Source organism: Robertmurraya mesotrionivorans, from assembly GCF_050971805.1.
GTDB lineage: Bacteria > Bacillota > Bacilli > Bacillales > Cytobacillaceae > Robertmurraya_A.
Genome location: NZ_JBPCCH010000007.1, coordinates 172,049 through 216,116 on the forward strand (window position 1 = coordinate 172,049; position 44,068 = coordinate 216,116).

Sequence of the window (44,068 nt, forward strand, 5' to 3'; positions counted from 1 at the left end):
TACATGCTAGAAGAGATACCTGGCTTCATGTTTTGGCTAGGGGTTGAGTCTGAGCATGGACTACATCATTCAAAATTAAATCCCAATGAAGATGCAATTGAGAAAGCGATTATGCTTCTAACCTCATACTTAAATTATAAAGGAAATTAAAATAAGAGAGTTTATTTTACAAAAAAATAGGGCAAACCATATAGTGGGTTAGGTGCTATTTTAATAATAACTCTTTTTTAACATCTATTCCTTCATAACAATTGACTCAAGCATTAGGTTACTACTATAATTGTATTTGTATTTTTTTTCACAATATCTACATATTTTTACACGGAGGGATTTATAATGGCAGAACGTATGGTAGGAAAACAAGCTCCACGCTTTGCGATGGATGCTGTACTTGCAAATAAGGAATTCGGTAAAGTAAGTCTTGAAGAAAACATGAAAAACGATAAGTGGACTGTTCTTTTCTTTTATCCAATGGATTTCACTTTCGTATGTCCTACAGAAATCACTGCATTGTCTGATCGTTACGATGAGTTCGAAGACCTTGATGCTGAAGTAATTGGAGTGTCTACTGACACTATTCACACTCACTTAGCTTGGATCAACACAGATCGTAAAGACAACGGACTTGGTGATCTTAAGTATCCTTTAGCTGCTGATACAAACCATGTTGTTTCACGCGAATATGGAGTATTAATTGAAGAAGAAGGTATTGCTTTACGTGGTCTATTCATTATCAGCCCAGAAGGTGAAATGATGTACTCTGTAGTAAACCACAACAATATCGGTCGTGACGTAGATGAAACATTACGTGTACTTCAAGCACTACAAACTGGTGGTCTTTGCCCAGCAAACTGGAAGCCAGGTCAAAAAACTCTTTAATCAACAAAGTGGAAAAGGCCTTAACGTAATGTTAGGTCTTTTCTTTAAGTTATGAAAATTATTTACAGGGAGAGTTGTAAAATGAAACTTAGAGCGCCAATGCCAGAGTTAACTGGTGCAACAGAATGGTTAAATGGTGAGGTAGCTAAAGCTGACTTAGTCGGTGCAAAACCTACATTAATTCACTTTTGGTCAGTAAGCTGCTACTTATGTAAAGAGGCAATGCCACAAGTGAATCAATTCCGTGATGATTATAAAGATAAATTAAATGTTATCGCTGTTCATATGCCAAGAAGCGAAGAAGATCTAGATCTTGAAGCAATCAAGAAAACAGCTGACGAACACGGAATTACACAACCAATCTTTGTTGACAGCGAACATAAATTAACGGAAGCATTTGAAAATCAGTACGTACCTGCCTACTATGTGTTTGATAAAGATGGAAATCTTCGTCATTTCCAAGCTGGTGGAAGCGGAATGAAAATGCTAGAAAAACGCGTAAATCGTGTTTTAGATGAAATGGAAAAAGCAGAGTAAAATTTTTAAAAGACTAGGATCCCTAGTCTTTTTTTTATATGAAAAAATGTTGTAAAAGGGTGGAAATTTATTTCGAAAACCGATATATTTATTACTATGTTCATGAATTTTTTAGAAATTCTGACAAATGAAGGGGGATTTTCATGGAGGTTTTTAAAAAGCTGAAAGAATTTTACTGGCCTTATAAAAGCTATTTCTTATGGTCAATGTCATTTCTATTACTTATTACAGGAATCACTGTAATATACCCAATTATTCTTCAAATAACGATTGACGACATTGTGCTGGGGGGGAGGTACGAATGGATTCCAATCGTTAGCTTAGGTTTTGTGGGTGTTATGGTTATCAAGGGGATTGGAACGTATATTCACCAATATACAGGAGACTTGTTCGGAATAACCTCCGTTTATAAGCTGAGAAATCGCCTTTATGAAAAGCTGCAGTATTTACCGTTCCGCTATTACGATAATGCCAAAACGGGAGATCTTATGTCGAGGTTAACGGCAGATGTTGAAGGGTTTCGTTTTTTTCTCTCATTTGGGTTTTCAGAGTTGATACGCTTTATCGTCTTAATTGGTATCACTTTTGGTGTTATGTTCTACTACTCTGTTCCACTAACCATTGTTACTTTGATCACACTTCCGTTTTTAGCGGTCGTTGTTTATAAATTCGATCAAGCTGTTCATCCTGCATTTAGAGGAATTCGAAAATCCTTTGGGAAATTAAATACAAAAGTGCAAGAAAATATTAGTGGTATCAACACGGTGAAGTCATTATCAAGAGAGGACTTTGAAATCGGAAAGTTTAACCATTCAAATGGTGACTATAAAGATAAATATATTTTTACCTCCAATATTTGGGCAAAGTATTTTCCACTAATGGAGTTGCTAGGTAATATTAGCGTCGTTTTATTGTTATCTTACGGGGGATACCTCGTCATCCAAGAAGAGCTGAAACCTGGAGAGTTAGTGGCCTTTTACAGTTTGGTTTGGTACATTATGTGGCCGATTATGAACTTAGGATTTGTTATTAATTTATTTTCTCAATCGAAAGCTTCTGGAGAAAGGCTTTTGGAAATTCTTGAAGCAGAGGGAGAGATTGAGGAGAATGATGGACAATTAACTGTCGATAGATTGCTAGGAAAGGTAGAGTTTAAGAACGTTACCTTTAAATACACTGAGGATGATTCTAAGGCCTTATATGATGTTTCTTTTGTTGCTGAGCCTGGAAAGAAAATTGGGCTACTAGGCGCTACTGGGTCAGGTAAAACCACCATTACACAGCTCATCACTAGATTTTACGACGTTACTGAAGGAGAAGTATTAATTGACGGTGAGAGGGTAAACAATTACGCACTTAAATCTCTAAGAAGCAATATTGGGTTTGTGTTACAGGAATCCTTTCTGTTTTCGTCTTCCATTAAAGCAAATATCTCTTATGGAAGACCAGAGGCGACAATGGAAGAGATCGTTGAAGCAGCGAAAAGGGCTCAAGCACATGATTTTATTATGGAGCTACCCGATGGATACGACACAATGCTTGGGGAACGTGGAATGGGATTATCAGGAGGTCAAAAACAGCGAATTGCAATCGCAAGGGCGATTTGTGTGAACCCAAGTATACTTATCTTAGACGATGCTACAAGTGCTGTTGATATGGAAACCGAATATAAAATACAGCAAGCACTTCAAGAGGTTATGAAAGGGCGAACAACATTTATCATTGCCCATAGAATTTCATCGCTTAAGCATGCTGATGAAATTCTGGTTCTAGATAGAGGGAAAATTGCAGAACGAGGTGTCCATGAACAACTAGTAAACCAAAACGGACTTTATCAACGTGTTTATGATATTCAATACCAAGATCAAAAGCAAATTATGCAATCGCATATCGGATAGGGGGGATCATATGAGTAAGAAACAACCACGTGTTAGTGAGAATGCAATAAAAAGATTTGAGTATTCACAAGACCAGATAATTGATAAACCGTTTAACTGGAAGCAGATGCTACGATTGTTCAGTTATATGAAACCATATCGGAACAATTTACTTCCCTTCTCAATGATTATGGTACTGATCAACACAGCTGTACGACTTATTATCCCGCTATTGATAGGGGTGTACACGTTAGACAGAGCAATTGTAAATAAGGATGTGAAACTCCTAACTACACTTGTAGTTATAATTTCTGGTTTATATGTGGCTTCTTACATAGCGAATTTCTTCCGGATAAAATGGATGAATCAGCTTGGCCAAAATGTCATATATGACTTAAGGAAGCACCTCTTTACACATGTACAAAACCTTTCGCATCGATTCTTTGACCAAAGATCAGCAGGTTCCATTCTTGTAAGAATTATGAATGATATCAATTCTCTTCAGGAGTTATTTACGAATGGAGTTATTAACCTATTAATGGATGTTATTCTTCTGATAGGTGTAATGGTTATATTGGCTACATTAAGTCCCGAATTAACATTAGCAATTATGGTTATCTTACCAATCATGTTCTTTATTTCTACAAGTCTTAGAAGGAATATTAGAAAATCATGGCAGGTTGTACGTCTCAAGCAGTCAAAACTAAACTCTCATCTGAATGAAAGTATACAAGGTATAAGAGTTACTCAGTCCTTTACACAGGAACAGGAGAACATGGCGTTTTTTGATGGTGTGAATACTGAGAATTTTCAAAGCTGGAGAGAGGCCTCTCAAAAAAATGCAATGTTCCGCCCAATGGTCGAATTAACGAATGCGGTCGGGACAGCTGTTCTCATCTGGTTTGGAGCTAGTCTGATTCAAAACGAATCGATAACGATCGGTGAGTTTGTGTCCTTTGCCTTTTATTTAGGGATGTTTTGGGAGCCCATTTCAAGGCTTGGCCAAGTATATAATCAATTGTTAATGGGGATGGCATCTTCTGAGCGTATTTTTGAATTCTTGGACGAAAAGCCGATTGTGTCTCAGAAGGACGCAGCCATTGAACTCGAAAATATTCAGGGACAAATCGAGTTTGATAAAGTTGAGTTTGCCTACGATTCAAATCGTAAAGCGCTAAAAAGCATATCTTTGGAGATGAGAGCCGGTCAAACCGTTGCCCTTGTAGGGCATACTGGTTCAGGGAAAACAACAATTGCAAACTTAATTAGCCGGTTTTACGATCCGACTAGTGGTACAGTAACTATCGATGGTACTGATTTAAAGGATGTTTCGTTAAAAAGCTTAAGAAAACAAATTGGTGTGGTACTGCAGGATACATTCATATTTTCCGGTACGATTATGGAAAATATATTATTTGGAAACCCCGAGGCTTCGGAGGAAGAGGCAAAAGAAGCCGCAAGGGCAGTTGGTGCTAATGGGTTTATTGAAAGACTTCCTAATGGGTATGAAACAGAGGTAGAAGAGAGAGGAAATGTTCTTTCCGTAGGGGAGAGACAGTTAATTTCCTTTGCTAGAGCCTTGCTTGCGGACCCCAAAATTCTTATTTTAGACGAAGCAACGGCAAGTATAGATACAGAGTCTGAACAAAAGATTCAAAATGCCTTAAAGACTTTATTAAAAAACCGTACAGCTGTTATTATCGCTCACCGTTTATCTACGATACGTGAAGCAGATCAAATCTTTGTTTTAGATCATGGTGAAATAATTGAACAGGGTAATCATGAACAATTAATGAGTTATCAAGGAGAATACTATTCTCTAGTAAAAGCACAATTTACCATGAACACAGCGAGTTAATGGAGTTGTCCCCCAACCTAAGATGGGGGCTTTTTCCTTTTAGTCCTTTGTGCTAAAATAGTAAAATACTTCAACAGTATTCGGAGGAACCTTTTTATGAAAAAAGAATTTGCTGTCATTGGACTCGGTCGTTTTGGAGGAAGTATTTGCCGTGCGCTTGCTGAAGAGGGTATGGAGGTTATGGCTATTGATAATAGTGAAGATCGAGTGAATGAGTTTTCGATGATTGCTTCTCATGCCGTAGTAGGAGATTCGACTGATGAGTCAGTTCTAAAAAGTCTTGGTATACGTAATTTTGACCACGTGATCGTTGCCATTGGGGATGATATACAAGCGAGTATTTTAACTACGCTTATTTTAAAAGAGCTTGGTGTAAACAATATTACGGTAAAAGCACAAAATGATTATCACGAGAAGGTACTTAGAAAAATTGGTGCAGACCATGTGGTTCATCCTGAGAGAGACATGGGGAAAAGAATTGCTCATAATATCATATCAAACAGTGTGTTAGATTATCTTGAGCTCTCAGATGAGCATAGTATAGTCGAGATTGTTGCAAGTGACCGTCTAGTAGGGAACACTATTATCGATTTGGATATTCGTGCGAAATACGGTATTAACATTGTTGCTATTAAGCGAGGAAATAATATCATTGTATCACCACAAGCAAATGAACCTATTGCAGCAAATGACGTCTTAATCGTTATTGGTGCAGATGTAGACATCAATCGTTTTGAAAAGAAAGTCATCCAATAATGCAAAGAAAAGCCACTCTTTTTTAGAGTGGCTTTAAGTTTTACTTATGAGGTAAAGAAGTTTGTACTTTGGAAATTGTCCAGCTCCAGCGCCCAGCAACTAGTGTACTTCGATCATCTCCCTACGATAAGTCAACATCGAATCGCTATCGCTCTCCGTGTTTCCTTTATCTCAGTCGAAGCTCTCCAGTCCATACGTTGCTAAACGGTCGCTTCCGCCTTTCTATACCTCCATAATGATCGGTAGGATCATTGGACGACGCTTTGTTTTTTCATATAGGAAAGGAGATAAAGTGTCGGTAATTTCATTTTTAATTTCCGACCATTGTGTTGTCTTTCTTTCCATCACTTTATTTAAGTGCTTAGAAATTAGCGATTGAGCATCGTTAATCAGGTCACCGGACTCTCTCATATACACAAACCCGCGAGAGATGATATCAGGACCAGCAGCAATTTTAAAGTCCTTCATATTAATACTTACTACAACAACGACTAGTCCTTCTTCAGAGAGGATACGACGGTCTCTTAAAACGATATTACCGATGTCGCCGATTCCGCTTCCATCGATATAAACATTTCCAGATGGAATCTTTCCAGCAACTTGTGCAGTATCTTCACTTAAAGCCAGAACCTCACCATTATCCATAATAAAGCAGTTTTCTTCTTCTACTCCACAATCCACTGCTAGTTTAGCGTGCATTTTTTGCATGCGATATTCCCCGTGGATAGGCATGAAGAACTTAGGCTTAATCAGTCGTAGCATAAGCTTTTGTTCCTGTTGTCCACCGTGACCAGAAGTGTGAATATCATTTAATGATCCATGAATAACATCTGCTCCCGCGCGGAACAGCATGTTGATCGTACGACTTACACTAACCGTGTTTCCTGGAATTGGTGAAGATGAGAATACAACAGTGTCTCCAGGATTGATTTGAATTTGACGATGAGTTCCATTGGCAATTCGTGAAAGAGCTGCCATAGGCTCGCCTTGACTTCCTGTACAAAGAATCGTTAATTGATTAGCTGGAATCCGATTAATTTGTTGTGGCTCAATAAATGTATCTTTCGGTGCACGAATATAACCTAATTCTTGTCCAATGCGAATAGCTGCTTCCATACTTCTACCGAATACAGCAATTTTTCTACCGTGTGCTACAGCAGCTTCTGTTACTTGTTGAAGGCGGTGGATATTAGATGCAAAGGTAGCAAAAATAACGCGCCCTTCTACCTTTCTAAAAATATCCTGGATGCTTTCACCAACGCGTCGTTCTGACATAGTGAAATCAGGGACTTCACTGTTTGTACTATCGGACAACAAACAAAGCACGCCATCTTTACCGATTTCCGCCATTTTTGTTAAATTAGCAGGTTCCCCGACTGGAGTGAAATCGAATTTAAAATCTCCAGTGTGGACGATTTGTCCAGGAGGTGTTTTCACTACTATTCCATATGAATCCGGAATACTATGGGTAGTTCGAAAGAAAGTAACCGATGTTTTTCTGAACTTGATGATGTCATCTTCTTTAATCTCGATTAATTTAGCCGTGCGAAGTAATCCGTGTTCTTCAAGCTTATTTTTAATTAAGCCAAGTGCAAGTTTTCCGCCGTAAATAGGAATATTTACTTCTCTTAATAAATAAGGGATTCCACCAATATGATCCTCATGTCCATGTGTAACAAAAAGGCCTTTAATTTTGTCCACATTTTTCACTAGGTAAGTGTAATCAGGAATAACGTAGTCAATTCCAAGTAGCTCGTCCTCTGGAAACTTAATACCGGCATCAATCAAGATAATTTCATCTTGGAATTGAACTGCATACGTATTCTTACCGATTTCCCCAAGGCCGCCAAGGGCGAACACGGCCGTTTGATCATTCTTAACAAATTTCATAAATTAATCAATCTCCAATACTTTAAAATCTTCATTTAGTTGTTCATACTCTAAGAATGCACCCGTTACTGGTGTAACAAACTCGATATTGTATGGTTGGTCTGCCAATTTTGTACGGACTTCTCGTTCTGAATCCGCTTTAACATAAACGGTTTTTGTCTTTTCTCTTACAGGTACCTGTGATTTGTCTTGTTGAAAATAAACTTTAAAAATCATAAAAAATCTCTCCTTATTCCGATAGTAACTTTTTCTATTATATCTAAAAATAACATGTATTTCATGTTTTTTCTCGTTTAATAGTAGGATTATGTAGAATTAACCATTATTTTACATTATTGCAAAAGAATATGTAGTAGCAATGATTAACTTTACAATAAAGAAGTAGCCCTTCGCAAGTTTAGAAGGGCTTTCTCTTAGAAAAAATATATAGTATAAGAGCTGGCTTGGGGAAGCCCCAAGCCAGGAAGGTAAAAAATTATGCAATTGTTTTTTTACGTAATAATTCGTTCCACTGCCTAACAAGCTTTTTTCTAAGCTTCTTTAACATGGTGGATCATCTCCTTACAAATAATATTCAAACGATCCTTGTCCAAAGTAAAGAAAATTTGTCCCGGAAGCATTTCTTCTACTTATATTATATGATGTTTTAACAATTTTTCTCGTGGATAAAGTTGGTATTTTAGTGAATTCATAAAAAAACTGCTGGTAGTTTTACCAGCAGCCATAATTATCTTTCTACGGCAATTGAATGGTCAGGTACGTAATATGGGTCTTTTTTGTTGATATGATCATAAAACAGCACTCCGTTAAGGTGGTCAATTTCATGCTGAAAAACAATTGCCATAATCCCTTTTAAACGAAGTTTAACTTCTTTTCCTTGTAGATCAAATGCCTTAACAGTAATTTTTGAATATCTTGGCACAAACCCGGGGAATGCTTCATCTACAGAGAGACATCCCTCGCCAGAGGTAAGGTAGGCTTTTTCTACGGAATGGCTAATAATTTTTGGGTTAAATAATGTATAGCTATGGAGTTGGTCTTTTTCATCTTTTGCATGAATTGCGATCATTCTTTTCGAAACGTTAATCTGTGGTGCTGCAATGCCAATTCCAGCTCGTAACTGATACTTCATTGCGGTTTCTGGATTTTGGCTATTTACTAAATATTCATGCATACTTGTTAACAGTTCAATATCTTCTTGAGAGGGAGGCATGGAAACTTCCTCGGCTACTTTACGTAAGGTTGGATGTCCATCCCGTATGATATCATCCGTTGTTATCATAAATACACGCTCCTAAGTTACAAGACTTTCACTCGTCCGTTGTTTATCGATAATAGTCTATCAAAGTTTGGATCAAAAGTTAATCATCCTTTCCGGATTTTGCTTATTTAATACATATTTATGTATGTTTAGAAATATGATGTAACAAAACGGACAAGCCTAGCCAATTTTTAAAATAAAAGCATTGTAATAGTATTGTCATTCATCCCACTACTAGATATAGTTAAATTGTTATAGGAGGGCTAAATTGTGCGTAAAAATCAACTTTTATTAGGTATCATTTGTTTTGTCATGTTTTTGTCAGGCTGTAGTCCTTTTCAATCAACTCCCGAACAAATTCACGAAGTATTAGAAGATGTGGTAGAAAAAGAAGCCTTGTTTGAAGAACAGCAGGAACCGTTAGTGCAGTTAGAAAAGGACGAGCAACAATTATATGAAGAGATAATGGCACTTGGAACAAAGAATCTTGATGATATTGTAAAAAAGTCTGATGAAGCTATAGAAATAGTAGATAAAAGACAAGTTCACATGGAAAATGAACAAAAAAGCCTAGAGAACTCAGAAGAAGAATTTAAACGAGTGAAACCTTTAATTGAGAAAATTGATGAGAAGCAAGTAAAAAATAAAGCAGACGAATTATATTCCGTAATGACTGAAAGATATCGTACCCATGATGAGCTTTATAAAGCATATACGCAAGGCCTCGAGCAGGACAAAAATCTGTATAATATGCTAAAAGCAGAGGAAAGGTCTTTAGGAGAACTTGAGGAACAAATAGTTAAAATAAATCAAATATACGAACAAGTTATTGCAGCCAACGAAAAATTTAATGAGCTAACGAAGGAATATAATGATACAAAGCATGCCTTTTATGAACTATCAGGACTAGAAATAGAAGAGTCGACCAAATAAGGTCGGCTTTTTTGATTTATAACAGGATGTTTAATAGGGAGATGTTATATAGTACAGATGAGATTATCGATTGATACAGAAAGGGATTATGATTAAAATAATAATTACTATGAATATATTTAAAAACTTACAGATTTAATATTTGACGCAGGTATTTTTAATGATGTAAACTAAGAAACGAATCAATTTATTGTATCAATTTTGTTGCAAAATTTAGTGATACAGAATATCATAAGCATTGAATCTACAATTTCTGTTTTTTTAAACGAGATTTGTGGGAAACTACTTAATAAATAATAGCTTCTCTCTGTTTAAAACAGGTCAAATCTGAATGATGATTATTTCTAAGAAGATTTGATTTTGGGTATCCTAATTTTTGTGCGTATTTTAAGCTTTTATTATTATTTTTCTACCAAAGAAAGGATTGGTGACTCCGATGGCTTCTAAAACGAAGAATCAAGGGTTCGATGCAACGAAGCAACTCGAGCAAATCTCTGAGCAGTTTCAAACTATTCAAGTGTTAAACGAAGAAGGGGAAGTAGTTAATGAAGCTGCAATGCCAGATCTAACTGATGAGCAGCTACAAGAATTAATGAGCCGCATGGTGTACACAAGAATTCTTGATCAGCGTTCTATTTCTTTAAATAGACAAGGTCGTTTAGGATTTTATGCTCCAACTGCAGGGCAAGAAGCATCACAACTTGCTTCACAATTTGCGTTAGAAAAGGAAGATTTCATCCTTCCAGGTTATCGTGATGTTCCTCAAATGATTTGGCACGGACTTCCATTATATCAAGCATTCTTATTCTCACGTGGACACTTCCACGGAAATCAAATTCCAGAAGGTGTAAATGTAATTTCTCCACAAATCATTATCGGTGCACAAATCATCCAAGCTGCTGGAGTAGCTTTAGGGATGAAAAAGCGTGGAGCTAAATCTGTTGCGATTACTTACACAGGTGACGGTGGAGCTTCTCAAGGTGATTTCTATGAAGGAATCAACTTTGCAGGTGCATTCAAAGCGCCAGCTATCTTCGTCGTTCAAAATAACCGCTTTGCTATTTCTACACCAGTTGAAAAGCAATCAGCAGCAAAGACAATTGCCCAAAAGGCAGTAGCAGCTGGTATCCCTGGAGTTCAAGTAGACGGTATGGATCCTCTTGCTGTTTATTCTGCAGTAAAAGAAGCTCGTGAAAGAGCAATTAACGGTGAAGGTCCAACACTTATCGAAACGCTAACATATCGTTACGGTCCACACACAATGGCAGGAGACGATCCAACAAGATATCGTACTTCTGATTTAGATAATGAGTGGGAGAAAAAGGATCCACTAGTACGCTTCCGTAAGTTCCTTGAGAAAAAAGGAATCTGGAACGAAGAAAAAGAAAACGAAGTAATCGAAAGAGCAAAAGAAGATATTAAAGAAGCAATCAAAAAGGCAGACGAGGCACCTAAACAGAAGGTTACAGACCTAATGGAAAATATGTACGAGCAAATGCCTAAGAACCTTGAAGAACAATACGCTATTTATAAAGAAAAGGAGTCGAAGTAAGCCATGGCGCAAATGACATTGATTCAAGCAATCACGGATGCGTTACGTATTGAATTGCGCAATGATCCGAACGTGTTACTATTCGGTGAAGACGTAGGAAATAACGGAGGAGTATTCCGTGCAACTGAGGGTCTTCAAAAGGAATTCGGAGAAGAGCGCGTATTCGATACACCACTTGCTGAATCTGGAATCGGTGGTTTAGCAATCGGTCTTGGTTTACAAGGTTTCCGTCCAGTAATGGAAATCCAATTCTTCGGTTTCGTGTATGAAGTTATTGACTCAATTTCTGGTCAAATGGCTCGTATGCGTTATCGTTCAGGTGGACGTTACAATTCTCCAGTTACGATCCGTTCTCCATTTGGAGGTGGCGTTCATACACCTGAACTGCATGCTGATAGTTTAGAGGGTTTAATGACACAACAACCAGGATTAAAAGTTGTTATTCCATCTACTCCTTATGATGCAAAAGGTTTATTATTATCAGCTATTCGTGATAACGATCCAGTTATTTTCCTTGAACATATGAAGCTATACCGTTCATTCCGTCAAGAGGTTCCTGAAGAGGAGTACACAATTCCGTTAGGAAAAGCTGATGTGAAGCGTGAAGGTAAAGACTTATCTATTATTACTTACGGAGCAATGGTACACGAATCACTAAAAGCTGCTGAAGAACTTGAAAAAGAAGGTTTCTCAGTTGAAGTAGTTGACTTACGTACACTTGCACCATTAGATATTGACGCTATCGTAGCATCTGTAGAGAAAACTGGACGTGCAATTGTTGTTCAGGAAGCACAGAAGCAAGCGGGAATTGCTGCTCAAGTGGTTGCTGAAATTAACGATCGTGCAATTCTTAGCTTAGAAGCTCCTGTATTACGTGTAGCAGGTCCTGATACTGTGTACCCATTCTCTCAAGCGGAAACAGTATGGTTACCTAACTACAAAGATGTAATTGAAACAGCGAAGAAAGTTTTAAGCTTCTAAAATTATTAATAAAAGAGGGGAATGGGTCACCATTTTCCCTTTCCTTATTTGAAAAGTTCTGAATAAGCTCGTATCTATAGGAGGGTGAATACATGTCATTCCAATTTAAATTACCTGACATCGGTGAAGGTATCCATGAAGGTGAAATCGTTAAGTGGTTTGTAAAAGCTGGCGATAAAGTTCAAGAAGATGATGTACTTTGTGAAGTGCAAAACGATAAAGCAGTTGTAGAAATTCCATCACCAGTTGCTGGTACAGTTGAAGAAGTTCTTGTAGGTGAAGGAACAGTTGCAACAGTAGGTCAAGTTCTTATTACATTTGATGCTCCTGGATATGAAAACCTTAAATTTAAAGGTGACGATCACGAAGAGGAAGCACCAAAACAAGAAGAGCAAGCTCCTGTTGCAGAAGCTAGCACAACTAACAACGGTGTAGCAGAAACTCAAGCCTCTGTTGACCCTAATCGTCGTGTGGTTGCAATGCCTTCAGTTAGAAAATATGCTCGTGAAAAAGGTGTAAATATTACTTTAGTTGCTGGTTCTGGTAAGAACGGTCGCGTACTAAAAGAAGATATTGAAGCATTCTTAAATGGTGGTGCAGCTCCAGCTTCAGTAGAAACTGCACCAGCAGCAGCTACTGAAGTTGCTACTGAAACGGCTCAAGAAACAGCTAAACCAGCACCAATACCAATTCCACAAGGTCAATATCCAGAAACTCGTGAGAAGATGAGTGGAATTCGTAAAGCAATCGCAAAAGCTATGGTTAACTCTAAACATACAGCTCCACACGTTACATTAATGGATGAAATTGATGTAGCGAAACTTGTTGCACACCGTAAGAAGTATAAAGATGTGGCAGCAAATAAAGGAATTAAATTAACATTCTTACCTTATGTAGTTAAAGCATTAACAAGTGCATTACGTGAATTCCCTGCTTTAAACACATCCATTGATGATGCTACTAGCGAGATTGTTCACAAGCATTACTACAATATTGGTATCGCTGCAGATACTGAAAAGGGATTATTAGTTCCTGTAGTAAAAGATGCAGATCGTAAGTCGATCTTCACAATTTCAAATGATATTAATGAGCTGGCAGGAAAAGCACGTGACGGTAAGCTTGCTCCTGATGAAATGAAAGGTGCTTCTTGCACAATCACTAACATCGGTTCTGCTGGTGGTCAATGGTTTACTCCTGTAATTAACCATCCTGAGGTAGCAATTTTAGGAATTGGTCGTATTGCAGAAAAGGCAATCGTTGTAAATGGCGAGATTGTTGCTGCACCAGTATTAGCATTATCTTTAAGCTTTGACCATCGTATGATTGATGGAGCAACAGCTCAGCACGCACTTAACCATATTAAGCGCTTGTTGAACGATCCAGAACTATTGTTAATGGAGGCGTAAAAAAATGGTAGTTGGAGATTTCCCAATTGAAACAGATACACTTGTCGTTGGTGCTGGACCTGGTGGTTATGTAGCTGCTATTCGTGCTGCACAATTAGGACAAAAAGTAACAATCGTAGAAAAAGGAACTCTTGGTGGAGTTTGTTTAAATGTTGGTTGTATTCCTTCAAAAGCATTGATTGCTGCTGGTCACCGTTATGAAACAGCAAAGCATTCTGATGCTATTGGAATTACAGCTGAAAACGTAAAAGTTGATTTCTCAAAAGTTCAAGCTTGGAAAGCTGGAGTTGTTAAGAAGCTAACTGGCGGTGTAGAAGGACTTTTAAAAGGTAATAAAGTTGAAATCGTTCGTGGAGAAGCTTACTTCGTTGATAACACAACTGTACGTGTGATGGATGAGAACTCTGCACAAACATATAAGTTCAAAAATGCAATTATCGCTACTGGTTCACGTCCAATTGAATTAACACAATTCAAATATACGAAGCGTGTTCTTGATTCAACGGGAGCACTTGCATTAGATGAAATTCCTAACCATATCGTTGTTATTGGTGGAGGATATATCGGAACTGAGCTTGGTGGTGCATACGCTAACTTCGGTACAAAGGTTACAATCTTAGAAGGCTCTGACGAAATTCTAAACGGTTTCGAAAAGCAAATGTCTGCTATTGTAAAACGTAACTTGAAGAAAAAGGGTGCTGAAATCATTACAAAGGCACTTGCAAAGGGCGTACAAGAAACAGAAACTGGCGTAACAGTCACTTATGAAGTAAAGGGAGAAGAGCAATCTGTTGAAGCGGACTATGTGTTCGTAATGGTTGGTCGTCGTCCTAACACTGACGAGCTAGGTTTAGAGCAAGCTGGTGTTGAACTAGGAGAAAGAGGAATCGTAAAAATCGATAAGCAATGTCGTACAAACGTAAGCAATATTTATGCGATCGGTGATGTGGTAGAGGGTCCTCCATTGGCTCATAAAGCATCATACGAAGGTAAAATTGCTGCTGAGGCGATTGCTGGACACACATCTGAAATTGATTATTTAGCTATTCCTGCAGTGGTATTCTCTGATCCTGAGTTAGCTTCAGTAGGTTATACTGAAAAGCAAGCAAAAGATGAAGGAATCGATATAATTGCTGCTAAATTCCCATTCGCTGCAAACGGTCGTGCACTTGCATTAGACGCTGCAGAAGGCTTCTTAAAGCTTGTAACTCGTAAGGAAGATGGATTAGTTATCGGAGCACAAATCGCTGGACCTAGCGCATCTGATATGATTGCTGAATTAGGCCTAGCTATTGAAGCAGGAATGACAGCAGAAGACTTAGCAATGACGATCCACGCTCATCCAACATTAGGTGAGATTACGATGGAAGCTGCTGAAGTTGCACTTGGAAATCCAATTCATATTGTAAAATAACAAATAGACCTGCTTCCTTTTGGATGCAGGTCTTATTTTTCATCCAGAACTTTTGCTATGGGCTGGACAATTTCTTCTACAGATTCTTCTCCGTTCACTGTAGCTACAATTTCATTATTATAAACTACGATAATGGCTGGATTTTCTTTTATGGTAAAAAAGTCAAGATACTCTTCAGAACGATTTGGATTAATCGTCTTCATGTTTTTAACGGCCTCGGGATAAGTCTTTTTTAATTCTATTAACGCATCATAATAGGCTGCCTCAAATTGATACTCGGATTCATCAGAAAGAAAAATTAGTTGTTTGACATCTTTATCAAAGGGTAAAACATCATTAGATTTTGAACGATCACAGGAGACGATAATCAGTAAGAGCATAATCACTATAAGCGTAGATAACCCTTTCAATATATCGCCTCCATTTTCTTTTTGTAATTTTCGAACATATTTTACCATAGAGTTGGGGAATTTTATTCGATGTCATCTATTTGTTACAGAAATGAAAAATAGAATTAGAAGTTTAAACATAAAATAAAATAGGACAAGTGAGGATAGAAGAATAGAGTCGGTGGTGAACAGTATGAAGGTTTATATAGTAATTATCATACAATTAATGATATGGAGTGGATACACTCTTACTGAATGGCTTTCAAAGCATGATCAACTAATCTATAATATCTTAATGTTTTTTGTCTTTTTCTATTTAGCTATTTCAACTGGAAACCATATTATTCGTTCACCTAAAAAGACAATGATTGTAACAATGATTAGCTTAATGCTTTATAGTTCTTTTCATTTGACCATGACATTTTTTATCTATTAAAGATACAAAGTATTGTTAAACAGTGTTAGTGGATTTCCGTTGCGGATGGACGCTTTCCGCGGGCGGGGCCGAGCCGCTTCCCTCGCTGCGTTCAGTCCAGGGTCTCGACTGTCCCGCTTTTCCCGCAGGAGTTGCCACCCTCCACTCCAATCAACTAAAATTAGCTTATTACATCTTTAAAATATACAAACAACACTTTAAAGTACAACAACCCTGCAAGTGGCTACTATGTAAAGATTGAAAGAAGCAGACAGTTTTGGTATTCGATCCATGCTTACACGGATGTAAAAGTTACCCATGACATTTAACTGTTACAACCACTTGTTGCCTTAAGAGGCAGAGCACCTGCGTAACACGTATGAAATTAGACTAATATATTCCAAAAGCCAATAAACAATTGAACGTGTCTTTGTTTATGCGAAGGGAAAATATGATATGGGATGAACAACCTTACGAGGTTTAAAAATGTTCATGCAGGCGATGCTTACTTTTGCTGCTATGAAATTAAAAAAACTGGCAACTTGGACTTGGCAAGTTGCTTCTCAAAAACTAGTAATGCTTATTGTACAAGTGTTTCCTAGTCAATCTATAACAGCTAAACTGCTGATTGGAGCGGAAGGTGCTTGACTCCTGGGGGATCAGCGGGACAGGTACAGGTGAGACCCCGCAGGAGCTTTCGCGACGAGGAGGCTCAACGCCCGGAAAGCAAGCACCTGGAGCGGAAATCAGCCTTTTTCCACCACACCATATAAAAAATGACAAAAGGCAACGAGAGTCGTTTCCTTTTGTCGACAATTTGAAGCAAGTGGCTAATAGGTTAGCCTCTTGCTTTAATATTTCTTATTTTCTTGGGTAGTAGTACATGATTCGACCATTAAACAAATGAAGTTCTGCTTGAAGCTTTTTAGCTACAAATTTACAAAACTCATTTGCTTTTCCTTTATCACCAAAAGTAGACGATTCTGGGAGTGTAACTTGAATATATGTTTGTTTGTTCTCATTTCCATCCGTATCTACAATGGTTTCTTGGTCTACCCCTAATAAAATTGCATGATACCTGTCCTGATTGGAATACAAATAAAACCAAGTTCCTTTTCCTGATGGCTCTTCCTTTATTTCATAAGGGAAGGCTGATGCCTCGTACTGCCAATCAAGTTGCTTTCCCGTCTTTGAAGTTATGTCCTTATAATAGTGAAAAAGCTCCTTTATTTCATCTGTGGTAACGTTTTCTTTTATTGATGCTGGCACGAGCTTTATGTATGCGTTAGTAGCCACCATAATCCCCCCATTATTTGTACGAAAATATACATATTTCTTTGCTCATCTTCATTCTAGCATTGTATAAAATTAAAGTACAACAAGATATCATGTTAAGTTGTGGTTGCTTTTCTTTGGGTCTGTAAGATATAATAAAATTCTAAATATTAAGAAAATATAGGAGGTGGCAATAATGGATTTTTTTGACAAGCTATATGATGAGCACGAAAAGGTCAGAGTTCGATTTGTCGGTTTTGCTACAGAACAAACGCGCTATGACTTTGGAATTGTTTACACAGATATGTTTTTTGGTAAGCCTCTCGTAATTTGTATGCAAACTGGCCGCTCAACACTCCTCGACCCTAAAGACCTCGATGATATCGAATACATTCAGTCAGCATTTAGAATAAAAGATCTCCAACAAGCGAAAGATTTAGTTGAATTCTTTTCAGAAGCTTTACCAGAAACACCTTTTCAAACACAATATGAATAAAATGGACTTTGTACAGACCAAATAGGTCTGTAATTTTTTTTGTTTATATATTAAACATAAAATTTTAATGTGTTATACAATTTAAGGTTGATAAATTAATAGTGTTATATTATTATGGATATAAGGATATTAAAGCGTTTTCAATACTTGTGATTAAATACGAATAAAGGGGAATGGGAAAATGGGAACTATCGTATGTCAAGCTTGTAATTCAACGATTGATCATTTTGAGGATGAAAAAGTTACCGTTCTTTATGCGAAGTCACATTGTAGAGATTGCTGTCAAACTCATGGGGAAGAAGAGAAGTAAATTATATGTAATAACACATATGAATATGTGATTGTAAATAAAGAGCGAGGGGATATCCCACGCTCTCTTTTCTTATTTTATAGCCTTCTGTTCCTTAATTACTCGTAAATATCGTAGGTCAAAATCTTCTGGACCTTGTACAGGAAGACCGACTTCCATATTTTTTCGGATATATGTTAAGTTATCCTCGGTTATGATCTCTCCTGGAATAAAAATCGGAATACCAGGTGGGTAGACCATGATGAATTCGGCGATAATTCTTCCTTCCGATTCATCAAAAGGCACAAGCTCTGTTTTTGCGTAAAAAGCATCACGTGGTGTCAATGCTAATAACGGTATATCTGGTAATAGTACTTCTGCTTTAACCATATCATTATTCTTAATTGGTTGAGATGCCAGCTCTCTTAATGCATTTATCAAAAAATCTGCTTCTCTTTTGGTGTCACCTGGTGTTATGATACAGAGAATATTGTATAAGTCAGACATTTCCACTTCTATATTGTGGTTTTCACGAAGCCATTTTTCAACATCAAATCCAGATAACCCGAGCTCTTTAACAGAAATAATTAGCTTTGTAGGGTCGTAATCATACACCGCATCCAATTGAAGGATTTCTTCTCCAACGCAAAGAAGATGCTGGGTCGTATTTACTTCTCGACGAATATATTGAGCCAACTCAATTGTTTGACTGATCAACTCTTTGCCTTCGGTAGCAAGTCTTTTACGTGCTACGTCTAGGGATGCTAGCAATAAGTAGGAAGTTGAAGTGGTCGTCAGCATACTTAATATGGATTGCACGCGTTTTGGATTAATAAGATTTCCTTTAATATTTAGAATTGAGCTCTGTGTCATGGAGCCTCCGAGCTTATGGACACTCGTCGCAGCCATATCTGCACCAGCCTGCATAGCTGATAAAGGAAGGTCATCATGGAAGTGGATATGTACCCCATGGGCTTCATCCACTAGGACTGGTACATTGTAAGAATGAGCAATTTCAACAATTTTCCTTAGATCTGCAGACATTCCAAAGTATGTTGGGTTAATAACCAAAACACCTTTAGCATCGGGATGCTGTTCTAGTGCACGTGCAACCGAATCTGTCGTAATACCATGTGAGATCCCTAACTTCTCATCAATGGCTGGATGGATAAAAATTGGTGTTGCACCAGAGAAAACAATCGCTGACATAACTGATTTATGAACGTTTCTAGGTACAATAATTTTATCTCCAGGTCCACAAACCGTCATGACCATTGTCATAATAGCTCCGCTTGTACCTTGAACGGAGAAGAATGTTTGATCCGCATCAAAAGCCTCAGCAGCGAGGTCCTGTGCTTGCTTAATCATTCCTTTTGGTTGATGAAGGTCGTCTAGTGGACCAATATTAATCAGGTCAATTGACAACGCATTATCACCTATAAAATTTCTAAATTCCGGATCAATCCCTGTTCCTTTTTTATGACCAGGAATATGGAATTGAACTGGATCCTTTTTTGCATGCTCTATAAGTCCGCTAAATAACGGTGTTTCGTATTGAGACAACGTATTTCCACACCTCTTTAATTAATAGTTAGGTTATATCACCCATAAAACAAGTGAAATTATAGCATTATTCACTTTCGTTGCATAGAAAAACCTATTCCTATTTCATTATTATGTCAGATTGCTATGTAACTTATTTTTAGGGTACACTTTAAGAGAAATTAAATGTAACGGAGTGAATGTATTTTGGAATATCAATACCCGATTGACCATACATGGTCAACTGATGAAATTATCGATGTCATTAAGTTTTTTGAGTTCGTTGAGGCTGCTTATGAAAAAGGAGTAAGTCGTGACGAATTTATGAAATCGTACCGTAGATTCAAGGAAATTGTTCCGAGTAAATCAGAAGAAAAAAAGATATGTGATGAATTTGCCGAGTCCAGTGGATATTCCACGTACTTAACTGTAAAAAAAGCAAAAGAAGGTAATTTAGAAAAAATAAAAATGAAATAAGCAAAGGGAGCCATCGGGAAGAGATCATCTCATTCGTGGCTCCCTTTTTAATAAAACTTGCCCATTTTTTCTGAAAACTGTTTACGCTAATTTATACAGGGGTAATAATGTCTTAAAGACATCTTCAACTTCTTTTAGGAAATCGTTAGCAGACATGTTAATCGCATCTTTTTTCTCTATATGGATACCACATAATATTTCTGCCTTTTTTACCGTTTGTAATCGCTCGAACATAAGTCGGAGGTCTTCTTTTTTAAGTTGCTGATGTGTTGTAGCACCTGGCTTCATATGGTCCTCAGACCAAACGAAATGCTTTGGTGTATTTTTGTAAATGGAAGATAGTTTTTTCTCTAATGTCTTTCCGAAATCAGCTTTATGTGGCGCTTCATAAATCATGGCAAACCAAACAAAAACATGAGATTCCCAAAGACCAATTTGAAAATGTGGAAGCATTTTATATCCTCTTGAACTACTTGAAAAGGCTACCCACGTATCTTTAGGAGGATTAATCGTTCTCCTTGCATGCTTTGCTACATGAGGGAACATTTCATTTGCAGTTAAAGCCGATAAAGTAGGAGAAAAATGTTCTCCAAGTGCTTCAAGTTTTGGTCTAATTGTTGTTTTTAAAGCATCCATTCTTGCATCCAAACCATCTATTGTAAAAACTTCAAAGTCCTCTTCAGTAAATCCAGTAAATTGCATTGTTTTTCCTCCCATAAATAAATCTCTCTGTAGATAATTGTAGCATATGGTAGAAAGAACGAGAAATATGTTGACTTTTGTATGAAAAATAAAAATTGTTAGGCAAAAGCGCAAATTAGTTGCATCAAAAGGATTTTGTTCATATTATAATAGTAAAAATTATCTGAAAATTATCATTATAAAAAGGGGTGTATTACTATGAAACAGCTGATTGGCTCAGCGAAAAAGAATAACGCAGAAAGAGAAAGAACGGCTGTTCTACGTTTGGAAATGGATTATGAACTTGCTACATTATTTGAAGCTATGACGGAGAAAAATGAAAAGAAGAAAACACAAGTGAAAGAAAAACTAGAAAGAATCAGAATGGAACTGGTAAAGTTAAAGGCATTGTAATTTTGTAAGGACGGTATAGATGGATGGATTTTAAAAAAATACAAAGGGAATCATAAAGGCGAACATTAAGTGCATACTTATGATCGCCTATTTTATTTCCCACATTCGTATCAGTTGTTTGTTGATTGTAATTGTTTTACTCTATAAGAATAAAGATATTTACATAGGAAAGAGATGATATATATGGATATTAATGCAGTGGACATATTTGCAAAACAATTGGTTAAAGAAGCTGGTGAACTCATTAAAAAATCGTTCTCTAAAGTATTAAACATTGAAACCAAATCACATGCCAATGATCTCGTTACGAATATGGATAAGGAGATTGAAGAATATTTCATACATAAGCTAAAAAGCCATTTTCCAGACCATCGCGTATTAGGAGAAGAGGGAGTAGGGAGTAATCCTAAAGAACTGTCTGGAGTAGTTTGGATCATTGATCCTATTGATGGTACGATGAATTTTATTCATCAACAAAGAAACTTTGCTATATCGGTTGGTATTTATGAAGATGGTGTTGGTATGATCGGCCTCATTTATGATGTTGTCCATGACGAATTGTATCATGCTAAGAAGGGGGAAGGTGTGTACATAAATGATAAACCACTTTCTCCCCTTTCACCTGTGAAGGTAGAGGAGGCAGTCATCGGGATAAATAGTACGTGGGTCACTCAGAACCGAAGAATTGATAGCAGTATTCTGTCTCCACTTCTCAAAGCGGTGAGAGGAACGAGATCATACGGTTCAGCAGCGCTAGAGATGGCTTATGTGGCTGCTGGGAGACTGGATTCATATATAACTCTTCGGTTATCTCCATGGGATTTTGCAGCAGGAATTATATTAGTGGAAGAGGTTGGAGGAAAGTGTACAACTTTAAAGGGAGAGAAGCTTAATTTGCTCGGAGAAAATTCTGTGTTTATTGCGAATGCCAGTTTTCATGAAGCAGTGCTAAAGGATTTTTTACAAAATGGAAACTGGTAACATTCATTACCGAAAAATGCTTGAATCGGATGGTGCATTATTACACGCTTTTACAAAGTTTGATTCCCTATGGAAATCGATTGAAATGGAACATTTGACAGCTAAAGAATATATGAACAAATATCTTTATGGAGAATGGAGAGTGTGGCAGAAAGATGAAAGAGATGTGGCGATCACTTATCATTTGGAGTTTGCGCCATCTAACAATAAGCCTTGGATTGGTACGGTAATAATAAACCCAAACGTGCGAAGGCAAGGTTTAGGTATAAGGGTAATACAACATTTAAAAGAGGAATTGCGAGAAAAAGGACATAAGGCGATTTTTGCTGGAGTACCAGTTGAAACTGATATGTGGATTCGATTTTTATCAGACTGTTATTTTGAACAGTTTAAGGTTGAAAAAGATGAACAAAATCAAATGTTTTTAATCATGGTTTCTCCGTTGCAATAAAAAAGGGTTGGCAAATGCCAACCCTTTTAAAGTTTTCCTTGTTCTCGCATTTTTTTCTTAGTCGTAAATCCAAATCCCATTACGATCACAAGTGCAGCTAACGAAGCAAGGATACCCCCTATACTACGATAACTAATAGCTATTCCTGTTCCCATCATACAGGCTGCTGAAGCAAAAGCAAAAAATAATAATGGCCACTTAATCGATTTCAAGATAAAACCTCCTTGAGCGAGGTATTAGAATGTATTTGTTTTGTGAAAAATAAAATGTATACGCTCCATTCATTATTTTACACAAAATATTACTAGGTTTCCACTTCGAATATGATATAATGTTTCAGTTATGACTAAAAAAGCTAAATAAAAGTTTATATAAAAAGTAGGAGTGAACATGTTGAACTTAAGAACAGACATTAGAAATATTGCGATTATTGCCCACGTTGACCATGGGAAAACAACACTGGTTGACCAATTATTAAAACAATCAGGAACGTTCCGTACAAATGAGCACGTGGAAGAGCGTGCGATGGATTCGAATGATTTAGAAAGAGAACGTGGTATTACGATCCTTGCTAAAAATACAGCAATCCAATATAAAGATACTCGAATCAATATCCTTGATACACCAGGACACGCTGACTTTGGTGGAGAAGTAGAACGTATCATGAAAATGGTTGATGGTGTACTACTTGTCGTTGATGCTTACGAAGGCTGTATGCCACAAACACGCTTTGTATTGAAAAAAGCATTAGAGCAAAATCTTACACCAATTGTAGTTGTTAACAAGATTGACCGTGATTTCGCTCGACCAGCTGAAGTTATTGACGAAGTAATTGATTTATTTATTGAATTAGAAGCTTCAGAAGAACAATTAGAATTCCCTGTTATTTACGCTTCAGCAATTAATGGAACAGCAAGTGTGACTCCTGATAAGCAGGATGAGAACATGGAATCTTTATATGAGGCAATTGTTGAAAATATTCCTGCTCCAGTTGACAACCGTGAGGAACCTCTTCAATTCCAGGTAGCACTATTAGATTACAATGACTATGTTGGAAGAATTGGTATCGGCCGTGTGTTCCGTGGGACGATGAAGGTTGGACAACAGGTAGCCCTTATGAAGCTTGATGGTTCAGTAAAGCAATTCCGCGTAACAAAAATCTTTGGTTTCTTCGGACTAAAGCGTCAGGAAATCCAAGAAGCTTTCGCAGGAGACCTGATCGCTGTTTCTGGTATGGAAGATATAAACGTTGGGGAAACGGTATGTCCAGTAGAGCACCAAGAGCCACTTCCTGTGTTACGAATTGACGAGCCAACACTTCAAATGACTTTCCTTGTTAATAATAGTCCATTTGCTGGAAAAGAAGGGAAATTCGTAACTGCTCGTAAAATTGAAGAAAGACTTCGTGCTCAACTTCAAACAGACGTGAGCTTACGTGTAGACAACACAGATTCACCTGATGCATGGGTTGTTTCTGGACGTGGGGAGCTTCACCTTTCTATTCTTATCGAGAACATGCGTCGTGAAGGCTATGAGCTTCAAGTATCAAAGCCTGAGGTTATCGTAAGAGACATTGATGGAGTCCGTTGTGAGCCTGTAGAACGTGTTCAAATTGACGTACCTGAGGAGCATACTGGTGCGATTATGGAATCAATGGGTGCTCGTAAAGGTGAAATGGTTGATATGGTTAATAATGGTAGTGGACAAGTGCGTTTAATATTCATGGTTCCTGCTAGAGGATTAATCGGTTATACAACTGAATTCTTAACATTAACTCGTGGTTACGGTATCATCAATCACAGCTTTGACAGCTACCAACCGATGGCACAAGGTCAAGTCGGTGGAAGACGCCAAGGGGTACTTGTTTCAATGGAATCAGGTAAAGCTTCTTCTTATGGTATTATGGGCGTTGAAGACCGTGGAACAATTTTTGTTGAGCCAGGTACTGAAATTTATGAAGGAATGATTGTTGGCGAGCATACTCGTGAAAATGACATTACGGTTAATATCACGAAGGTAAAGCAAGCGACAAATATTCGTTCTGCTAATAAAGATCAAACAACAACAATGAAAAAGCCAAGAATTATGACACTTGAGGAATCACTTGAATACCTAAATGAAGACGAGTATTGTGAAGTAACTCCTGAATCAATTCGTCTCCGCAAAAAGATTCTTGATAAGAACGAGAGAGAAAGAATCGCTAAAAAGAAAAAAATGGCGGAAATGAGCTAAGCTATTAAAGGAGAGGGGTAGCGTGGAAGGACTACAAGGGTTTTCACCTAGTCTTAGATTTTTTATCGAACTAACCGATGTAAAAACGGGTACATGGCTTCAGTTTGTGACATTAATTATTTTGACAGTAATTGTTTACAAATTAGGTTTTGCAAAGAAGCTGTCCATTTTAAAAAATGTTGTCATTTACACTTGTTTAGTTTTAGGCTGCTTTGTTTTGTTGATTTTCTCCTACGGCCTTCCAATTGTGGAGGGATTAGCTGTAGCGGCGCTCATTCTCATCATATATAAAATCCGCCTTCATCAAGAGAAGAAGCATACTCAAGTGGATGTAGAGGAGTAATCAAATGAAATCATTACAAGATACACTCTATAACTGGCTAACGATTAAAGTCGTAGTTGATGAACGTCCGGACGATACTGCTGCAGCGGATACAGAGAAAATGTTTTATGATATGCTTGTTGAAGATCAAGGTATACAAAATATTGAGGTTACCACTGATGCAGTTATGTATTACGTTCATTACGATATAGATGGGGAGAGAAAGTCAAACCGCTTCCCAAGAGAGCTCATTGAAGTCATGCTAAACCAGATCAATGAGTCACCAGAAAGATACGCAAATTATCCAGAATAAAAAATCCGCTCCGTTACTAAAAACGGGGCGGATTTTTTCGTGATGTCCAGTTTTTCGTTTACCAGTCATCCTCTTCATCCTTCGGTTTATATAGCCTAAAGTTTCCGGTTGCAATTCTTTCTTTTGTGCGAGTAGCAATTCTTTCTTCACATTCTTTACACATGAAGGTATGTATCGGACGATTTCGAAGTCGTTTTGCTTGAAAGGAGTCACCTGGTAAAGATTCAATTTTATCGCAAATTACACATTTTACTCTCATAATCGTACACCTCAAAATATTTATCTTCTTTCTGTATTGTATAGTAAAATTTTCTATATGGATAGGACCAGCGGTACAAAATAGGTTTCAAGGTTGAAACTACCATTAAGTAGTTATAAGATAGAAATATAAGGAGGGAATGGTATGCCTAACCAAGTTGAACAAAAATTAATTCAGCCGCTGTTTGATGCCTTGCAAAAAGAGCGTTTTGTAACTCTTTCAACAGTAGACTTTGAAACAGGGGGTCCGAATGTAAGTGCCATCTCTTGGATTTTAGCAAAGACAGATGAAAAAATCTATTTTGCTGTTGATAATCGCTCGAGAATTGTGCAAAACATTCAAAAAAACAATCAGGTCGTTGTAAACTTAATTGTGAATGAATCAACCTATTCAATTAGTGGAGAAGCAAGTGTTAAGATGGAAAAAATAAATGATGTACCACTAAAGCTTGCTTTAATAGAAATTTCCATTAAAGAAGTGCGTGACGTTATGTTCTATGGTTCAAAGATAACTGTTGAGCCAGAATACGATAAAACATATGATAAAGCGGCAGCAACACGTCTTGATAATCAAGTAATGGATGCAATGAGAAAAGCTTAGCCTTGGGCTAAGCTTTTGTTATTTTTTAATCCTTATAACCTTGTGACTCTTTCTCTTGTGCTTTATCTAACTCTTTTGTTTCTTCTTCATTCAGCTTGCGTTTTGATTTTTCGGTTGCTTTATTAGCATTTGGATCGACAATATCTGCTGGAACCTCTGGCATTAAACGTCCGGATATATCAGCTAATTCATTTACAATGCCTTGAATAGGCTCACCACTTTGTATGTCTTCTTGAATCTCTCTTAATCGCGCAGTCATATCTGGATCCGCGATAACCACTGCTCTTGCACCATGTGGATCATTCTTCAAACTTTCAGCAACTGTATATTTAATCGATCCTACTTGAGATCTGTCAATGTCTTCATTCACATCAATACCAATAATCGCATATCTTCCTAAAACAACAGCAGTCGCATCATTCACACTTGGAATGGAAGTCGCAAGATCAACCAGGTGTTTTGAAACCTCTTGACCAGTTTCACGGTCAATATTAGGTATGGTACTATTTTTGACATTTATGGTACGCGGTTCTTCGTTCTGGTTTGCTTTAGATGTCGTATTATCCTGACTTCCGCACGCGGAAAGAAACAAGCAGCATGCTAGTATAGCAAGGGTTTTCTTCATAAAGTCCACCTCCGAATAATGTTTGGTTACCGTTTATTGTGCAAAAATTCTTCTATCTTTATACAAGAAAACATATAGTTTACCAAAGCTCTTTTCTTAAGCAGAAATTTTGGCAAGGACATGTGGTTAATTCAAATTACTATAGAATTAAGAGGAGCAGGAGGCATCAGTTTGAGTAAAATTTACGTATTAGATACCAATGTCTTGTTACAAGACCCATATTCCATCTTTTCCTTTGAGGACAATGAGGTGGTAATACCAGCCGTAGTACTAGAGGAAGTGGATTCGAAAAAAAGATATATGGATGAAATTGGAAGAAACGCAAGACAAGTATCAAGGCTCATTGATAATTTAAGACAAACTGGAAAATTACATGAAAAAATTCCACTTGAAAATGGTGGAGTGATGAGAATTGAGTTGAATCATCGATCCTTTCATCAGCTCCAGGATATTTTTGTTGAGAAAACAAATGATAACAGAATACTTGCTGTAGCCAAAAATCTATCTTTAGAAGAAGAAACAAAAGAAAACGGCCGCTTAGTGATCTTGGTAAGTAAAGATGCATTAGTTCGAGTGAAGGCTGATGCAATCGGTTTGAATTCAGAGGATTTTTTAAGTGATCGAGTCATAGAAAATGATGCCATTTATACTGGCTATGCAGAGTTATTTGTAGCCGTTGATGTTTTAAATCAGTTTTACGAAAAGGGAGAAATTCCAATATCATTATTTTCTACGTATTCTTTTTATCCAAATCAGTTCTTAGTGCTTAAGGATGCAATGGGATCTTCTCAATCCGCACTTGGTATGGTCGATTCAAAGAGACAAAAGATTAAAAAGTTAGTGTTCGATCACGATCATATATGGGGAATTCGCTCAAGAAATGTTCAGCAGACTATGGCGATTGAGTTGCTTTTAAGAAAAGACCTTCCGCTTGTGACTTTAATCGGTAAGGCGGGAACAGGGAAGACACTTCTGGCTCTTGCTGCAGGGTTAATGCAAACGGAAGATTTCGGGGAATATAAGAAGTTATTAGTGGCTAGACCAATTGTTCCTGTAGGGAAGGATCTTGGATTTTTACCTGGTGAAAAGGAAGAAAAGCTACGGCCGTGGATGCAGCCAATCTATGACAATTTAGAATATCTATTTAATGTGAAAAAGCCTGGGGAGCTTGATGCAATCCTGGCGGGCATGGGGTCGATTGAAGTAGAGGCTCTTACTTATATAAGGGGAAGAAGTATACCTGAACAGTTCATTATTATTGATGAAGCTCAAAATTTAACAAAACATGAAGTAAAGACCATTCTTACGAGAGTTGGAGAAAAAAGTAAAATTGTGCTGATGGGTGACCCTGAGCAAATTGACCATCCGTATCTTGATGCGTATAACAATGGCCTTACATATGTAGTCGAGAGGTTTAAGGACCAATCGATATCCGGCCATGTGAAGTTATTTAAGGGAGAGAGATCTGGTCTTGCACAATTAGCAGCTGATCTTTTATAAGTAAAGTGATTTTTTTTACCCTTAAATGGCACAAGCATTAACAAGCTATCGAATAAAAGAAGGTTGGCCCTTCTTTTATTCGATAGCTACCGCACGGATATTTTTTATTGGCTGATGCTTATTAGAGCCATCTCCGTAAAAGGCATAGACGGGTCCATCTTCTGTTAATGGCTTACCTTCCTTTGAAAAACCCAAAATTAATTCTTGTCCTACTTCTAGTGGCATAGATACCTCGCCATCTGTGGTCACGAGTGTTAAGTTTTTTGCATTATCATTAATCTCTGCATTTTTTAAAAATGGCTTCAGCGGCATCCCAAATGTCCCCGTTAGAACTTTTTCTTTTTCAAATTTTTTCTCCGTCTTTAAAGTGGGAGGAAAAACAGCTCCCTCCATTATTTCACGGTCCCAATGCTTGGACATGCTTTTTTTATATTCTTCTAAATCATCTACTTCTTTTTGACTTCCTTCAAAATAGGTAGTTAAATCTACTCGACGATCGTCAAAGATCCATACTCCAGGGTCTAAGGTGATTGTAAAATTTACTTTCCCTTGGATTGGTATAATATTTTCCATAACAGTTCCCCCTTTGTATCTTTAGTATAGACTTAAAGAGATTAAAAGTCATTTTTGGAGGATATTCAAAATTTCCTGAATCTTTCTACGGGTTCTCCTGATTATCCTTGCAATTTTCCTCTTAAACGTATAAAATTTATAGATAGGATAAACGCTCGGAAACGGGGGGACTAAGTTGGCGTCTGACATGGTTTTAGATCATAAAGAAAGAGCAAATGCCTTATTAAAGGCTGACGCTGATAAAATTCTAAAGTTAATTAAAGTACAAATGGATAACTTAACGATGCCTCAGTGTCCGTTATATGAAGAGGTTTTGGATACACAAATGTTTGGTCTATCTCGTGAAATAGATTTTGCTGTTCGCCTTGGCTTGATTGAAGAAAAAGAAGGTAAGGCGATTTTAGGAGAATTAGAAAGAGAACTATCAGCCCTTCATGAAGCATCGCAAAGAAAATAACGTACTTTCGAAAGCTCAAACTTTCTCGAGAGAGACTGTTTGAGTTTTTTTATAAAGTATTTTTTCTGAAAATTTGTTATTATTATGATAATAACAAATTTTCAGTTGTACTTTTCTTCACATCAAATGCAGGAAATTCAATGTTATAATATAATACATATTACGACTTAGAAGATGGGGAAGAGGGTTACATGTTTAAAAAAATATTAAAATCATATGATTATTCGTTGATCCTAGTTGTGGTATTGTTATCGATATTTGGACTAGTTATGATATATAGCTCAAGTATGGTTACAGCTATTCAAAGGTATGGATATGAAAGTGATCATTATTATGATCGTCAAAAACTATTTTTAATTGTTGGCGCTGTTTTATTTCTTTTCTTTTCTGTATTTCCTTACAAAATTATGCTTAGCAATCGCTTTTTAATTCCAGTTGTGTTATTTTCTTTTGCATTACTTATTTTTATATTTCCATTCGGTCATTCCGCGGGAAATGCTCAGAGTTGGTATAAGATAGGTCCACTAAGCCTACAACCCTCTGAATTTGTAAAGGTAAGTGCTATTGTTTACTTATCAGCAGTGTATGCAAAGAAACAATCATATATCAATCAGTTTAATCATGGTGTACTGCCACCTCTTGCTTTTATCATCATTGCTTGTTTTTTAATTGCACTTCAGCCTGACTTTGGAACAGCTGCACTAATAGTAGCTATTTCAGGTGTGATCATCCTTTCGTCTGGAATGAATTTAAAAAATATAGGCAAATTAATTATGTTGGGTGCGATTCCATCTATCCCACTGCTAATTTTATTTAAGGATAAAATATTTTCCTCTGTACGTGTCGGAAGGTTTGAAGCGTTTATTAATCCTTTTGCAGAAGAGATAGCCCAAAAGGAAGGCTATCATATGGTTAATTCGTTCCTTGCTTTAGGTGCTGGTGGCATTAAAGGTCTAGGATTGGGACAAAGTGTCCAAAAATTAGGGTATTTACCTGAGCCTCATACGGATTTTATAATGGCTGTAATATCCGAGGAACTTGGAATATTTGGAGTTGCATTTGTATTATTCGGCTTAGGTTTTATCGTCCTAAAAGGAATTTACATTGGTTTAAAAGGAAAGGATGCTTTTGGTAGTTTGCTAGCAATCGGTATCTCCGGGATGGTAGGTATACAATCATTTGTAAACTTAGCAGGTGTTTCGGGAGTCATTCCGTTAACAGGAGTTCCATTGCCGTTTATTAGTTATGGAGGCTCATCTATTCTGCAACTCTCCATTGCTATGGGCATCTTAGTGAATGTTTCTATGTTCGTTAATTATGAGAAAAAGTTTAAGGAAACAAATGATAAGAAAGTAGAAACGATTCCTCCTAATAACCGTTTTGAAGGCGTTCAAATAAAAAAATAAGCGCTCTTGGTTACTTGACCAAGCGCTTTTTATAAATACAATATAGTATAAATATACAGAATGGGGTGTTTTACTTGCAAAGAAAGATTAATAAGGTATTAGTTGCAAACCGAGGAGAAATAGCTATACGTGTGTTTAGAGCTTGTACAGAGCTTAATATACGAACAGTTGCTATATATTCAAAAGAAGATTCTGGTGCATATCATCGTTATAAAGCCGATGAAGCATATCTCGTCGGAGAGGGTAAAAAACCGATTGATGCTTATTTAGACATTGAAGGGATCATTAGCATTGCCAAACATAGCGATGTGGATGCTATTCACCCTGGTTATGGATTTCTTTCAGAAAACATTCATTTTGCTAGAAGATGTGAAGAAGAAGGGATTATCTTTATTGGCCCAAAATCAAGGCATCTTGACATGTTTGGAGACAAAGTAAAAGCTAGAACGCAAGCCCAAGCAGCAAAGATTCCTGTTATTCCTGGTAGCGATGGTCCAGTAAATAGCTTAGAGGAAGTTATTGCTTTTGGAAAAGAGTATCACTATCCAATCATCATTAAAGCATCACTTGGTGGTGGTGGAAGAGGTATGCGTATCGTTAGGCACCTAGAAGAAGTAAAGGAAGCTTACGAGAGAGCAAAGTCTGAAGCAAAAGCGGCATTCGGGAATGATGAGGTATACGTAGAAAAGTATATTGAAAAGCCAAAGCATATTGAGGTTCAAATTATTGGGGATGAGTTTGGTAATATTATCCATCTATTTGAAAGAGATTGCTCGGTACAACGTCGTCATCAAAAGGTAGTAGAGGTTGCACCATGTATCTCTATTTCAGAAGATCTTAGAGATAGAATCTGTTTAGCAGCTGTTGATTTAATGAAAAATGTAGATTATTTAAATGCTGGAACAGTAGAATTCCTTGTTTCAGGAGACGAATTTTACTTTATTGAAGTAAACCCGCGCGTACAAGTTGAGCATACCATTACTGAGATGATCACAGGTGTTGATATTGTTCAAACACAAATAATGGTTGCAGAAGGACATGAGCTACATGATGAAACGATAGGTATCCCTAAGCAAGAAGATATTCGTATTATGGGATATGCAATTCAATCTCGTGTCACGACGGAAGATCCGTTGAATAATTTCATGCCTGATACAGGAAGATTAATGACTTACCGTTCAGGTGGTGGCTTTGGTGTCAGATTGGATGCAGGGAACGGATTCCAAGGAGCAATCATTACACCATATTATGACTCCTTACTTGTTAAACTTTCGACTCATGCTCTAACGTATGAACAGGCTTGTTCGAAAATGGTAAGAAACCTACAAGAATTCCGTATTCGTGGGATCAAAACAAATATTCCATTCTTGGAGAATGTAGTAAAACATAAAAACTTCCGTAGTGGAAACTATGACACGTCATTTATTGATTCTTCGCCTGAGTTATTTATGTTCCCGGTCCGTAAAGACAGAGGTACAAAAATGCTCTCTTACATTGGGAATGTAACCATTAACGGATTCCCAGGAATTGAGAAAAAGAAAAAGCCTGTTTTTGATAAGCCAAGAATCCCAGTAACAGATTCATTAAGTGTTCAAAGTGGAACAAAGCAAATACTTGATGAAAGAGGAGCAGAAGGCTTAGTAAAGTGGATAAAGGAGCAACCAGAGGTTCTTTTAACAGACACTACGTTCAGAGATGCTCATCAATCGTTACTTGCTACTCGTGTTCGTACGACAGATTTAAAGCATATCGCAGAGCCGACATCGTTATTACTACCTGATATGTTTTCTTTGGAGATGTGGGGTGGAGCAACGTTTGATGTTGCGTACAATTTCTTAAAGGAAGATCCATGGGATAGACTTTTAACTTTAAGAAAGCAGATTCCAAATGTATTATTCCAAATGCTACTAAGAGCTTCAAATGCTGTTGGTTATAAAAATTATCCAGATAATGTGATTCGAGAGTTTGTGGAGAAATCTGCTTATGCAGGTATCGACGTATTCCGTATTTTTGATAGTCTGAACTGGGTTAAAGGAATGGAAGTAGCTATTCAAGCCGTAAGAGATACGGGGAAAATAGCTGAAGCAGCCATTTGTTATACAGGAGATATCCTTGATACATCAAGACCGAAGTATAACTTAAACTACTATAAGGATTTGGCTAAAGAACTCCAAAATCAAGGTGCGCATATTTTAGCTATTAAGGATATGGCAGGGTTATTAAAGCCACAAGCTGCATATCAATTAATTTCTGAATTAAAAGAAACCATTGATATTCCGATTCACCTACACACTCATGACACAAGTGGAAATGGAATATTTACGTATGCAAAAGCCATTGAGGCTGGTGTAGATATTGTAGATACAGCATTAAGTACAATGGCAGGATTAACATCACAGCCAAGTGCAAATACATTGTACTATGCACTTGAAGGCAATGATCGTAAGCCGAAGGTAGATATTAAAGCGTTAGAACAGCTTTCTTACTACTGGGAAGATGTGAGAAAGTATTACCACGATTTCGAAAGTGGAATGATGTCACCTCATACAGAAGTGTATCAGCACGAAATGCCAGGTGGTCAATATAGCAATCTTCAACAACAAGCTAAGGCAGTTGGCCTTGCTGACCAGTGGGAAGATGTGAAGGAAATGTATGCGCGAGTAAATCATATGTTTGGTGATATCGTTAAAGTTACTCCGTCTTCAAAAGTCGTAGGTGATATGGCGTTGTATATGGTTCAAAACGACCTAACGGAAGAGGATGTCCTTTCTAAAGGAGATAGTCTCGATTTCCCTAATTCGGTTGTAGAATTATTTGAAGGATACTTAGGACAGCCTGTTGGAGGCTTCCCAGAAGAACTTCAAAAAGTGATCTTAAAGGGTCGAGAGCCAATCACGGTAAGACCTGGAGAACTGTTAGAGGATGTTGATTTTACAGCTTTAAAAGAAAAGTTATTCAAAGAATTAGGAAGACCTGTAACGAGCTTTGATGCCATTGCTTATGCATTATATCCAAAGGTATTTAAAGACTATACGGCTATGGTTGAGCAGTTTGGCGATATTTCGGTGTTAGATACACCTACTTTCCTATACGGGATGAGACTAGGAGAGGAAATAGAAGTCGAAATTGAAACAGGTAAAACATTAATCGTGAAGCTTATCTCTATTGGTCAGCCTCAAGCTGATGGTACTCGTATCGTTTACTTTGAGTTAAATGGACAGCCGAGAGAGGTTGTCATTAAGGACGAAAGTATTAAGTCCACTGTTGCCACTAAGATTAAAGCTGATCCGAAGAAAGAAACTCATATCGGTGCTTCAATGCCAGGAACAGTGATTAAAGTGTTAGTTTCTAAAGACGAAAAGGTCGAAAAAGGTGATCACTTGATGATTACAGAAGCTATGAAAATGGAAACGACGGTTCAAGCTCCGTTCTCAGGCTTTGTTAAAGATATTTATGTATCAAATGGTGAAGCAATTCAAACAGGTGACCTACTAATCGAGTTACAGAAATAAACAGAAAAAAGGTGTTGCACATCAGTGCAACACCTTTTTTTATAGTGCGTGATCATTTTTTTTGTTAAGAGCAATCTGATTCTTTTTACTTCGAGTAACGAGAAGGATAAAATAGCTTAATACCCCGAATAAGCAAGAGATAAAAAATGCGTGAGCTAAGGCGACCGTTAAGTTAAGTCGAGTAAAAACGATTAAGGCTCCAGTCATTACTTGGAGTGAAACTAGAATAAACGCTATCGTCCAACCCCAAACAATAACCTTCTCATGTTTGTAATGTTTATAAGCTAATAGAGTAATGTAGCCAATCCAAAGAAAAATTAACCCAGCTGCAAATCTGTGCCCCATCTGTACCCATTCATAAAAATTAGTGGGTAAGCCTATTGTGTTATTCAAACAGAATGGCCAGTCTCTACATACTAGGCTAGCATTCACATGCCTCACTAGAGCGCCAGTGTAAACGACTACATAACTGTATACGCTAACTCCGATAATGTGCTTACGCAAACGTGAATCAATGATTAATTTATGAGCTTCAAAACGCTTGTCTATCTCAAAAATAAGGAGTGTTAAAAGTAAGACAGCAGCGAATGAAATCAAAGAGATACCAAAATGTAAAGCTAGTACAAAATCTGATTGTCCCCAAACAACAGCGGCAGCACCGATTAATCCTTGTAATACGAGGAAGAAAAAAGATAATGCTGATAAAAATTTTGTCTCACGGATATGACCAATCGTTTTCCAAGACCATATGGATAATACCAATACCATTAAGCCGACAACGCCAGAAACAACACGGTGAGCAAGTTCAATAATTAACTCAAGTGATATGTCAGTTGGGATAAGTTGACCATTACATAAAGGCCAAGAACGACCACAACCCATTCCAGACTCTGTTTTTGTAACAAGAGCTCCTCCTAATAGGATGAATAACATACCAATCGTTGTAAGGACAGAAAACCATTTCAAGGCTCTGTTCAAAAAAATCACCTTCTCATCCAAGTTCATAAATTTGTCATAAGTTTCTATTGACATGTATAATGAACAGTATAATAATAACCACATTTTAATATATCTTTATCATAACGAATTAGTAGTAAAAAAAATAGAAGTTAATATGAGAAATACTGCATTTTTGATACTACACAATCTACCGAGTTTTTACAATATATATTGTGTATTTAACACTATGAGTGAATTGGAAACTAATAGGTTGTTTTTAAAATATAATTCTACGGATGGTAGGAATACATATTAGAGTTTGTTTTAAAGGAATTATGCAATCGATCAACTGCGAAAATGTTATTTTAACAAAGTAAATGTCCTGTTTTACGAAACAAAACAGGACACAAATAATTCAAAAATAATTCAAAAAAAGTTCACAAAAATGGAGCGAAGTATGATTTAATAGATTGAGGAAATGTTATTTTTCTACACAAATATTTAACATTATTTCCACTATTAAGATAATGAAAACTATTGGCAGAATATTGACTAAAATCAGTGATAGCCGTTTTTCATTACAATATAGCGTTAAAGCTAATAATGTACTATAGTTATTGTAGTGTCGTGAGACCAGATTTGTGTACAGGGAAAGGAGGAGAGGAAATGGCGGGTTCAAGATCAATAAGTGAAGCAACGATAAACGGTGATGATAACGGCATTGAGATACCAAAGACAAATGCATGGAAGGATTTCCTTGCTTTGATTAAAATTGGTATCGTAAACTCCAACTTAATTACTACCTTTACTGGACTTTGGTTAGCGCTTCACTTTGGAGAGAAAAGCTTCTTATCAAATCTAGATATTGTTTTTTATACGTTAATTGGATCTTCGCTCATTATAGCAGGATCCTGTGCCATAAATAACTACATTGATAGAGATATTGATCCTCTAATGGAACGCACAAAGGATAGACCAACAGTAACGGGAAACATTCAGCCACGAAAAGTAATTATAATGGGGTTAACCCTTATTACAATAGGTACTATTTTTCTTGCGTTAACAACAATAACAGCTGTTGTTATTGGACTTGTAGGAGTGTTTAGCTATGTTGTACTTTATACGATGTGGTCTAAACGCCAACTTGTTTCAAATACCATCATAGGAAGTATATCGGGTGCCGTACCACCACTGATTGGTTGGTCAGCGGTTGATGGAGATTTGAGTATCATGGCATGGAGTTTATTCTTAATTATGTTTGCATGGCAACCACCTCATTTTTATGCACTAGCGATGAGAAGGGTAGAAGAATATAGAGCTGCTAGCATTCCTATGTTACCAGTTGTAAAAGGATTCGAAACAACAAAAAAGCATATCATTTTATGGATTGTTGCGTTGTTGCCGCTTCCATTCTTACTGACTAGCTTAGGGATACCATTCCTAATTTTAGCGTCAGCATTAAATGTTGGATGGTTAGTTACTGGTTTATATGGCTATAAGAAAAAGGACGATATGAAATGGGCAAAGATCATGTTTGTCTATTCACTACAATATCTAACTATTCTTTTTGTAGCTATGGTAATTGTCACACTAATATAAAATATGTTTGTTAGAAAAACCTTTCCCTCCTGTCTGAGGGAAAGGTTGTCTATAAATTTTTTTACTGATCAAACATTTCAGGGAAGAAATATTTTACGAAAGAGGGGTTTGATTAAGCTATGAAAAGGCTTGCGAAATGGCGAATGATTTCAATATTTGCAATCATAACGCTACTGCTTTCCGGATGTGGTGAACCGTTCTTGTCAACGCTACAGCCAGCCGGTGAGGTTGCTAAAGAGCAATTTGATTTAATGATGTTATCCGTGGCGATAATGGTAGGGGTAATTATCGTCGTAACCTTGATCTTCGCGATCGTGGTTGTAAAATTCCGCCGCAGGGATAATAACATTCCAAAACAGGTGGAAGGTAGTCATAAGCTAGAAATCATTTGGACTGTTATCCCAATTATTCTACTTCTTATTCTTGCTGTTCCAACAGTAGCTTCTACATTTAAGTTTGCGGATGTATCAGAGATGGATAAGAAAAATGAAGAGGGTAAAACGGATGCACTAGTAATTAATGTCCGCGCTAACCTTTATTGGTGGGAATTTGAGTATCCAAACGAAGAAATTATTACAAGTCAGGACCTAGTTGTTCCTACAGGACAAAAGGTGTACTTTAACTTAAAGGCATCTGATGTAAAGCACTCTTTCTGGATTCCTGCTGTTGGTGGGAAAATGGATACAAACACTGACAACGTGAACAGATTTTATTTGCAATTCGATGAACAAAAAGCAAACGAGGCTGGAGATTTATTTTACGGGAAATGTGCGGAGCTTTGCGGACCTTCTCACGCTCTAATGGACTTTAAAGTTAAAGCGATTTCACCAGATGAGTTTGACCAATGGGTTGCTGATATGCAATCTGTCAAGGAACCTGAATCGGCTGAAACGCCTCTAGCACAACAAGGTCAAGAAGTCTTTAATAACAGCTGTATTGGCTGTCATGCTGTGACACCAGCAACCGGTGCTCCAGAAGCTGCACGTCTAGGACCAAATTTAACAAACTTTGGTGAAAGATCTCGTATTGCAGGGGTATTAGACCATTCAGAAGAGGAACTTAAAAACTGGATTTCTGATCCTGAGGCGTATAAGCCAGGGAACAAAATGACAAATGCATACAACAAATTAACTCCAGAAGAATTAGATGCTGTAGCAGAATACTTAATGAACTTAAAGGTACAGGATTAATAGGGGACTTTGTTAAAAGGGAGGTAGAATTGTGAGTACCTATGCTCAGAAAAAGGGGTTCGGAGCGACTGTTTGGGATTACTTAACTACAGTAGACCATAAAAAGATCGCTATCCTTTACTTAATTGCTGGTGGACTTTTCTTCGTTTTAGGTGGTCTAGAAGCAATGTTTATTCGTATCCAGCTTGCAGTACCAAACAATGATTTTGTAAGCGCTGGATTATATAACGAGATTTTAACAATGCATGGAACAACAATGATTTTCTTAGCAGCCATGCCACTGTTATTTGGTTTTATGAATGCCATCATGCCACTACAAATCGGAGCACGTGACGTTGCGTTTCCATTTGTAAATGCACTTGGCTTCTGGTTATTCTTTTTTGGTGGTATCTTCTTAAACCTATCTTGGTTCTTAGGTGGTGCACCAGATGCTGGTTGGACTTCATATGCATCTCTATCGATGGCATCTGAAGGGCACGGGATTGATTTTTATGCATTAGGATTACAGATCTCTGGTGCGGGTACGTTAATGGGGGGGATTAACTTCCTTGTTACGATTATCAATATGCGTGCACCTGGGATGACTTATATGAGAATGCCATTGTTTACATGGTCTACATTCGTGGCATCAGCACTTATCCTATTTGCTTTTCCTCCACTTACCGTGGGACTGTTCTTGCTGATTTTTGACCGTATGTTCGGTTCAAACTTCTTTGATGTTGCAAATGGAGGAAATACCGTCATTTGGGAGCATTTATTCTGGATCTTCGGACATCCAGAGGTTTATATTTTAGTATTACCGGCTTTCGGTATTTTCTCGGAAATTTTTGCTACTTTTTCGAGAAAACGTCTATTCGGATACTCATCTATGGTGTTCGCTACAGTTCTAATTGGATTTTTAGGATTCATGGTTTGGGCTCACCATATGTTCACAACTGGATTAGGTCCAATTGCTAATGCAATCTTTGCCGTTGCAACAATGGCAATTGCTGTTCCAACGGGTATTAAAATCTTTAACTGGCTCTTCACGATGTGGGGAGGAAGCATCAAGTTCACAACACCTATGCTTTATGCAGTAGCATTTATTCCATCTTTCGTAGGTGGAGGGGTAACAGGGGTTATGCTTGCTTCAGCAGCAGCTGACTACCAATACCATGATTCTTATTTCGTAGTTGCCCATTTCCACTATGTTATCGTTGGTGGAGTTGTATTTGGCCTTTTAGCAGCGACTCATTTCTATTGGCCAAAAATGTTTGGAACAATGTTAAACGAAACATTAGGGAAGATCACTTTCTGGTTATTCTTAATTGGATTCCACTTAACATTCTTTATTCAGCATTTCCTAGGATTAATGGGGATGCCAAGACGTATCTTCACATTCTTACCTAACCAAGGTTTGGATGCTGGGAACTTAATCAGTACGATTGGTGCATTCTTTATGGCGATTGCTACATTAATTCTGTTAATTAACATTGTGATCACAAGCGTGAAAAATCAAAAGGTTGGAAATGATCCATGGGAAGATGGACGTACACTTGAGTGGGCAATTCCATCACCACCACCTTTCTATAACTTTAAACAGCTTCCGCTTGTTCGTGGATTAGATCCACTATGGATTGAAAAAATGGAAGGCAAAAAGGGTATGACACCTGCTGAGCCGCTTGGTGACATCCATATGCCAAACAATTCATTTAACCCATTTATGATTTCACTTGGATTATTTGTAGCCGCGTTTGGTGCACTTTACCGTGAAGATTATAATTGGGGTGTAATGGTTCTTATCGCAGGAATGGGCATTACGTTATTATCAATGTTCGTGCGTTCTGTTAAGGATGACCATGGCTTCCATATTCACAAGGAAGATCTATTAAATGATGATGATAAGGGGGGGAAGGCATAATGCATGTAGAAGATAAGTTTACTGCTGAAACATGGCCTGCCGCACCTGAAAAGCAAACCCTTGAAGGAAAAAATAAATTTTTAGGTTTTTGGTTATTTCTAGGCGGAGAGACTGTTCTCTTTGCATCACTTTTTGCAACTTACTTAGCATTAAAGGATAAGGTTCCGAATGCTGAACACGCACTAGCAAAGGATCTTTTTGAATTGCCACTCGTATTTGTGGCAACGATGTTACTTTTAACTAGTTCGTTAACAAGTGTATATGCAATGTACCATATGAAAAACTTCAATTTCAAAAAGATGCAGCTATGGTTAGGTTTAACAGTGCTGCTAGGACTTGCATTCTTGCTTCTTGAAATTTACGAGTTCAATCACTATGTACATGAGTTTCATCATACATTTACAAGTAGTGCATTTGGATCTGCTTTTTATACGCTTGTTGGATTCCACGGAGGTCACGTTGCTTTCGGTCTTCTATGGATTGTCACTTTAATGGTGAGAAATGCAAAGCGTGGGTTAGATTTGTACAATGCTCCAAAGTTTTATGTTGCAAGTCTTTACTGGCACTTTATTGACGTAGTGTGGGTATTTATCTTCACGGTAGTATATTTAATGGGAATGGTGGGATAAACTGATGGGAAGTGAACAAACACATTCAGGTAACCCTAGAGTAGACATTGAATATCGTAAAAAGAAAAGTGCAGAGGAAATGCGCTATCAAATCGTATCATTTTCTATGATGATCTTTTTGACTTTTGTAGCATTTATTGCTGTAGGCTATGGTGATTTTTCGACATGGTTTATCGTTCCTTTCATTCTTTTGCTAGCTGTCGTGCAAGTAGTCTTTCAATTATATTACTTCATGCATATGAGTCATAAGGGACATGAAGCACCAGCGCTTTTCCTATATTCAGGTTTATTAGTTGGGTTAATAACAATATTAGCTTTTATGACCATTATTTGGTGGTAATTGAGTGAAAGAAAATCGGCCTCTTGAGCCGATTTTCTTTTTTGCACTAAATAAAGGAAAACCTCATTCATTGTAGTATTCATTACAAATCAGGTATAATATAACTGACTTAAAAATAACGAGGTGATCGTCATTGTCGCTTGATATATTTGGTTTTAGGGCATTATGGAGTCCATTTTTCCTTATCCTTTTACTTGTGATTTTAGCTAGCTATTTTCTCTTAACTACGAAGTACCGAACTCTTTTTCAACAATCTGAAGCATTAACGAGAAAACAATGGATCAGCTTTGCTTCAGCTATGATACTCTTGTATGTGGTGAAGGGTTCTCCCATTGATTTGCTGGGGCATATAATGTTTTATGTTCATATGATCCAGATGGCAATTCTATACTTAGTGATTCCTATTCTATTTATTTATGGAATTCCTCCATGGATTTGGAGATCTGTACTATCTAGACCAATCATTAAACCATTGTTTGCATTTTTCACAAAACCTCTAATTGCACTTATTCTTTTTAATGGAGTGTTCTCTTTTTACCACGTTCCTAATATTTTTGATATTGTAAAAACAGATATGTGGTTGCACGCTATCTATACTTCGGTATTATTTTTATTAGCGATTTGTATGTGGTGGCCACTAGTGAACGAGTTAGAAGAGTATGAAACATTAAACGGGTTAAAAAAGGTAGGTTATATTTTTGCTGATGGAATTTTGTTAACTCCAGCATGTGCATTAATTATCTTTGCAGATACACCGATGTATTCTACTTTTTCTGATCCCAACGCATGGGCAAGCGCACTTGAATTATGCGTTCCATCAACGACACTAGCTTCTTTAAATTTAAGTGGGCCAGAGATGTTTAATTCGATGTCACTTCTTGAGGATCAACAAACGGGCGGAGTGTTAATGAAAGTAATCCAAGAGGTTGTGTACGGAGTGATCTTAGCACAGGTGTTCTTTGCTTGGTTCAAAAAGGAACAAACGATTGATGAGTTACCTACAAGTCAAACCAGCTTTCAACCAGAACCTACTAAATAAAATAAGTTATTAAGAGGAGAAACAAATGGAGTTCACATTACCTATTTTACCTACTATTAGTACAACTTTTATTGTGCTAAGTGGTTTAACTGTTGCCATTGGATGGTGGCAAATCAAGCAACGTAAAATACAGGCCCATCAAAAAACGATGTTTTTAGCAGCTATATTTGCTATTATCTTCTTTATCATCTATGCTAGCCGAACTATTTTTATTGGTAACACAGCGTTTGGTGGACCAGATGATATTAAAATTTACTATACAATCTTTTTGATCTTCCATATTACGTTGGCGACTGTTGGAGCAGTATTAGGGATCATTTCGTTGTATACAGGCTATAAAAAGCAACTAGAAAAGCATAGAAAACTTGGACCAATCACAAGCATTGTGTGGTTTTTTACAGCTATTACAGGAGTAGTGGTTTACCTGCTATTATACGTTTTTTACCATGGAGGAGAAACTACTTCAGTCATCAAAGCAATCCTAGGGATCTAATGAAGCAAAAAAGCGCTACAAGTAATTGTGGCGCTTTTTTTTGAATAAGTTATACAGAAGTTGTGATAAGGGGTGGGAATGATGGAATTTGTTGTGTTAACAGAAAAAGATTATGAAGAAGCCATGAAATTGTCAATGTATGCTTTTCAATACAAGGTAAACGAGGAAGATATACCTAAAAGAAAACAAATGTTAAAATCACACGATATTCTTGCAGTCAAAGATGAACAAAAGCTTGTTGCAAAATTACATATAATCCCATTTTATATTTATATAAATGATCAAAAGTTTCAAATGGGAGGCATTGCTGGAGTTTCAACGTATCCAGAATACCGTCGACACGGCTATGTGAAACAACTCATTACTGACGCATTAAAACATATGAATCAGAAACAGCAATACATCTCCTTTCTCCACCCTTTTGATGTTCACTTTTACCGTAGATTTGGTTGGGGTATTTTTACAGATAACAAAAAAGTAACGATTGAGAAAAAAGATTTGGTTATGTTGCCTTCCTGCCAAGGGAAAGTTTTAAGGGACATTCCTGAGCATGAAAGAGGACAAATTGAAAAAGTATATGAGTCCTTTGCATCATCTCATAGTGGTATGCTTGTTCGTACACAAGAATGGTGGAACGACCATGTATACAGCGAGGATCATATGGCTGCATATGTGAATGACAATGGTGAGTACGAAGGTTACCTCGTATATTCAGTGAAAAATAAAGAGTTGGAAGTCATTGAAATCATTACTGGTACTCATCAGGCAGCGATTGGTCTGTGGAATTTTATCTGTCAACATGACTCCATGCTAGATAAGGTAGTAGTAACCACTTCGACTCATGACTTATTCCCGTACTATCTAAAACAACCAAAACAAAAGACTGATGTCCACCCATATTTTATGGCTAGAATTGTTAATGTAGAAGAGTTCCTAAAATCCTACTCTTTTCAGTCAACTGGTGAAAAGGTATTTATTCATGTGAATGATGAATACTGTACATGGAATGTTGGTTCGTATTTACTTGGCGATGATTCTATAACTGCTTACAAGGAGAAAGAAGGAAGTGTCTGTGCTCATCCACCTAAGGTAGGGTTGCAAATGGGCATAGGAACATTGTCTACGCTTTTGTTAGGATACAAAACTGCTGAAGAGTTGTATCACCTTGGCGAAATTACAGGAAGCTTAGATGATATAAAGAAGCTAGAAAGGAAAATTCCAAGATTACGTCCATTTTTTCCTGATTTCTTTTAATGCTTATAAAAAGCGCAGACTTCACTAATATGAAGACTGCGCTTTTTTAAATTTTAGCTATGTTAAACAATAATGTTGATTTTTAATATAAACGAGGGGACTCCAGTATTTAGGAGTTCCCTTGTTAGTTCA

46 protein-coding genes and 1 pseudogene (1 of these 47 only partly in view) are annotated in these 44,068 nt (G+C 37.2%); 35 read left to right on the forward strand and 12 right to left on the reverse strand.

Annotated elements, in window-relative coordinates; translation table 11 throughout:
• From ACRX5O_RS13630 to ACRX5O_RS13655, 6 genes are all read left to right on the forward strand, one after another.
• On the forward strand, positions 1–150 hold the 3' portion of the coding sequence (locus tag ACRX5O_RS13630) for an N-acetyldiaminopimelate deacetylase (protein ID WP_433906452.1). Its footprint begins 972 nt before the window's first position; only the last 150 of its 1,122 coding nucleotides appear in the window; the start codon falls outside the window, past its left edge; its stop codon occupies positions 148–150.
• Between the two features lie 186 nt (positions 151–336).
• Complete coding sequence (locus ACRX5O_RS13635; protein ID WP_251516148.1) at positions 337–879, forward strand: peroxiredoxin; 543 nt, start codon at positions 337–339, stop codon at positions 877–879.
• A gap of 81 nt (positions 880–960) precedes the next feature.
• Positions 961–1,416, forward strand: coding sequence for a TlpA family protein disulfide reductase (locus ACRX5O_RS13640; RefSeq protein WP_433906453.1), 456 nt, complete (start codon positions 961–963; stop codon positions 1,414–1,416).
• A 143-nt stretch (positions 1,417–1,559) separates the two neighbouring features.
• Positions 1,560–3,314 carry an ABC transporter ATP-binding protein gene (locus tag ACRX5O_RS13645; protein WP_433906454.1) on the forward strand — a complete coding sequence of 585 codons (1,755 nt, stop codon included), beginning with the start codon at positions 1,560–1,562 and terminating at the stop codon, positions 3,312–3,314.
• Positions 3,315–3,324: 10 nt separating this feature from the next.
• Positions 3,325–5,151: an ABC transporter ATP-binding protein gene (locus ACRX5O_RS13650; protein ID WP_433906455.1), complete on the forward strand. Its 1,827-nt coding sequence runs from the start codon at positions 3,325–3,327 to the stop codon at positions 5,149–5,151.
• A gap of 96 nt (positions 5,152–5,247) precedes the next feature.
• A complete protein-coding gene (locus tag ACRX5O_RS13655; RefSeq protein ID WP_119707379.1) occupies positions 5,248–5,907 on the forward strand; it encodes a potassium channel family protein in 660 nt (219 codons plus the stop codon).
• A gap of 222 nt (positions 5,908–6,129) precedes the next feature.
• Here the strand turns inward: ACRX5O_RS13655 and rnjA are convergent, their stop codons facing one another.
• The 3 genes from rnjA to def form a co-directional block, all read right to left on the reverse strand.
• Positions 6,130–7,797, reverse strand: a complete 1,668-nt coding sequence (rnjA, locus tag ACRX5O_RS13660; RefSeq protein ID WP_433906456.1) for a ribonuclease J1 — start codon at positions 7,795–7,797, stop codon at positions 6,130–6,132.
• 3 nt (positions 7,798–7,800) lie between these two features.
• The gene (locus tag ACRX5O_RS13665) at positions 7,801–8,013 is read right to left on the reverse strand and encodes a DNA-dependent RNA polymerase subunit epsilon (RefSeq protein ID WP_433906457.1); all 213 of its coding nucleotides are present in this window, start codon (positions 8,011–8,013) and stop codon (positions 7,801–7,803) included.
• Between the two features lie 511 nt (positions 8,014–8,524).
• A complete protein-coding gene (gene def / locus ACRX5O_RS13670) occupies positions 8,525–9,079 on the reverse strand; it encodes a peptide deformylase (protein ID WP_433906458.1) in 555 nt (184 codons plus the stop codon).
• Between the two features lie 249 nt (positions 9,080–9,328).
• On the opposite strand from def, the gene ACRX5O_RS13675 reads away from it, so the two are divergent.
• The 5 genes from ACRX5O_RS13675 (at position 9,329) to lpdA (ending at position 15,344) form a co-directional block, all read left to right on the forward strand.
• Positions 9,329–9,991, forward strand: a complete 663-nt coding sequence (locus tag ACRX5O_RS13675) for a YkyA family protein (protein WP_433906459.1) — start codon at positions 9,329–9,331, stop codon at positions 9,989–9,991.
• Positions 9,992–10,427: 436 nt separating this feature from the next.
• Complete coding sequence (pdhA, locus tag ACRX5O_RS13680) at positions 10,428–11,543, forward strand: pyruvate dehydrogenase (acetyl-transferring) E1 component subunit alpha (protein ID WP_391558411.1); 1,116 nt, start codon at positions 10,428–10,430, stop codon at positions 11,541–11,543.
• Between the two features lie 3 nt (positions 11,544–11,546).
• The gene (locus ACRX5O_RS13685) at positions 11,547–12,524 is read left to right on the forward strand and encodes an alpha-ketoacid dehydrogenase subunit beta (RefSeq protein ID WP_119707384.1); all 978 of its coding nucleotides are present in this window, start codon (positions 11,547–11,549) and stop codon (positions 12,522–12,524) included.
• Between the two features lie 92 nt (positions 12,525–12,616).
• On the forward strand, positions 12,617–13,930 hold the full coding sequence (locus tag ACRX5O_RS13690) for a dihydrolipoamide acetyltransferase family protein (RefSeq protein WP_433906460.1): 1,314 nt from the start codon (positions 12,617–12,619) through the stop codon (positions 13,928–13,930).
• Positions 13,931–13,934: 4 nt separating this feature from the next.
• A complete protein-coding gene (gene lpdA, locus ACRX5O_RS13695) occupies positions 13,935–15,344 on the forward strand; it encodes a dihydrolipoyl dehydrogenase (protein ID WP_433906461.1) in 1,410 nt (469 codons plus the stop codon).
• Positions 15,345–15,376: 32 nt separating this feature from the next.
• Here lpdA and ACRX5O_RS13700 read toward each other — a convergent pair whose 3' ends face one another.
• Positions 15,377–15,754, reverse strand: coding sequence for a small peptidoglycan-associated lipoprotein (locus ACRX5O_RS13700; protein WP_433906462.1), 378 nt, complete (start codon positions 15,752–15,754; stop codon positions 15,377–15,379).
• Positions 15,755–15,926: 172 nt separating this feature from the next.
• Here ACRX5O_RS13700 and ACRX5O_RS13705 point away from each other — a divergent pair, with 172 nt between their 5' ends.
• The gene (locus ACRX5O_RS13705; protein WP_119707388.1) at positions 15,927–16,169 is read left to right on the forward strand and encodes a hypothetical protein; all 243 of its coding nucleotides are present in this window, start codon (positions 15,927–15,929) and stop codon (positions 16,167–16,169) included.
• A 333-nt stretch (positions 16,170–16,502) separates the two neighbouring features.
• A pseudogene (locus tag ACRX5O_RS13710) lies at positions 16,503–16,796 on the forward strand (IS5/IS1182 family transposase); the annotation flags it as partial.
• A gap of 213 nt (positions 16,797–17,009) precedes the next feature.
• Here ACRX5O_RS13710 and ACRX5O_RS13715 read toward each other — a convergent pair.
• The gene (locus ACRX5O_RS13715) at positions 17,010–17,444 is read right to left on the reverse strand and encodes a DUF1885 family protein (RefSeq protein WP_433906463.1); all 435 of its coding nucleotides are present in this window, start codon (positions 17,442–17,444) and stop codon (positions 17,010–17,012) included.
• A gap of 175 nt (positions 17,445–17,619) precedes the next feature.
• Between ACRX5O_RS13715 and ACRX5O_RS13720 the strand changes: the two genes are divergently transcribed.
• On the forward strand, positions 17,620–17,919 hold the full coding sequence (locus tag ACRX5O_RS13720; protein ID WP_119707390.1) for a DUF3055 domain-containing protein: 300 nt from the start codon (positions 17,620–17,622) through the stop codon (positions 17,917–17,919).
• 181 nt (positions 17,920–18,100) lie between these two features.
• Positions 18,101–18,229: a GapA-binding peptide SR1P gene (locus ACRX5O_RS13725; protein ID WP_433906464.1), complete on the forward strand. Its 129-nt coding sequence runs from the start codon at positions 18,101–18,103 to the stop codon at positions 18,227–18,229.
• Positions 18,230–18,301: 72 nt separating this feature from the next.
• Here ACRX5O_RS13725 and ACRX5O_RS13730 read toward each other — a convergent pair whose 3' ends face one another.
• Positions 18,302–19,771: an aminotransferase class I/II-fold pyridoxal phosphate-dependent enzyme gene (locus ACRX5O_RS13730; RefSeq protein ID WP_433906465.1), complete on the reverse strand. Its 1,470-nt coding sequence runs from the start codon at positions 19,769–19,771 to the stop codon at positions 18,302–18,304.
• Between the two features lie 186 nt (positions 19,772–19,957).
• Here ACRX5O_RS13730 and ACRX5O_RS13735 point away from each other — a divergent pair, with 186 nt between their 5' ends.
• Positions 19,958–20,227, forward strand: coding sequence for a UPF0223 family protein (locus ACRX5O_RS13735; protein WP_433906466.1), 270 nt, complete (start codon positions 19,958–19,960; stop codon positions 20,225–20,227).
• 81 nt (positions 20,228–20,308) lie between these two features.
• Here ACRX5O_RS13735 and ACRX5O_RS13740 read toward each other — a convergent pair whose 3' ends face one another.
• The gene (locus tag ACRX5O_RS13740) at positions 20,309–20,929 is read right to left on the reverse strand and encodes a DUF1054 domain-containing protein (RefSeq protein ID WP_433906467.1); all 621 of its coding nucleotides are present in this window, start codon (positions 20,927–20,929) and stop codon (positions 20,309–20,311) included.
• 198 nt (positions 20,930–21,127) lie between these two features.
• On the opposite strand from ACRX5O_RS13740, the gene ACRX5O_RS13745 reads away from it, so the two are divergent.
• From ACRX5O_RS13745 to ACRX5O_RS13755, 3 genes are all read left to right on the forward strand, one after another.
• Complete coding sequence (locus ACRX5O_RS13745; RefSeq protein WP_066059919.1) at positions 21,128–21,322, forward strand: YkzI domain-containing protein; 195 nt, start codon at positions 21,128–21,130, stop codon at positions 21,320–21,322.
• A 183-nt stretch (positions 21,323–21,505) separates the two neighbouring features.
• The gene (locus tag ACRX5O_RS13750; RefSeq protein WP_433906468.1) at positions 21,506–22,303 is read left to right on the forward strand and encodes an inositol monophosphatase family protein; all 798 of its coding nucleotides are present in this window, start codon (positions 21,506–21,508) and stop codon (positions 22,301–22,303) included.
• Positions 22,290–22,754 carry a GNAT family N-acetyltransferase gene (locus tag ACRX5O_RS13755; RefSeq protein ID WP_433906469.1) on the forward strand — a complete coding sequence of 155 codons (465 nt, stop codon included), beginning with the start codon at positions 22,290–22,292 and terminating at the stop codon, positions 22,752–22,754. Before ACRX5O_RS13750 ends, ACRX5O_RS13755 begins: the two co-directional genes overlap by 14 nt.
• A gap of 26 nt (positions 22,755–22,780) precedes the next feature.
• On the opposite strand, the gene ACRX5O_RS13760 is transcribed toward ACRX5O_RS13755, so the two are convergent.
• On the reverse strand, positions 22,781–22,966 hold the full coding sequence (locus ACRX5O_RS13760; protein ID WP_119707397.1) for a YlaF family protein: 186 nt from the start codon (positions 22,964–22,966) through the stop codon (positions 22,781–22,783).
• A gap of 181 nt (positions 22,967–23,147) precedes the next feature.
• On the opposite strand from ACRX5O_RS13760, the gene typA reads away from it, so the two are divergent.
• From typA to ACRX5O_RS13775, 3 genes are read left to right on the forward strand one after another with little or no spacing between them, the layout of a single operon-like run.
• Positions 23,148–24,986, forward strand: coding sequence for a translational GTPase TypA (typA, locus tag ACRX5O_RS13765; RefSeq protein ID WP_433906470.1), 1,839 nt, complete (start codon positions 23,148–23,150; stop codon positions 24,984–24,986).
• A 22-nt stretch (positions 24,987–25,008) separates the two neighbouring features.
• Positions 25,009–25,329 (forward strand): YlaH-like family protein, encoded by a 321-nt coding sequence (locus ACRX5O_RS13770; RefSeq protein WP_433906471.1) that lies wholly within the window; start codon positions 25,009–25,011, stop codon positions 25,327–25,329.
• Positions 25,330–25,333: 4 nt separating this feature from the next.
• Positions 25,334–25,621: a hypothetical protein gene (locus ACRX5O_RS13775; protein ID WP_433906472.1), complete on the forward strand. Its 288-nt coding sequence runs from the start codon at positions 25,334–25,336 to the stop codon at positions 25,619–25,621.
• Between the two features lie 58 nt (positions 25,622–25,679).
• Here the strand turns inward: ACRX5O_RS13775 and ACRX5O_RS13780 are convergent, their stop codons facing one another.
• Positions 25,680–25,880: a YlaI family protein gene (locus ACRX5O_RS13780; protein WP_119707401.1), complete on the reverse strand. Its 201-nt coding sequence runs from the start codon at positions 25,878–25,880 to the stop codon at positions 25,680–25,682.
• Between the two features lie 144 nt (positions 25,881–26,024).
• Here ACRX5O_RS13780 and ACRX5O_RS13785 point away from each other — a divergent pair, with 144 nt between their 5' ends.
• Positions 26,025–26,480 (forward strand): pyridoxamine 5'-phosphate oxidase family protein, encoded by a 456-nt coding sequence (locus ACRX5O_RS13785; RefSeq protein WP_119707402.1) that lies wholly within the window; start codon positions 26,025–26,027, stop codon positions 26,478–26,480.
• 25 nt (positions 26,481–26,505) lie between these two features.
• On the opposite strand, the gene ACRX5O_RS13790 is transcribed toward ACRX5O_RS13785, so the two are convergent.
• The gene (locus ACRX5O_RS13790) at positions 26,506–27,105 is read right to left on the reverse strand and encodes a YhcN/YlaJ family sporulation lipoprotein (protein WP_433906473.1); all 600 of its coding nucleotides are present in this window, start codon (positions 27,103–27,105) and stop codon (positions 26,506–26,508) included.
• Positions 27,106–27,225: 120 nt separating this feature from the next.
• Between ACRX5O_RS13790 and ACRX5O_RS13795 the strand changes: the two genes are divergently transcribed.
• Entirely contained in the window at positions 27,226–28,605 is a 1,380-nt protein-coding gene (locus ACRX5O_RS13795) for a PhoH family protein (protein WP_391558272.1), read from the forward strand.
• Between the two features lie 75 nt (positions 28,606–28,680).
• On the opposite strand, the gene ACRX5O_RS13800 is transcribed toward ACRX5O_RS13795, so the two are convergent.
• Positions 28,681–29,178 carry a peptidyl-prolyl cis-trans isomerase gene (locus tag ACRX5O_RS13800; protein WP_433906474.1) on the reverse strand — a complete coding sequence of 166 codons (498 nt, stop codon included), beginning with the start codon at positions 29,176–29,178 and terminating at the stop codon, positions 28,681–28,683.
• A gap of 187 nt (positions 29,179–29,365) precedes the next feature.
• On the opposite strand from ACRX5O_RS13800, the gene ACRX5O_RS13805 reads away from it, so the two are divergent.
• From ACRX5O_RS13805 to pyc, 3 genes are all read left to right on the forward strand, one after another.
• A complete protein-coding gene (locus ACRX5O_RS13805; protein WP_377057867.1) occupies positions 29,366–29,635 on the forward strand; it encodes an Fpa/YlaN family protein in 270 nt (89 codons plus the stop codon).
• A 191-nt stretch (positions 29,636–29,826) separates the two neighbouring features.
• Positions 29,827–31,041 carry an FtsW/RodA/SpoVE family cell cycle protein gene (locus ACRX5O_RS13810; RefSeq protein WP_433906475.1) on the forward strand — a complete coding sequence of 405 codons (1,215 nt, stop codon included), beginning with the start codon at positions 29,827–29,829 and terminating at the stop codon, positions 31,039–31,041.
• A 74-nt stretch (positions 31,042–31,115) separates the two neighbouring features.
• Positions 31,116–34,553 (forward strand): pyruvate carboxylase, encoded by a 3,438-nt coding sequence (gene pyc, locus ACRX5O_RS13815; RefSeq protein WP_433906476.1) that lies wholly within the window; start codon positions 31,116–31,118, stop codon positions 34,551–34,553.
• Between the two features lie 39 nt (positions 34,554–34,592).
• Here pyc and ACRX5O_RS13820 read toward each other — a convergent pair whose 3' ends face one another.
• Positions 34,593–35,531, reverse strand: a complete 939-nt coding sequence (locus ACRX5O_RS13820) for a COX15/CtaA family protein (protein ID WP_433906477.1) — start codon at positions 35,529–35,531, stop codon at positions 34,593–34,595.
• 627 nt (positions 35,532–36,158) lie between these two features.
• Here ACRX5O_RS13820 and cyoE point away from each other — a divergent pair.
• From cyoE to ACRX5O_RS13860, 8 genes are all read left to right on the forward strand, one after another.
• The gene (gene cyoE / locus ACRX5O_RS13825; RefSeq protein WP_119707410.1) at positions 36,159–37,091 is read left to right on the forward strand and encodes a heme o synthase; all 933 of its coding nucleotides are present in this window, start codon (positions 36,159–36,161) and stop codon (positions 37,089–37,091) included.
• Positions 37,092–37,210: 119 nt separating this feature from the next.
• Entirely contained in the window at positions 37,211–38,281 is a 1,071-nt protein-coding gene (gene coxB / locus ACRX5O_RS13830) for a cytochrome c oxidase subunit II (protein WP_433906478.1), read from the forward strand.
• Between the two features lie 31 nt (positions 38,282–38,312).
• The gene (gene ctaD, locus ACRX5O_RS13835; protein WP_433906479.1) at positions 38,313–40,181 is read left to right on the forward strand and encodes a cytochrome c oxidase subunit I; all 1,869 of its coding nucleotides are present in this window, start codon (positions 38,313–38,315) and stop codon (positions 40,179–40,181) included.
• Positions 40,181–40,810 (forward strand): cytochrome (ubi)quinol oxidase subunit III, encoded by a 630-nt coding sequence (locus ACRX5O_RS13840; protein WP_119707413.1) that lies wholly within the window; start codon positions 40,181–40,183, stop codon positions 40,808–40,810. Before ctaD ends, ACRX5O_RS13840 begins: the two co-directional genes overlap by 1 nt.
• Before the next feature lie 4 nt (positions 40,811–40,814).
• Positions 40,815–41,150: a cytochrome c oxidase subunit IVB gene (gene ctaF / locus ACRX5O_RS13845; protein ID WP_433906480.1), complete on the forward strand. Its 336-nt coding sequence runs from the start codon at positions 40,815–40,817 to the stop codon at positions 41,148–41,150.
• A 133-nt stretch (positions 41,151–41,283) separates the two neighbouring features.
• Entirely contained in the window at positions 41,284–42,189 is a 906-nt protein-coding gene (gene ctaG, locus ACRX5O_RS13850; protein ID WP_433906481.1) for a cytochrome c oxidase assembly factor CtaG, read from the forward strand.
• A gap of 25 nt (positions 42,190–42,214) precedes the next feature.
• Positions 42,215–42,682, forward strand: coding sequence for a DUF420 domain-containing protein (locus ACRX5O_RS13855; protein ID WP_433906482.1), 468 nt, complete (start codon positions 42,215–42,217; stop codon positions 42,680–42,682).
• An 81-nt stretch (positions 42,683–42,763) separates the two neighbouring features.
• Positions 42,764–43,936 (forward strand): GNAT family N-acetyltransferase, encoded by a 1,173-nt coding sequence (locus tag ACRX5O_RS13860; protein ID WP_433906483.1) that lies wholly within the window; start codon positions 42,764–42,766, stop codon positions 43,934–43,936.
• Positions 43,937–44,068 lie beyond the last annotated feature (132 nt).

Coding starts and splice junctions, on each gene's coding strand:
- ACRX5O_RS13795 (WP_391558272.1), top strand. CDS start 27,226: ATGTGGTTAATTCAAATTACTATAGAATTAAGAGGAGCAGGAGGCATC.
- ACRX5O_RS13755 (WP_433906469.1), top strand. CDS start 22,290: ATGGAAACTGGTAACATTCATTACCGAAAAATGCTTGAATCGGATGGT.
- ACRX5O_RS13785 (WP_119707402.1), top strand. CDS start 26,025: ATGCCTAACCAAGTTGAACAAAAATTAATTCAGCCGCTGTTTGATGCC.
- ACRX5O_RS13650 (WP_433906455.1), top strand. CDS start 3,325: ATGAGTAAGAAACAACCACGTGTTAGTGAGAATGCAATAAAAAGATTT.
- ACRX5O_RS13720 (WP_119707390.1), top strand. CDS start 17,620: ATGGATTTTTTTGACAAGCTATATGATGAGCACGAAAAGGTCAGAGTT.
- ACRX5O_RS13745 (WP_066059919.1), top strand. CDS start 21,128: ATGAAACAGCTGATTGGCTCAGCGAAAAAGAATAACGCAGAAAGAGAA.
- ctaF (WP_433906480.1), top strand. CDS start 40,815: ATGGGAAGTGAACAAACACATTCAGGTAACCCTAGAGTAGACATTGAA.
- rnjA (WP_433906456.1), bottom strand. CDS start 7,797: ATGAAATTTGTTAAGAATGATCAAACGGCCGTGTTCGCCCTTGGCGGC.
- ACRX5O_RS13690 (WP_433906460.1), top strand. CDS start 12,617: ATGTCATTCCAATTTAAATTACCTGACATCGGTGAAGGTATCCATGAA.
- ACRX5O_RS13725 (WP_433906464.1), top strand. CDS start 18,101: ATGGGAACTATCGTATGTCAAGCTTGTAATTCAACGATTGATCATTTT.
- ACRX5O_RS13860 (WP_433906483.1), top strand. CDS start 42,764: ATGGAATTTGTTGTGTTAACAGAAAAAGATTATGAAGAAGCCATGAAA.
- ACRX5O_RS13705 (WP_119707388.1), top strand. CDS start 15,927: ATGAAGGTTTATATAGTAATTATCATACAATTAATGATATGGAGTGGA.
- ACRX5O_RS13780 (WP_119707401.1), bottom strand. CDS start 25,880: ATGAGAGTAAAATGTGTAATTTGCGATAAAATTGAATCTTTACCAGGT.
- ACRX5O_RS13800 (WP_433906474.1), bottom strand. CDS start 29,178: ATGGAAAATATTATACCAATCCAAGGGAAAGTAAATTTTACAATCACC.
- coxB (WP_433906478.1), top strand. CDS start 37,211: ATGAAAAGGCTTGCGAAATGGCGAATGATTTCAATATTTGCAATCATA.
- ACRX5O_RS13685 (WP_119707384.1), top strand. CDS start 11,547: ATGGCGCAAATGACATTGATTCAAGCAATCACGGATGCGTTACGTATT.
- ACRX5O_RS13645 (WP_433906454.1), top strand. CDS start 1,560: ATGGAGGTTTTTAAAAAGCTGAAAGAATTTTACTGGCCTTATAAAAGC.
- pdhA (WP_391558411.1), top strand. CDS start 10,428: ATGGCTTCTAAAACGAAGAATCAAGGGTTCGATGCAACGAAGCAACTC.
- ACRX5O_RS13810 (WP_433906475.1), top strand. CDS start 29,827: ATGTTTAAAAAAATATTAAAATCATATGATTATTCGTTGATCCTAGTT.
- def (WP_433906458.1), bottom strand. CDS start 9,079: ATGATAACAACGGATGATATCATACGGGATGGACATCCAACCTTACGT.
- cyoE (WP_119707410.1), top strand. CDS start 36,159: ATGGCGGGTTCAAGATCAATAAGTGAAGCAACGATAAACGGTGATGAT.
- ACRX5O_RS13775 (WP_433906472.1), top strand. CDS start 25,334: ATGAAATCATTACAAGATACACTCTATAACTGGCTAACGATTAAAGTC.
- lpdA (WP_433906461.1), top strand. CDS start 13,935: ATGGTAGTTGGAGATTTCCCAATTGAAACAGATACACTTGTCGTTGGT.
- ACRX5O_RS13640 (WP_433906453.1), top strand. CDS start 961: ATGAAACTTAGAGCGCCAATGCCAGAGTTAACTGGTGCAACAGAATGG.
- ACRX5O_RS13750 (WP_433906468.1), top strand. CDS start 21,506: ATGGATATTAATGCAGTGGACATATTTGCAAAACAATTGGTTAAAGAA.
- ACRX5O_RS13665 (WP_433906457.1), bottom strand. CDS start 8,013: ATGATTTTTAAAGTTTATTTTCAACAAGACAAATCACAGGTACCTGTA.
- ACRX5O_RS13855 (WP_433906482.1), top strand. CDS start 42,215: ATGGAGTTCACATTACCTATTTTACCTACTATTAGTACAACTTTTATT.
- ACRX5O_RS13805 (WP_377057867.1), top strand. CDS start 29,366: ATGGTTTTAGATCATAAAGAAAGAGCAAATGCCTTATTAAAGGCTGAC.
- ACRX5O_RS13655 (WP_119707379.1), top strand. CDS start 5,248: ATGAAAAAAGAATTTGCTGTCATTGGACTCGGTCGTTTTGGAGGAAGT.
- ACRX5O_RS13790 (WP_433906473.1), bottom strand. CDS start 27,105: ATGAAGAAAACCCTTGCTATACTAGCATGCTGCTTGTTTCTTTCCGCG.
- ACRX5O_RS13635 (WP_251516148.1), top strand. CDS start 337: ATGGCAGAACGTATGGTAGGAAAACAAGCTCCACGCTTTGCGATGGAT.
- ACRX5O_RS13740 (WP_433906467.1), bottom strand. CDS start 20,929: ATGCAATTTACTGGATTTACTGAAGAGGACTTTGAAGTTTTTACAATA.
- ACRX5O_RS13840 (WP_119707413.1), top strand. CDS start 40,181: ATGCATGTAGAAGATAAGTTTACTGCTGAAACATGGCCTGCCGCACCT.